Source organism: Bacteroides sp. (genome assembly GCF_052357945.1).
In the GTDB taxonomy this organism is placed as follows: domain Bacteria; phylum Bacteroidota; class Bacteroidia; order Bacteroidales; family Bacteroidaceae; genus Bacteroides.
In genome coordinates this window covers 7,915-53,036 of record NZ_DAWCXD010000017.1, presented here as the reverse complement: position 1 = coordinate 53,036, position 45,122 = coordinate 7,915, and the positions used below count along the sequence as shown (strand labels likewise).

The following is a 45,122-nucleotide window of genomic DNA, read 5'->3' as shown; positions in this document are numbered from 1 at the left end:
AAAGGAAAAGAGTAATACAGTGAAAAACAAATTATAAACCAATATTAAACTTATGGATTCAAAATTATTTCTTTTACCAACAGCCTTGATGATTGCCGGCAATTCTGCGGCAGAGGCAAAAGGGAAAAAATCGGATAAAAAACCTAACATCCTGGTCATTCTTGCAGACGATCTTGGTTATTCGGATTTGGGATGTTATGGTAGTGAAATTCATACTCCTAATCTGGACAGATTAGCTAAGGAGGGAGTACGTTTTAATCATTTTTACAATACCAGCCGTAGTTGCCCGACGCGTGCTTCTTTGTTAACAGGGCTTTATCAGCATCAGGCCGGAATCGGACGTATGACTTTCGATGCTCATTTACCGGGTTATCGTGGAACACTTTCGCGTAATGCTGTTACCATTGCCGAAGTGTTGAAGGAATCAGGATATGCTACCAGTATGGTTGGTAAATGGCACATTGCTGAAACGCCGTTGCGTAATGACCAACGTGAATGGTTAGCCCATCATGTAGTGCACGAGACATTTTCTGATTTGTGTCACTATCCTGTGAATCGTGGTTTCGACTCTCATTATGGAACGATTTATGGAGTAGTAGATTACTTTGATCCGTTCAGTTTGGTAGAAGGTGAAGTACCAGTAAAAGAAGTGCCGGAGGGATATTACATCACACAGGCACTCTCGGATCGTGCTACAAAAGAGGTAGAAGAATATGCTAAGGGTGATAAGCCATTCTTTATGTATCTTGCTTATACTTCTCCTCACTGGCCATTGCACGCACTGCCCGAGGATATTGAGAAGTATAAAGATACTTATAAAGTCGGTTGGGAGGCTATTCGTAATGCCCGTTACGAACGTCAGAAACAGTTGGGCATTTTCCCAGGAATGGATAATTTCCTGTCAGAACGTCAGTTCCATGAAAAATGGGAAGACAATCCGAATGCAGAATGGGATGCCCGCGCAATGGCTGTTCATGCTGCCATGATTGATCGTATGGATCAAGGTATCGGACAGGTAATTGATGCTCTTGAAAAGACTGGTCAGCTAGACAATACACTGATTTTGTTCCTTTCGGACAATGGTTGCAGTAGCGAAGATTGCCAGAATATGACTGGAGGAGAAAATGACCGTCCGGATATGACTCGTAAGGGAGAAAAGATTATATACCCGCGTAATAAGAAAGTATTACCTGGTCCGGAAACAACCTACGCTTCCTTGGGAGCTCGTTGGGCAAATGTGGCAAACACGCCATTTCGCTTTTGGAAAGCCAAATCTTATGAAGGAGGTATCTGTACTCCGATGATTGCTCATTGGCCGAAAGGAATTAAAAAGAACGTGGGTGGCATGACATCTGAAATAGGACATGTGATGGATATCATGGCAACTTGCATCGATATGGCTGGGGCCACTTATCCTACCAAATACAAAGGAAATGATATTCTTCCGCTAGAAGGAAAAAGCTTACTTCCTATCTTCAAGACCGGACATCGCAAGGGACACGACTATCTGGGTTTTGAACACTTCAACGAACGTGCTTTCCTTTCCAATGATGGCTGGAAATTGGTTCGCCCGAAAAATAGCTCTCAATGGGAATTGTACAATCTGAATGAAGACCGGAGCGAGCAACATGATCTGGCTGCTAAATATCCGGAGAAAGTGGCAGAAATGTCAAAAGCATACGAAGCATGGGCTAAGCGTTGCATGGTAGAACCTTACCCGGGACAGAAAAAGAAATAACTGTCATTCCATTTGAAACGGAATGAATAGAACATTGAATGAATAATGGGGATGAAGGATTCCGGATCAGGAATAACTTCATCCCCATTAATAATATAATATCTGCTATGAGGTTATCTACAACAAGAGCTATTGCTCCGCTTGCCCGATTGTAGAATATTTCATACTTCCTATTTGTCCATCCTTACTCATCATTTCCGCCTGAATAATCACCGGAGTGGAATATTGGTTATTATAACATTCAATCACAGCTTTTCCATTTTCATCTGTCCGTACAGACGGATTCCAGTAGAGCGTCCGTCTTTTGTCTACTTTATCCATATACAATTCCTTGGTCGGGTAGGCAGGTGAATAATATTCCAGTGCATGAGTATATCCCTGAATGACTGTTTGCCGGGTACCAAGTACGGCAGTCTGACTTTTGTTCAATACATCGCGTCTGGGTAGGGGAATCAGGTAGAAAACACTGTATTTATCCAGTTTGCTGACGTCAACTCCCGTAGTATCCGTAACTTCGGACATTTTGGTGTTTTGGATAATCTCGTCATCGATGCCTCCTGTTCCTTTGCTGATGATGATAGAAGCCAATCCATCCACTTCGGTCAACATCATTTGAGTTTCTGTCTCGGATAAAATGTGGTTATCCATGATATAGCAGATTGGTTTCTGCCGATAAGTAAGCTTGTCATTGCTACGATCCCAATCGAATTGCGGACTCAACTTTTCCATTAATTCCGGAATAGTTGTGACAATCTTCCCATTGTCACGTAATAAATCTACAGAACGGCGTACGTCGTAATAAGCGTCAATACTTTTCTCATTGATTTTAGTAGCCATATTACTTCCTTGCCGGCGTTTGCTTTTTATTTCCACTTCATCTAATACATAAAGCCCTTCTACTTTCCGGATAGAATCCATGTATAGAGAATCAAAATTCTCGGCTTTTTGTTGCCAGTGGGTCAAGTCCTTCCATTCAGGATGAAGCTCCTTGTAACCGTAGGCCCGGGGAGCAGGTGAGAAATTACGGTCGATCAGGATAGATGCATCCTTATTGCGTTCTTTACCGACTTTCCGGGTTTGGATCACCGCTTCCGTGGTTCCTTCAAAGTCTTCTACAGGAATGGTGAAACGGCCGTTTTCATCGGTCACGGTTCCTCCAGTGATAAATTGGTCATCTTTCTTCACTATCACACTAAGCGCTATATCTTTCAGCTTATTCTTGAGGATTGTTGATTTAACCTGCCCGTTCAGCACTAATTGAGCTTCCGGTAACTGCAACGGAGTGAAAGGAGCAGTAGAAATGGCTTGGCTCATGTCATATTTACGCCATCCATGCACCATTAATAATATATCCAGTTCCGTTTGCTTCCGGGGAGACGGCGATGCAAAATAATAACCGGGCTGATGGATATATCCTTTTAAATCAGATGTTAACAGCAAATCAGTGAAGATGTTGTTATCATACTCCAGATAATCTGACCGGACGGCATCCCGGATACTGACCGATACATCTCCCGATATCGGTTTTCCTTTGGCATTCTTTACTTGTAACTCACAACGAATAGGAGCGTAGGGAGTATACACCTCTTTCAGGCCCTCTGCGGATAGTTGTAGAGGAGCACGTGGATTGGAAAAGACAAAACGCTCGCATAACGTATTACCAGCTCGGTTGATGAGGCTGACTTGCAGTACGCCTGCCGGTAGTTTGCGGGTAGGCAGAATGAACTCTTGTGGAGCGTCCGCCCGGCAACTAATCAACTGATGAACATACGGCCGTCCCTGATGACTGATAAATACAGCCAATGTATCTTGAGGAGTAGCGGTATTGCAGGATACTTTCACCAAAAGGGCACCGGCATTGTTGACAGTACTCAATACATACCCGTTAGGCAACGCCTGTGGAAGGGTAAATTCATATTTCTTTCCTTGAAAATCGACTTTGGCAACAGCCGGTTGTGCAGAAGGCGTATATTCAAAATGCCCCATTCCATCGTGCAAAGTCTCGAAAGAAGTGATTTCTGCTCCTTCTTTGGTATAGATCATTCCTGATAATTCTATATTCCCTTCATCTTTACTCTCCGCCTTGAAAGCCACTTGCGAAGTCACTCCTTCCACTAATTGCCCTCCTTCGGGAAAAAAGCGCACACTCAACTTCTCCTTTGTTTCCGACGGACGGTTCTCCATCGACGGACTAAGTTCGTAAGTTGTGATACTACGTTCCAGCTTATCACTATTCGCCAGTTGATAAATAGGGAAAGTGCGTGAAAAATACTGCGGTTCGTTGAAAGCAAGCATCCAGCGGGTATAGGCACGTACCTCATAATAGCCGGATAACATGGAACGGGGAAGAACGAATTGTCCGTTTCCTTCTCCCTGCGTCAGTTTGATGATTTGTTTATCTGTTATATGTCCTGTCTGATCCACTAGTTCCACATACAGGGGGCGGCTGATCTGACTGAAAATCTGTTGTTCGGCGAGGGTGACATAAGCTTTAAACCAGATCGTATCTCCGACGTAATAACTCGTATTGTCGAAATGCAAATAAGCTTTCTCCCGTGGAAAGTTGTTGGCAAATGTCTGTGCTTGGTTCATGTATTGTTGGAATATAACTTTGGCAGGAGGAATCTCTCCCCATGCTATTGCTAGCGGTAAGCAAAAAGAAAGAAGAAAAAGAATTCGTTTGTTTTTCATTTCAATAGGTTTTTAACTAAAATACAAAGTTAGAATATATTGACCTAAAAATAGAAAACTAATTGTTCAATAAAGGAAAAAAACTATTCAGAGTAGAAATAAAAGTTCATGGACGCATTGTATATCTGTTGGATAGCGGATATACCTGATTTTGTTCTTTATTGATTAGCATTTTTCCTTCCTTTTCCATAAACTTCTCTATTTTTGTTTTCCAGATAATTGATAATACTATGGTAAAGAAGAATTTCTTAATGACTGCCCCCTTACTGATGGCATCGTTTTGTTCGGCACAAGAAAAGCCGAATGTCGTACTGATTATGGTAGATGATATGGGTTATTCCGATATCGGCTGCTATGGTGGAGAAATACTGACCCCTAATATTGATGCATTGGCATCTAAAGGAGTACGTTTCACACAATTCTACAACACCTCACGTTCATGCCCTGCCCGGGCCAGTTTAATGACAGGACTATATCAACATCAGGCAGGTATCGGTCAGATGTCCGAAGACCCGTTTAAAAATCCCGGCCAGAAGAGTCCGAATGATTGGGGTGTGCCCGGATACAAAGGATTCCTCAACCGCAATTGTGTCACAATAGCCGAAGTGCTGAAAGAAGGCGGCTACCATACCTATATGGCAGGTAAATGGCATTTGGGAATGCATGGAGAAGAAAAGTGGCCCTTACAACGGGGATTTGAACGCTTCTACGGAATTTTGGCAGGAGCTTGCAGTTATCTCCGTCCATCGGGAGGACGCGGCTTGACCCTTGACAATACAAAACTTCCGGAGCCGGAAGCACCTTATTATACAACAGATGCATTTACCGATTACGCGATTCGCTTTGTTGATGAGCAGAAAGATGATAAACCTTTCTTCCTATATCTGGCATTTAACGCTCCTCACTGGCCGTTGCAGGCAAAAGAAGAAGACATTCAAAAATTCACGAAGATCTATCGTGAGAAAGGATGGGATGAAATTCGTGAAGCAAGACGGAAGCGGATGGCTAAGTTGGGAATTATCGACTCGAATACAGAGTTCGCCGAATGGGAAAACCGGAAGTGGGACGAACTGACAGAGAAGGAAAAAGATGAAGTAGCCTACCGGATGGCCGTTTATGCAGCGCAGGTGCATTGTGTAGATTATAATGTAGGAAAACTGCTGGACTACCTGAAGAAGAATCATAAACTGGATAACACGCTTGTCATGTTCTTGTCCGACAACGGTGCTTGTGCCGAGCCATACGCTGAATTGGGAGGCGGGAAAGTGTCTGAAATCAACAATCCGGCTTGTAGCGTGTTCCCTTCTTACGGAAGAGCATGGGCACAGGTTTCCAATACTCCGTTCCGTAAATACAAATGCCGTTCTTATGAAGGAGGTATTTCTACCCCTCTCATCGTGTCGTGGAAAAGCAATCTGAAGAATAAGAAAGGTGAATGGTGCCGTGTTCCCGGTTATCTGCCGGACATTATGCCGACTATTCTGGAAGCAACAGGAGCCGCCTATCCGGAAACTTATCACGGCGGAAATAAAATATATCCATTGGTAGGCAGTAGCCTTTTTCCTGCTATTCAAAAGAAAGCAGACTCTATCCATGAATATATGTATTGGGAACATCAGAACAATAGAGCGATCCGCTGGGGAAACTGGAAAGCAATCCGCGACGAAAAAGGAAAAGAGTGGGAATTGTACGATGTGGTTAAAGACCGTACCGAACGTAACAATCTGGCAGAACAGCACCCTGAAGTGCTTACCAAGTTAGTTGCCGAATGGGAGAAATGGGCGAATGCAAACTTTGTGTTACCCAAACATCCGAAGAAATAAATAAAGGAGGAACACGAAATGAATAAATTACTATTAAGTGCATCCGTAGCCTTGGGAGCTACCAGCCTGTCTTTCGCCCAGCAAACGGAAAAACCGAACTTCCTATTGTTCATAGCCGACGATTGTTCTCATTATGACTTGGGCTGTTATGGCAGTGTTGATTCAAAGACTCCGAATATCGACCACTTTGCCACACAGGGAGTACGCTTCACACAAGCCTATCAGGCTGTTCCGATGTCGTCGCCTACCCGCCATAATCTATATACAGGCGTATGGCCTGTACGCAGCGGAGCTTACCCTAACCATACTTGTGCCAATGAAGGCACATTGAGCGTTGTACATCATCTGCAACCGTTGGGTTATAAAGTCGCGTTGATCGGGAAATCGCATATTGCCCCGAAATCAGTATTTCCTTTCGACCTTTATGTACCTCCTTTGAAAGGTGGGGACTTGAATTTTGAAGCAATTCAGAAATTTATTTCCGATTGCAAGGCGAAAGGCGAACCTTTCTGTCTGTTTGTAGCCTCCAATCAACCGCATACTCCCTGGAATAAAGGCGATGCCTCTCAATTTAATGCGGACAAACTGACACTGCCTCCTATGTATGTAGATATTCCCCAGACTCGCGAGTTGTTTACCCATTATCTGGCAGAGATCAATTATATGGATCAGGAATTTGGTAATGTCCTTTCTATCCTGGATAAGGAAAAAATGACGGATAAATCTGTTGTCGTATATTTGAGCGAACAAGGCAACAGCCTGCCTTTTGCCAAATGGACTTGTTATGATGCGGGGGTACACTCTGCCTGTATCGTTCGTTGGCCGGGAGTGGTTAAGCCGGGAAGCGTAAGTGACGCATTGGTGGAATATGTAGATATTGTCCCTACTTTTGTCGACATAATAGGAGGAAAGCCGCAGGCAAAAGTAGATGGCGAAAGCTTTAAACCGGTATTGACAGGCAAAAAGAAAGCACACAAGAAATATTCTTTCTCCCTTCAGACCACGAGAGGCATCAATGCCGGATCGCCTTATTATGGCATCCGTTCGGTATATGACGGCCGATACAGATATATTGTCAATCTCACCCCGGAAGCTACTTTCCAGAATGTTGAAACAAAATCTCCTTTGTTTAAAGAGTGGAAAAGTCTGGCGGAAACGGATAGTCATGCAAAAGCGATGACGACTAAATACCAGCATCGTCCGGCTATTGAATTATATGATGTGAAGAACGACCCGTATTGTATGAAGAATCTGGCGGAGGACGCAAGACAAGCTTCTACCATCAGCCGCTTGGATAAAGAGTTGAAACGCTGGATGAAGGATTGTGGAGACGAAGGACAACCTACCGAGATGCGTGCCTTCGAACACATGCCGGGAAAGAGAAAATAAGCCGTCACACATCAAAACGAATGAAACACAGAATGTAATTTATAAATCGTATATCATGAAAAAAGAATTTTTTGGTTTGCTTTGTGGATGTACTCTGCTTCCGGCATTTCTTCATGCGCAGACAGAGCGTCCTAATATTGTGATTGTATTGGCTGATGATTTAGGTTGGGGTGATGTAGGATTTCATGGTAGTGAAATCAAGACCCCCTGTTTGGATGCTCTGGTGGGCGAAGGAGTGGAACTCGAACGCTTTTACACTTCTCCCATCAGTACGCCCACCCGTGCGGGACTGATGACGGGACGTTACCCGAACCGATTTGGTGTCCGTTCGGCTGTTATTCCGCCCTGGCGTGAGGACGGACTGGATGAGAATGAAGAAACGATGGCCGATATGCTGGCACGTAACGGATATAAGAACAGAGCCATTATTGGCAAATGGCATCTGGGACATACCAAGAAAGTGCATTATCCGATGAATAGGGGATTTTCGCATTTCTATGGTCATCTGAACGGTGCGATAGATTATTTCGACCTGACGCGTGAAGGTGAACTGGACTGGCACAACGACTGGGAAACCTGCCACGACAAAGGATATTCTACCGAATTGATAACCAAAGAAGCCATCCGCTGTATTGATGCATACGAGAAAGAAGGTCCGTTTATGTTGTATGTGGCCTATAACGCACCTCATACACCTTTGCAGGCACAGGAAAAAGATATAAAACTCTATACTGACAATTTCGACAGCCTGACACCGAAAGAACAGAAGAAAGTGACTTATAGTGCAATGGTTTCTTGTATGGACAGGGGAATCGGTGCTATTGTAGATGCCTTGAAGAAGAAAGGAATTATGGACAACACTTTCTTTATCTTCTTTAGTGATAACGGCACTGCCGGTGTTCCGGGATCTTCATCAGGACCTTTGCGTGGACATAAATTCGACGAGTGGGACGGAGGGGTACATGCACCGGCTGTTCTTTATTGGAAGAAGGCAGAGAAACAATATAAGAACTTGAGCTCACAAGTGACAGGTTTTGTTGACCTTGTTCCCACATTGAAAGATTTGGTAGGAGATCACAGCCGTCCGAAACGTGAATATGACGGCATCAGCATCCTCCCTGTATTAAACGGTAAAAAGACCTGTATCGACCGCGATTTTTATCTGGGACACGGAGCAGTAGTCAATAAAGACTATAAGCTGATAAGAAAAGGTATGAAACCGGGACTGGATTTGAAACAGGACTTCCTGGTTGATTATAAAACAGATCCTTACGAAAAGAAAAATGCCAGCGCTGGAAACGAGAAAATTGTGAAAGCTTTGTATGAGGTTGCCCTGAAATATGACACGATCACTCCTTGTATACCGGAAGTACCTTACGGTAAAGGTCGTGACGGATTCAAAGCTCCTAAAGAATGGAAAGTAGTACGTTGAATCTGTTAACCCTATGAATAGAAAATAATACAAGATGGAAAAATCAACGATTAGTTTATGCCTCCTAGGCGGATTGGCGATAGGAAATGGGTTTGCCCAAACTCCTTCGAAGCCTAATATATTATTAATCATAGCCGATGACTGTTCCTATTACGATATAGGCTGTTTCGGAGCGGTCAACAACAAGACTCCCCATATAGATGCATTGGCTCGACAGGGGATAAAGTTCAACAGTGCGTATAACTCTGTTTCGATGAGTACGCCTACCCGGCATTGTGTTTATACAGGTATGTATCCGATGCATCATGGCGGTTACGCCAACCATAGCTCGGTCAATGCCGATGTAAAATCTCTTCCCACTTATCTGGGAAATCTGGGTTATCGGGTTGGATTGGCCGGGAAGTGGCATATCAAACCTTTGGCTAACTTCCCGTTCGAAGATGTACCGGGATTCCCCAAAGGATGTACAAGCCCAAACACTGACTATCATACCAAAGGTATCGAGAAGTTTATGGAGCGTGATGCTTCCCAACCTTTCTGTCTTGTCTTGGCTTCTATTAATTCGCATGCTCCCTGGACAGGTGGTGACGCTTCCGTTTTCGACCGGAAGAAACTTCAGTTGCCGCCACAGTTTATCGACACGGAAGTAACACGTGAATACTATGCCAGATATTTGGCAGAAGTCGGCTTGCTTGATCAACAGGTGGGTGACGCTATGCAGATTCTGAAAGAAAAGAATCTGCTGCAGAACACTCTTGTCATTTTCATATCCGAGCAGGGTACGCAATTTGCCGGAGCCAAATGGACCAATTGGAGTGCCGGTGTCAAGTCGGCGATGGTGGCTTCCTGGCCGGGTGTCATTAAACCCGGTACGGAGACTTCCGCTATTGTGCAATATGAAGACCTTCTTCCTACATTTATCGATGTTGCAGGCGGAAAGGTGCCTGACGTAATAGATGGAAAGAGTCTGGTAGATGTATTTCAAGGGAAAACAAAGACACACCATAAGTATGCTTATCATGTTCACAACAATGTTCCGGAAGGTCCGGCATATCCAATCCGTTCTATTTCAGACGGACGCTATCGTCTCATCTGGAATTTGACTCCGGAAGAAACATACGTAGAAAAGCATATTGAAAAGGCAGAATGGTATCTCTCGTGGAAAGCACAGGACACGGATCAGGCACATAAAATCATGAATCGCTATAAGAATCGTCCCGAGTTCGAACTATATGATATCAAAAAAGACCCGTTTGAGATGAATAATTTGGCGGATGTGAAGAAATATAGTAAGAAGAAAGCCGAATTGACGATGGAACTGCAAAAATGGATGAAGCAGCAAAATGATACCGGAGCGGATAAAGACCGTCCACGTGCTCCTAAGAATAAGCAGAAGAAAATGGCAAATTTGTAGCAATCTGCAATAGAATGTTGTATCGCTACTTGCTCACTAGAAGAGATTTTGTTTTTTATTTCTCATTTCTCATAAAATCTCGGTAATGAGCTTGTAATCAATTGTATATAGTATGAGAAATGTTTTTTTTACAGACATTTCTCATACTTTTTATGGATATTTTAATGAGAAAAGGCTCTTTCTCATGCGTTTTTCAATGATTTCTCATGCATTTCTCATCTCTCTATCGTGCATTTCTCATACACTTCTCACGAGATGATTGTGTAGATGATGGTTGCTGTTATTATCTATGTTGAAAACAGATGAAAGGTACTTCTCATTCAAATAACCTTATGTCTTTATGTTTTTCATTCGTTATCGTCGTGTTATTGATAAGACATTTCTATCATTCCACTACAGTGGAACGATCTGTTCACTAGAGTGCACTGGCTTGTTCACAGGAGTGAAAGGAACTGTTCACTGTAGTGGAACGAAAGAAATGTCGGTAAGATAATCCGCTCATGTCAGCTGGAAAACATAAAGGTATAAGCTATGTAACTTATTAACTACGGCTTTAATACATTAAATATATGAATAAACTAATCACACTATCCTCTGTACTTCTAACAGCTGCTGCTGTAAAAGCACAAATACCCAATATCGTATTTATATTGGCGGATGATTTGGGTTATGGAGACATCTCTGCCTTCAATCCCGAATCTAAAATCCATACTCCTAACATTGACAAACTGGCCGAGCACGGGATTGCCTTTACGGACGCTCATGCTTCTTCCGCTTTATCCACTCCTTCCAGATATTCTCTTCTGACCGGAAGGTATCCGTGGCGAACTAAGCTGAAACGAGGTGGTCTTGATGGCGATTCGCCTGCAATGATTGATCCTGAACGTCGCACAATCGCGCAAATGTTTTCAGCGAATGGCTATAATACCGCTTGTATCGGTAAATGGCACTTAGGTTGGGACTGGGGATATACGAACAATGGCAGAAGCATGAAAGATATAGATTTCTCGCTTCCGATCAAGAACGGACCTACCGACAGGGGATTTGATTACTATTTCGGCATACCGGCGTCATTGGATATTTCTCCCTATGTTTATGTGGAAAATAACAAAGCCACCTCTATCCCCGATCATGTGATAGAACCCCAGAAAAAGAATCTGGCATTATTGATGCACGGAGGAATGGCAGGAGCCGACTTCAAGCCGGAAGAATGTTTTCCCAACATCATTCGTCATAGCCTGAACTATATCAATGAACAAAAAGGCAGCAAGAAGCCGTTTTTCTTATATTTGCCTATTACTGCTCCCCACACCCCTATATTGCCTTCGAAAGAGTTTCAGGGTAAAACCAGTATCGGTCCTTATGGCGATTTCGTAGTCATGATAGACGACATGGTGCGCCAAATCGTAAAAACATTGAAGAAGAACAAGCAATTGGATAATACCATCATTGTCTTTGCTTCGGATAATGGGTGTGCCGGTTATATCGGCGTGAAAGATATGGAAAAGAAAGGACATTTTCCTAGTTACATCTACAGAGGCTACAAAAGCGATATTTACGAAGGTGGACACAGAATTCCCCTTATTGTCTCCTGGAAAGGAAAATATGGGAAAGAGACAAACAACTCTTTAGTCTCATTGATAGACTTTTATGCCACTTTTGCTCAAATGCTTAACCACAATCTGGAGACAGAAGAAGCTGTTGACAGTTACAGTATGTGGCCGATATTGAGTAAGAAAGGTGCTTCTGCGCGTAAGGACTTGGTGCACGAAGCGGGAGAGGGGTATTTGTCTTTGCGTACTTCCCAACTGAAATTGGTGTTCTACGGAGGTTCGGGTGGCTTTTCCTATCCTGTCAAACCTTCTGATGTGGCGAAGTTCCCTCCGATGCAATTGTTTGATATCGTGAAAGATCCTTCGGAAAAAGAAAACATTATCGGTGATAAGCGTTACGAAAATGAGGTGAAAGAAATGAAACGGGCTATGAAGCAATATGTAGAGAATGGCCGTTCTACTCCTGGTGAAAAAGTATCGAATGATACGAAGAATAGTTGGAATCAGGTAAAGATCTTCATGCAGGAAGAATAAGCATTTCTGAAAAAGAATATGAATATAAAAAAACAGCACCCTGAATAGACTTTCATAGGTGCTGTTTTTAGTTCAACAAGGAAAAGAGTATTATTCTATTTATTATTTATTCAGAGAGTTGCAGATCTGTTGGTTGATTTCTCTGACTTTAGCTTCATTCATCTTGATAACTTTACGGTCATAAGTCATCAGACCGTTGATTTCACCTTCTACGTCTGTTGTCTGGGTATATACGGCAGCAGAGAATCCTTTTCGGATCAATTCCAACAGATGTTTGCCATATTTAATGTATTCGTTCGTTACTTCGTCCGATGTATTGAACTTCACATAACCCCAGTTTTTCTTGTCATTCACCCAAGTGTTTCCTTCTACTACCAAGCCGATACCTCCATATTCACCCAATACGGTAGCGCGTCTCGGATCGTAAAGGAACATGTTCGGGCCCGGATAGTGGTGAAGGTCGAGAATATCGCCACAAGTATAGTGATTACCACCGCTGGCAGGATTCACCAGGCGGCTAGGATCGTATTCTTTAGTCCATGCTACGATTTCCGGAGTCTTGAATTGTCCCCATGCTTCATTGAAAGGAACCCATACGGCAATACTCGGGTAGGAATACAAACAGTCGATGATTTCTTTCCACTCTTTGCGGTAGTTAGCTTCCGAAGCGGCAGAACGAATCACTTCCGTACCGTTGAAATAATTGCGTGCCTGCCACTGTGGGCTAGGACCACCGTTCGGCATATCTTGCCATACGATCAATCCTAATTGGTCGCAATGAGTGTACCAGCGTGCAGGTTCTACTTTGACGTGCTTACGTACCATGTTGTAGCCGAAGTCTTTCGTCTTCTTCAAGTCATAAACCAATGCTTCATCTGTCGGTGCAGTATACAAACCGTCAGGCCACCATCCCTGGTCGAGCGGACCGAATTGGAAATAGTCTTTGTTGTTCAATTGCAGGCGAGTGATGCCATTCTGACCCTTGCGGATAGAATATTTACGCATAGCCGTATAACTCTTTACCTGGTCTATTGCTTTTCCGTCTTTATACAGAGTCACTTCCATATTGTAGAGGAAAGGAGAGTCCGGAGACCACAGTTTAGCATTAGCCGGCATTGCCAGTTCAACAGGTACTCCGTTCAACGCTGCGCCTTTGGCTACAAGGTTCTTGCCATCGAATACTTTTACTTCTACTTTATCTGCAGAAGTTGTATTGGCAGCAACTTCTACCTTAACAGAATTATTGTCAATATCAGGAGTAGTTTTCAGATTAGTGATGTATTGTGTTGCTACTGGTTCCAACCACACTGTTTGCCAGATACCTGTAACCGGAGTGTACCAAATGCCATGAGGATTTGCTATTTGTTTTCCTCTGGGTTGTTCGCCACGATCTGAAGGGTCCCATACTTTTACTACCAAGTCATTATTTCCTTTATTAAGTACAGAAGTAATATCGAAATAGAAAGGAGTAAATCCGCCTGTGTGTTCACCTACTTTTACATCATTCACCCAAACTTCTGCTTTCCAGTCTACTGCTCCGAAATGCAACAGGATTTGTTTACCACGCCAGGCAGAAGGAACGTCGAAAGTACGTTGGTACCACAGTTCTTCTTTCTCGTTTATCATTTTGCCTACGCCTGATAAAGACGATTCTACGGCAAAAGGAACAAGAATATCGCCTTGGTAAGCAGCAGGCGTAGGATCACCTTTCTTTGTGATTGCATATTTCCAAAGCCCGTTCAGGTTTTTCCAGTCGTTGCGCTCCATGATAGGACGCGGATATTCCGGCAATACGTTTTTAGGGTCAAGCTGTTCTCCCCACGATGTCTTGATTTTGTCACCGGCAGGTTTCCATTGAGCAAAAGTCGAACTGCATAAAGCCAATGCAAGCAGCATTGTTAGAAAATTCTTTTTCATGTTCATGGTATAAAAATATAGTTAGTTATTAGATATAAATTCTATTAAAAGGATATTGCAAAGAAAGGGGAATTAAAAGAGAATAAAGGAAATTTGCCGTTCAAAAAACAATAAATTCTCTTCTTTTTGATCAAATAGAGAGTTTTTTGCTAATAAAACGGACTGTTGACTAATTTTTGTCCTTTATTGAATGGTTATTTTCGTAACTTATCGGAAAGATTGTCGAACTTTGGGTGTGAGTAATTCATACACTTCTTGTTACTAACTTATTACGATATTATGTTATGAATAGAAAAGTTTTATTCTCAATCTCTGCTGTTTCCGGTATGATAAATATCATCCCAATGTCGGCACAAACACCCAAACCCAATGTTGTTATCATCATGACCGACCAGCAGCGAGCTGATTTGTGTGGTCGCGAAGGTTTTCCGATGGCTGTGACTCCTTTTGCCGATTCTTTGGCATTGAGCAATGTGTGGTTTGATAAAGCGTATACGGTAGCTCCTGCTAGTATGCCTGCGCGTTGTTCCATGTTTACAGGACGTTATCCGACTGCTACGCATGTCCGTACGAACCACAACACTCCCGACATGTATTATAAGAAAGATATGCTCGAAGTGTTTAAGGAACAAGGATATAAAACTGCGTTAGTAGGTAAGAACCATGCGCATGTGAAAGGGAAAGATTTTGATTATTGTGAGGAATATTTTCATTGGGGAAAGAATCAGCGTGATACACAAGAAGATAAGGACTTTGCATATTTTCTGAATAATAAAGCGAGAGGACAATATTTAGAACCTACTCCTTTCCCGGCAGAAGCGCAGAACCCGGTGAAGATTGTCACTAAAGCCTTAGCTTGGGCGAAACAGCAAAAAGATTCAGCATTCTTTATGTGGGTTTCAATGCCTGAACCGCATAATCCATATCAGATATCAGAGCCTTATTTCTCGATGTTTTCTCCGGAAAAGATACCGGCAACCTTGACTAGCCGGAAAGATTTATCTAAAAAAGGAAATAAGTATGAGATTTTGGCGGAATTGGAAGATACAGCCTGCCCGAACCTGGCAGAAGATCTTCCCCGTTTGCGTGGAAATTATTTAGGAATGCTTCGTTTGATAGATGATCAGACCAAACGTCTGATTGAAGGATTCAAAGCTGCCGGACTTTATGAAAATACCATTTTTGTAATCCTGTCAGATCACGGAGATTATTGTGGGGAATATGGCTTGATTCGTAAAGGTGCGGGAGTGCCTGAATGTCTCACCCGTATTCCAATGATCTGGGCAGGATGCGATATTCATCCGCAAAATGCTCCAATGGATGCACATGTTTCTATTGCTGATATCTTTCCCACCATTTGTACGGCTATCGGTGCAGATATACCTATCGGAGTGCAGGGACGCAGTTTATGGCCGATGCTGACTGGTAAGTCATATCCCCAAAAAGAGTTTTCAAGCATTATGGTGCAGCAAGGTTTCGGTGGTGAAGATTTTACTCGGGATGAACCGTTGACATTTGTTAAAGAGGGGGCTTTGCAACCCAATAAAATAGCTCACTTTGACGAACTGAATACCTGGACACAAAGCGGAACTGAACGTATGGTTCGCAAAGATGACTGGAAACTGGTACTCGACAATTATGGTCGTGGTGAACTGTATAACTTGAAAGCCGATCCTTCCGAGATTAATAATCTTTATAATAAAAAGAAATATGCCTCCAAACAAATGGAATTGCTGGAAGAATTGATGACTTGGGAACTTCGTGTACAAGACCCATTGCCCGTGCCAAGAAATCGTTATCATTTTAAGCGGAATCCATATAACTATCATTTTGAAGATAAAAAATAGAACTGAATAACTAGAACTACTGTATCAGTGAGACTCTTTTGTTATTCAGAAAATAGTCATTGACATGAGAGGATTAAAACGCTCATATCTTGGCTCTGAAAGTACAAAATGTCATTAGTTCTGATTGCCTGGAGAACCCGAAGGCTTAGCTATCGGTTCTCCGGCTTTGTCCGGGATGCCCAGTACAGGCATCCCGTCTTTGTCACATTCTATTTTTTGCAAGCGGGGAGTACGTGAGTCCATTGCACCCGGAGCATCATTGGGTATCTGACGGGCATGATAAAGCATATAACATTCCTTTCCATCCGGTGAAGAGACGAAAGAACTGCCGCCGGGGCCAAAAACTTCATTCTCCGGTTCCTGCTGAAATACGGGTGTCGGATGTTTCTTCCAGGAAGCAGGGTCTAACAGGTTGGCATTGGCGTCTGCTGTTAGTAATCCTACACAATAATAGGGAGTCCAGCTACCGCTGGCGGAATAAAAAATGCATACTTTATCTTTATTCTTCGGCTGAAAGAAATGAGGCGCTTCGTTCACATGGATCGGATAGGCTGTTTTACTGCCATCGGGATTCACCCATTGACACTCCCATTCATATTCAGGTTTGGAAATCAGGACTCTATCAGAAGAAAGAGTCCACGGATTTTCCATCGAAGCGATGTAAATACATTGTGTTTCACTGTCAATCCTTCGTTTTTGCCATCCGCACCAAATCATGTAACGCTGTCCGTTGTGTTCGAAAGTACTTGCATGAATTGCCCAGTTGTTATCTTTGTCGGTCGGTATGCGCCCTTTCATGACAAACTTACCCTCTGTAGGAATATTAGCCTCGTTTTCAATCACATAAATCTGATGATTGTCCATATTACCATCATCTGCTGCGAAGTAAATATACCATTTGTTGTTGATGCGATGCATTTCGGGAGCCCATAAGTGATGGGAGTTACTGGGGTCGGTTGGTATCCATACCGGCTTTTTAAGACTGTCATTCAAGTTTGTAATATCACTGGTTTCCCAAAGCACGATTCTGCTTTCGGCACCTTGCGTATAATAATATTTCCCTTCATGAAAAACGGCCCATGGCTCTGCTCCTCTTTCACGAAGAGGATTTGTATAAGTAGCTCCTGTTACTGCTTCCTTTTTCGGCTCTGTTTTCTTTTGGGGTTGACAGGATGCACAAATAACGACTAAAAGTATGGCTGGTAATAACAATCTGCTTTTCATGGTGTTTTTTCATTTAATAATGACACTGCAAAGAAAGCACAAAATCTTGATAAATCATCTTTTTTTTGCAGATTGGTTAGTATTTATCCTTAATTGGCTCATAATTATTGAATTTTCTATTTGTTTTTTCTCATCTTTGTAGCACGAACTTTAAAATTGATATTATATGAAACTAAAACATCTTATTCTTTTCAGTATTATTTGTTGTTCCCAGTCTGTATTTGGGCAAAAAGCCGGTCAGCAACCAAAGACAAGTGGCAATCCTGTATTTCCGGGCTGGTATGCCGATCCGGAAGGAATCGTGTTCGGAGATGAATACTGGATTTACCCTACGTATTCGGCGCCTTATGACGAACAAACCTTCATGGATGCCTTTTCGTCTAAAGACCTGGTGAACTGGACAAAACACCCGAAAGTGTTATCAAAAGAGAATATAAGTTGGTTTAAACGTGCTTTATGGGCACCTGCTGTGATTCATGCGAATGACAAATATTATATATTCTTCGGTGCGAATGATATTCAAAGTAATAACGAGTTGGGAGGTATTGGTGTGGCTGTGGCCGACAATCCTGCCGGACCATTTAAGGATGCACTAGGTAAACCTCTGATTGATAAATTTGTAAATGGTGCACAGCCGATCGATCAGTTTGTTTACAAAGATGATGACGGACAGTATTATATGTATTATGGTGGCTGGGGACATTGCAATGTGGTGAAGCTGGCTCCGGACTTGTTGAGTATCGTACCGTTTGAGGATGGTACCATCTATAAGGAGGTAACTCCCGAAAAATATGTAGAGGGGCCTTTCATGTTGAAACGTAACGGTAAATACTATTTTATGTGGTCGGAAGGTGGTTGGACCGGACCGGATTATTGCGTAGCCTATGCGATTGCCGACTCACCATTCGGACCTTTTAAAAGAGAAGCAAAAATATTGGAACGCGATCCTAATATTGGAACGGGTGCCGGTCATCATTCTGTTGTGAAAGGTCCGGGAGCAGACGAATGGTACATCATTTATCATCGCCATCCATTGGGTGAAACGGATGGAAACGCTCGTGTGACCTGCATTGATCGCATGATTTTTGATAAGGACGGAAAAATAAAACCTATAAAGATGACTTTCGAGGGAGTAGAGGCTAGCCCATTGAAGTAAAATCTGAAAAGTTCAGCCCATCGGTAATTAATATTTTAATAAAGATGGGCTTTTTTTGATTTATTGTTTTATTTTTGTCCTTATAAATCCAATATACTTATTATGATGAAATCGGATATACACACTCTCTCTGATTCCCTTTTGTGGAAAAGGTTTCTCGAAGGAGACTCGAGTGCGTATACCCAAATATATAATCAAACAGTACAAGATCTGTTTCGATTCGGATTATTATATACTTCGGATAAAGAATTAATCAAAGACTGCATACATGATGTGTTTGTGAAAATTCACATGAATCGTGCAAAGTTAGCTCCAACAGATAATATTACAGCCTATTTGACGGTGGCATTGAAAAACACTCTTTTTAATGCGCTGAAAAAAACAACAGATTCCCTCCCGTTTGATGAAATAGGTGAGAGGGAAGATACGGTTGATAACTCTCCTTCCACTCCGGAAACTATATATATTAATAATGAACAGGAAAAACTAGTTCAGACAACCGTACATTCTATGATGTCTGTATTGACGGACAGACAGCGCGAAATTATTTATTATCGGTATATCAAAGAGATGAGTATCGATGAAATCAGTGAGGTGACAGACATGAATAATCAGTCTGTTTCTAATTCTATTCAACGGGCTTTGGGACGTATCCGGGACTTATTTAAGAGAAAATAAGAGAGAATAACCAGCCCGTTTTTCCTGCCTATCAAAAAAAAGTGGAAAAAACTTCGAAAAAGGTGAGTATAAAATGAAAGTACAACTGTTATTCATACGTAAAGACAATGAAAATGATGAACTCTGAACAAAAACATACAGATTTTTCCCTATATACTTTTGAAGAATTTCTTCAGAATGATTTCTTTATTTCTTCCATGAACTACCCTACGGAAGAAACACAGAAGTTCTGGGATGAATTTGAACAGATGAATCCTTCTAATATAGATGAATATATAGCTGCAAAAAGATATTTGGAAGTTTTTTCGAAAGAGAAGGACGAGGTGCTTTCCAATCAGGAAACGAATGATTTATGGACTCGTATCCAAGCGACTAATATAAATAAGGAGAAAGCGCGCCGCAAAAACTATTTCTTAATAGGATTGAGCGCGGCTGCCAGTGTGGCTATTCTTGTGGGAAGCTTCTTCTTCTTGAAGAACTATTCTTCGGCTCTGGACCCGGACATTGCCACGTTTGCTGTGAATACGAAAGCCGATTTGCCTTTGACGGAAGAAACTCTGTTGATTTTGGCAGAAGATAATGTTGTGAGTTTGAAGGAAAAAGAAACAGAGATTACGTATGATTCCGTAGAAATCAAAACGAATCAGGAAAGTATACAAAAGGAGAAATCGGCAACTTATAACCAATTGGTTATTCCACGCGGAAAACGTTCGGTATTGACGTTTGCCGATGGATCTAAAGTCTGGGTGAATGCCGGTACGAGAGTGATTTATCCGGTGGAGTTTGAACAAGACAAACGTGAAATCTATGTGGATGGAGAAATTTACATAGAAGTAGCCAGAGATGAAAACCGTCCTTTCTACGTGCGGACTAAAGATATGAATGTCAGAGTGCTTGGTACTAAATTTAATGTAACGGCGTATGAGTCGGAAGCGATAAGAAGTGTAGTGCTGGCACAAGGATGCGTTCAGGTGGAGACAGAGCGGACCCCAAAAGCCATTCTGGCTCCTAATCAGATGTTCAGTTCTGCCGACGGAAAGGAAAATATAACACAAGTAGATGTAGAAGAGGCTATATCATGGGTGAACGGGCTCTATTATTTCCAAAGTGCTGATTTGGGAATTGTTTTGAAACGTCTGTCTACCTATTATGGCGTTAACGTAGAATTTGACCCAGCGCTAAGTAAAATAAAATGTTCCGGAAAAATCGATTTGAAAGACAACTTTGAAACAGTAATTAATGGATTAACCTTTGTTGCACCAATCTCTTATGCCTATGATGAACAATATAAAACGTATCGAGTCGTAAAGAAATAGATATGAAAAAATAAGATAAAGAATAAATCTAATTCCTGAATTTTATGGTAATTTTTGTAGAGAGTGGATGATACACGCTATCATCTAGCTGGGACGTGTGTGCCCAAGAATGTTTAGACACAGAAATAATATTATGAGAAATTTTTAACATGTTTAATATGAAAAATGCAATTAGAGAACGGAAGAGTAAGGTTCTCGGGCTATTCCTTTGCTTCTTACTTTTCGGAATAGACTACTCTTTCGCAAGTTACAACAATTATTCTCAATTTAAGACCCTCTCGGTCAGCGTTAATAACTCGACGTTGAGAGAAGTGCTTAAAACGATAGAGAAAAGTAGTCAATTTGTTTTCTTCTACTTAGATGATGCTGTGAACTTAGATCGTAAGGTATCTATCGACAGTAAGAATAAGAAGATAGAAGAAATTCTTTCTGAACTTTTCGAGGGTACTTCATGTACTTATCGGATCTCTGACAGACAAATCTTCATTTCCGGAAAAGCACCGGCTCCTAATGAACAGCAACAGAATAAACGGAAAATAACGGGACGTGTTACTGATGTAAAAGGAGAACCGCTTATTGGAGTGAACGTTACCGTGGATGGAGATGCAAACGGTTCGATTACCAATATGGATGGTTTGTATGAGATATTCGTAACCAAGAAAAGCGTAGTGCTTAAATTTACTTATATCGGCTTCAAAACTTCAGAAATACGGACGAATGCTTCTACCAATATTTACGATGTGGCTTTGGAAGAACAGGTGAACGAGTTGGAAGAAACTGTGATTGTTGGTTATGGTACTCAGCGTAAAATAAGTAATATCGGCGCACAGTCTTCCATGAAGATGGAGGATATTAAAACACCTTCTGCCAGTTTAACTACAACGTTGGCAGGTCGTTTGGCCGGTGTTGTAGCCGTACAACGTACGGGAGAGCCGGGTAAAGATGCCGCTGATATCTGGATTCGTGGTATTTCCACTCCCAACACTTCTTCTCCGCTGGTATTGGTGGATGGAGTGGAACGTTCGTTCAACGACATCGATCCGGAAGACATTGAATCGTTGACAACACTGAAAGATGCATCGGCAACGGCTGTGTATGGTGTGCGAGGCGCTAACGGTGTGATTCTGATTAAAACCAAACCGGGAAAGGTGGGAAAACCGACAGTGAGCGCGGATTATTATGAATCGTTTACCCGTTTCACGAAGATGGTTGATTTGGCAGACGGTATCACTTATATGAATGCAGCTAACGAGGCAATGCGTAATGACGGTATTGCTACAAAATATACGGAAGACCAGATTCGTAATACGATTGCGGGCAAAGATCCTTATTTGTATCCGAACGTGGATTGGTTGAAGGAAATCTTTAATGATTGGGGACATAATCGCCGTGTGAATGTAAATGTGCGGGGTGGTAGTGAAAAGGTCGCTTATTATGCGTCAGTCAGCTACTTTAATGAAACAGGTATGACGGTGACTGATAAGAATATCGATACCTATGATTCTAAAATGAAATATAGCCGTTATAACTTTACTACCAATTTGAATATCGACGTAACTCCTACTACTAAAGTGGAGATCGGTGCACAAGGTTATTTGGGAGAAGGAAACTATCCGGCTATCTCTTCTGCTGATTTGTATAATGCGGCAATGTCAATTTCACCGGTTGAATATCCAAAGATGTTCTTTGTCAACGGAGAAGCCTATGTGCCGGGAACTTCAACTAACAATAACTTTAATAACCCTTATTCACAAGCTACCCGTCGTGGATATGATAACCTGACGAAAAATCAGATCTATTCTAACTTACGTATCACACAGGATTTGGATATGCTTACTAAAGGGCTGAAATTGACTGCTATGTACGCGTTCGACGTGTACAATGAGATACATGTACATCAGGACCGTGCAGAGTCTACTTATAACTTCCTGGATACCAGTGTTCCTTACGATATGAACGGACAACCCATTTTGCAACGTATTTATGAAGGAAGTAACGTGTTGAGTTATACACAGGAAACAAGTGGTAATAAGAAAACTTACCTGGAAGCTTCCCTGAACTATGACCGGACGTTCAACGACGATCATCGTGTCAGTGCACTGTTCCTGTTCAACCAGCAATCCAAGTTATTGTATCCGAAAGGTACACTGGAAGATGCGATTCCTTATCGTATGATGGGTATTGCCGGTCGTGCCACTTATTCATGGAAAGACCGTTATTTTGCAGAATTCAACATCGGTTATAACGGTGCCGAGAACTTCTCGCCCAAACATCGTTTCGGTACTTTTCCTGCATTTGGTGTGGGTTGGGTTATCTCAAACGAGAAATTCTGGCAACCGCTGTCAAAAGCTGTTTCTTTCCTGAAGATACGCTATACGGATGGTAAAGTAGGTAATAGTGAAGTTTCCGACCGTCGTTTTATGTATCTGGACCAGATGAAAGAGAATGGCGATTATGGTTATAAATTCGGACCGAATGGTACCAAATGGTCTGGTTATGAAACAGTGAATATGGCTGTTGACTTGATTTGGGAAGAATCTCGTAAACAAGATTTGGGTATTGATATTAAACTGTTTAATGACGACCTGTCTATTGTATTCGACTTGTTTAAGGAACGTCGTGAAAACATCCTGTTGAAGCGTGAGCATTCTATACCTTCATTCCTGGGATACAATACATCTGCTCCTTATGGAAATATTGGTATCATAGAAAATAAAGGATTCGATGGAACGATAGAGTATAACAAGCGCATTAATAAAGACTGGGTACTTGCGCTTCGTGGTAATATCACCTTTAATAAGGATAAATGGATTCAGGGAGAACTGCCGGAACAGAAATACGAATGGATGAACCAGTATGGACGTAACATCAATGGAGTTAAAGGATATGTGGCCGAAGGACTGTTCACTCAAGCTGAAATAGATGATATGGCACGTTGGGAATCGTTGTCGGATGCCAATAAAGCAATCACTCCCAAACCATTTGCTTCACAGTTTGGTACTGTAAAGGCAGGAGATATCAAATACAAGGATTTGAACAATGACGGTCAGATTGATGCGTACGACCAGACTTACATTTCCCGTGGGGATGTGCCGACAACTGTTTATGGTTTCGGATTTACCGTAGGTTGGAAAGACCTGTCAGTAGGTATGATGTTCCAGGGCGTAGCAGGAGCCGAACGTGTTTTGAACGGTAGCAGTATTAATCCGTTTAACGGCGGTGGTGGTAGTGGTAACCTTTACTCTAATATTGGTGACCGTTGGACAGAGGAAAATCCGGACCAGAATGCCTTTTATCCCCGCTTGTCTTATGGAAGTGAAACAACCAGTAATATTAATAACTTCCAGAAGAGTACCTGGTGGGTACGTAATATGAACTTCCTGCGTTTGAAGACATTGCAGATATCTTATAATCTGCCTAAACCCTGGGTGAATAAAGTTCATCTGAAGAATGCGGCTGTATATGTAATGGGAACTAACCTATTCACTTTGAGTCGTTTCAAATTGTGGGATCCGGAGTTGAATACCGATAATGGTGCTTCTTATCCAAATACGACCTCTTACTCAGTTGGTATTAATTTCACATTCTAAACAAAAAGATAATGAAAAAATATAATTATATAATCGTTAGTTTGCTGGCGTGTCTCTTGACGACATCTTGTAATGACTATTTTGACCAAGTGCCTGATGACCGTTTGTCACTCAAAGAGATTTTCACAACCAGAGATGGAGCTTTGCGGTATCTTTCGAACGTATATACATTCTTACCGGATGAATTTAACCAACGTCAGGTACATGAAACCAGTCTGTACCGTACTCCCGGTCCCTGGACAGGCTCCAGTGACGAGGCAGAGTGGACAAATGACAATAAGGGAAAACTGATAAATAACAACTCTATTGATGCTACCGAAGGAACGATGGTATTATACCGCTGGAAGAGCTGGTTTTCAGGTATCCATGAAGCTGCAGTATTTACAGAAAATGTAGATCAGGCACCGTTGACTGTTACGGAAAGAAATCAATGGAAAGCAGAAGCTAGAGCTTTACGGGCTATCTACTATTTTTATTTAGTGCGTACTTATGGCCCGGTTCCTTTGCTTGAAAAGGACTTCCCGATGGATACTCCGAGCGATGAGTTGCAACTCCCGCGTAATACGGTAGACGAGTGTTTCGATTTTATCGTATCAGAACTGAAAGGTGCGCAAAACGATGGTCTACTGGATGATGCTTCTACCGATAAGGTGTCCGGATATGGTCGTATTGACAAAGCGATTGCACAGGCATTTATCATCGAGGCATTGACTTATCGTGCCAGTTGGTTGTTTAATGGAGAAAGTACCTATTATTCTGATTTGGCTAATAATGATGGAACAAAACTATTTCCCAGCAGACCGGATGAAGCTACCAAACGTGCCAACTGGCAGAGAGTGATTGATGAATGCAATACATTCTTCTCTAATTATGGCAGCCGTTATCATTTGATGTATACCAACAAGGACGGTGTTTCTGTTTCCGGTCCGGACTCGGAAGGCTTCAGCCCGACGGAATCTTATCGCCGTGCAGTAAGAACCCTGTTTTCTGAAATGGGTAACAATAAAGAAATGATTTTCTATCGTTTGGATAATGCTGCCGGAACCATGCAGTACGACCGTATGCCGAATAGATCCGGTAATACGACCGATTATAGAGGGGGTAGCTTGTTGGGGGCAACACAGGAAATGGTAGATGCTTATTTCATGTCAAACGGAGAATCCCCTATCTCCGGCTATAATGCTGATGGTGTCACTCCGATTATCAATGAGGAATCCGATTATGTAGAAGAGGGAGTCTCCACAACAGAATACAAAGGAACAGACGGTACATTATATGCACCGGTAGGAACCAGAATGATGTATGTCAATCGTGAACCTCGTTTCTATGCCGACATCACCTTTAGCAATTCAAAATGGTTTGATGGAACAGAAGGCGGTTATGTAGTAGATTTCACTTATAGCGGAAGTTGTGGTAAGGAACAAGGTAGCAATGACTATAGCAGTACTGGTTATCTGGTACGTAAATGTATGGATTCCGGCGACCGTAACCAAAATCTGGTTTGTGTACTCTTGCGTCTGACTAATATTTATTTTGACTATATCGAAGCGCTGGCACATGTCAGCCCGACTCATGAAGATATATGGACTTATATGAACATGATCCGTAAGCGTGCAGGTATTCCGGGATACGGTGAGACAGTCAATCTGCCTAAACCGACTACAACGGATGAGGTCATGGAGTTGATCCGCAAGGAGAAACGCATCGAATTGAGTTTCGAAAACTGCCGTTATTTTGACGTACGCCGCTGGGGATTGGTAAATGAATATTTCAACAAGGCAATTCATGGAATGAATGTCAATTATGACGGAAATGAATTCTTCAAACGTACGGAGATTGTAAAACGTATTTTTGACCGTCAGTATTTCTTCCCGATACCACAGGGTGAGATTGATATTGATAAAAACTTGGTTCAGAATACAGGATTCTAAATACTGATTATAAAATAGAAATTATGATGAAACAATATATTTTCTCTGCAGTTTGTCTCATGTCCGGTGTCCTTTGTATGTCCTCTTGCAATGAGGATAAGCAGGCAAAGCCGTATACGCCGGATTATGAGATTGTCCCGGAGTATACCAATGCAGATACCTGGACTGCCTATGAGGCATTTAATGATTACTTGCTGGACCCCGATAAGAATATTTATAAAACAAGTACCGCTTATACAGCTGCTGTAGACCGTAATAACGGAGCTGCCGCTATCTGGTGTCAACCTATCTACTGGGACATGGCGATGAATGCTTATAAACTTGCAAAAGCGGAAGGGGATACGGAAAGAGAAAACAAATACAAGCAGTTGTGCGATGATTTGTTTGCCGGAAATAAAGCGCATTATGCAAACTTTGATTTTGACGATAATAATGAGAACACCGGCTGGTTTATCTATGATGATATCCAATGGTGGACCATTACTTTAGCGCGTGCTTATGAATTGTTTAAAGTAGACGAGTATCGCAGTCTGGCAGAAGCAAGTTTTGCACGTGTGTGGTATGGCTCGGAAAAGGTCGGTGATACGGGTTCGTATGCAGATCCTGAAAAGAATTTGGGTGGAGGTATGTTCTGGCAATGGCAGCCTATCAGCAATCCGAATGAGAATGTAGCCAGCGACGGCAAGATGGCTTGTATCAACTTCCCCACTGTAGTGGCTGCATTGACTCTCTACAACAATGTTCCTGCTGACCGTGTGGCAGATCCGAATCCGGAAAGCTGGAGTAATGAGTACGGCAACTTTACCCGTCCGCATTATGAAACAAAAGATGCTTATCTGGCAAAAGGAAAAGAAATCTATGAATGGGCTGTGAAGAATCTGGTGGACAGCAATACTGGAGAAGTAGCCGACAGTAAGCATGGCGAAGGAAATCCGGCATGGTCAGACCATGTGTACAATCAGGCCACTTTTATCGGAGCTTCGCTATTGCTCTATAAAGCTACCGGAGAGAAAACATATTTGGATAATGCGGTTCTGGGAGCCGACTATACGATGAATACCATGTCTGCAACCTACGATTTATTGCCGTTTGAGAGTGGAGTGGAGCAGGGTATTTATACCGCTATCTTTGCGGAATACATGGCTATGTTGGTAAACGATTGTGGTCAGACACAGTACTTACCATTTTTGAAGCGTAATATTAATTATGGCTGGGCTAATCGCGATCAGACACGTAATCTGTGTGGTGGCGAATACCATAAGGCGCAGATAGAAGGTGCTACTATCGACAGCTATAGTGCGTCCGGAATACCGGCATTGATGTTATTGTTTCCGGCAGATAAATAATTGTAACCCATAAAAAAGAAGAATAATGAATACGAAATATTCAAATTGGAAAATATGGTATTATGTGTTATGCATGGTACTGACACTTCAATTGGCGGCTTGTTCTGAAGAAACACATGACGAGTATACTGCAGCTCCTGAAATAGAGGATGCCTATATCGATCAACTGGATGCATTGATTGCTGAAATGACCGATTTGCAGCAAAATTCAGAATACGGAGATAAGAAGGGACAGTACCCCACCGAAAGCCGGGCTATTCTGACAGATGCGATAGATGATGCTAATCGTGCAGTACTTCTAATCAAATATCAGAAACCTTCTCCGTCGGAAAGTGAGAAACAACGCTATGTGGCAGAAGCCGAGGCAGCTATAGAACAGTTTGAAAGCACGATCCGTACAGAAGATGCTGAAACTACACCGGCTGAACTGTTTGTGGATGGACGTGGCGACGGTGGTTCTTATATTGATTTCGGACGTAGCGAAGAATATGTGAATTTCGGAACCGAAGGAAATCAAGCCTTTACTGTTGAGTTTTGGGTGAAAGTAACCAAAGGTGGTGGAAAAGACCAGAATGTGTTCCTCTCTACCTACATGGGCGGTGACGGATGGCGTAATGGCTGGATGATGTATTGGCGTAATGCAGACGGTGGTATTTATCGTGCAACTTGGGGCGAAACAGGAGGAAATATCTGTGAACCGTCATTGAAGGCTCCGGAAGATGGAGAATGGCAACATTTCTTGTTTGTGTACAGTGACAAAGGTTTGCCGGATAGTCCGGAATATCGTGCGAAGTTGTATGTGAATGGAGAAATGAAAACAACCGAGGGAAGTGTTGGCAGCAGATTCTATAATTCCAGCAACTATGCCAGCTATAACACACCAATGACTGCTTTCGGACGGTATATGCGTACCAGTGATAATCTGTTTGAAGAAGGTTTTGCCGGCTATATGAAGAAAATCCGTATCTGGAAAAGTGCAAAGGATAACGAATATATCCAGAGCTCTTATAATGGGACGGCTGAAGTGACTGGTAAAGAAGAAGACTTGGCGGCAGCATGGGATTTCACCACCAAACCTTCCGGTTCGGGTAATGAAGTAATAGACCTGACAGGCCGTCATACTGCTAAGATTATCGGTACTTACGAGTGGCAACGTATTGTTGAATAATAATGTAAAAACGATGAAAAACATGAAATGTTTAACTAATAAATGGAGAGAGGGAGCAATGCTCCTCTCTTTCCTCCTGATTTCTTGTCTGGCAGGGATATTTACCGCTTGTGATGATATTGAAGACGAGTATATAACAGATACACAATTGAGTATCCTGCAAGAGAACCGTACATCATTGAACTATTTATTGAAAAATTCAACCTACGGAACTGCTCCCGGCACCTATCCCGAAACCGGAAAGGATGTATTGAATGCTGCCATTGCCGAGTTGGATGCCCTGATAAAGCGGGTGGAAGGTGGCGAAGAACTGGATGAAACAACTCTGGAAGCCGCTGTAGCAAAGGTAAATAAGGCTATTGATGAGTTTAAGAATTCAAAATATTATAATCTGTCTCCGGAAGCACAACAATATATTAATAATTTGCTAGCTAAGGCGGATGAAATACTTGCAATCGTTAATGATGAAACGAAGTGGGGAAATCATCAGGGCCAATATCCGGTTGATAATAAATCAGTTTTGGAGAGCGCTGCTCAAGACCTGGAAAGTCTGGCTGAAAGAATCAAATCCGGTTCCATTACAGATATGACGCAGGAAATCTATGATGAGGCTATTGTCGCCGCCGATAAGAAAGTGGAAGAAGTAGAAGACTCTGCATGGCCGGATAACAGCCAGATTACCTGGAATCTGTTTGTAGACGGAAATGCCGGTTCATATATAGACTTTGGTTATAGTGAGGATTATGTGAAGTTTGGAGAGGATGATAATCAGGCATTCACGATAGAACTTTGGGTGAATATCAAAGAATATTGTAATAAACAGGGAGAAGATAACTGTACTTTCCTTTCTACGATGACGAACGATCCTTATTGGAGCGGATGGCGTGCACAGGATCGTATGAAAGGGTTATTGAGGACAATGGTTGCCCATTGGGAAGATGATAATCATACGAATCCTCAAGAGTGGGAACCGGGATGGAAGAAATCAGATAACTGGACCAAAGATCGTTGGACGCATTATGCATTCCTGTTCAGAGATAAAGGCCTGCCGGGATTTGATACTCCGACAGATGTGAAGTGTTATTCCATGATTGACGGTACGAGACAAGGTGATCCCATTCGTGTGGGTGAGTCCTGGAGAACGTATATCAATGAACAATCCATAGCCAATCAGGTTAAAATGACCGGATTCTGTATGATGGACAATAATGGAAACCGTAACGAATGGTTTTCAGGTTACATAAAGAAGATACGTATCTGGAAAACAAACCGGACAGAAAATCAGGTATATGCTTCTTATATGGGTAATGAAGAAGGTGTAAGTGCCGATAATCCGAATTTGGTAGAAGCCTGGGATTTTGAGGTGAAGGGTGATCAGCCTACTCAAAGTGCTACTAGAACAATTACAGGTCTGAAGGGTCATACGGCAACATTAAGGGGTGATGATTGGCAATGGATTGAGTCCACAGACATTACAGATAACAAATAATTGTTTACCAGGATGAGTTTTCAATAGGTAGATTAAATATTCCCCTTATCTCTGTCGTAAGGCAGAATGAGGGGAAATTATTCTCCAATAACCCTTTATTAATCCTATATTTTTATTGCAGAAAAGCGTTTTGGTCTGTATTTGTTCTTTATTGAATAAATATTATTGTTTTTTTTCAGCTATTTCTGCAATCTTTGTAACAGGAAAAATACTATAAACTTATAAACTATCATGAAAAGCAAAATTCTTTTGGCTCTGACACTACTATTGGGAGCATCAACTACTATATGGGCAGTCGGCAATTTAGGAAAAGCAAACCAGAAGAAGCACGCATATACTAACGAAGATGTATGGGCAGCTTACGAAGGGTTTAACAATACCCTACTAGACTCTAGTAAATATATTTATAAAACAAGTTCCTCCTATCCAAGCGCTGTTGACCGTGGTAATGGAGCGGCGGCTATCTGGTGTCAGCCTATTTATTGGGACATGGCGATGAATGCTTATAAACTGGCAAAGGCACAGAAAGACAAAAAGAAGACTCGTGAGTATAAAGCACTTTGCGAGAAAATCTTCGCAGGAAACAAAGCGCAATATTGCCAGTTTGATTTTGATGATAACAACGAAAATACCGGCTGGTTCATCTATGATGATATCATGTGGTGGACTATCAGTCTGGCGCGTGCATACGAGCTTTTTGGGGTGGATGAATATCTGAAACTCTCGGAAGCCAGTTTCAAACGCGTGTGGTATGGTTCGGAAAAGGTGGGAGATACTGGTTCGTATGACAAAGAAAACGGAGGTATGTTCTGGCAATGGCAACCTATTCGGAATCCGAAACCGAATAAATTCGGGGATGGAAAGATGGCATGTATTAACTTTCCGACAGTGGTGGCAGCATTGACCCTCTATAATAATGTGCCTGAAAATAGAAAAGAATCGACCGACAAACGGCCGGATTATCAGACGAAGGCTCAATATCTTGCCAAAGGCAAAGAAATCTACGAATGGGGAGTGGAAAATCTGCTGGATAAAGAAACTGGAAAGATCGCTGATAGCCGTCATGGAAATGGCAATCCCGCATGGAAGGCACATGTCTACAACCAGGCAACCTTTATCGGTGCATCCATATTGCTTTATAAGGCGACCGGAGAGAAACGTTATCTGGACAATGCTATTCTGGCAGCAGACTATACTGTGAAAGATATGTCAGCAGAACATAAAGTGCTACCTTTCGAAAGTGGTATTGAACAGGGAATCTATACTGCCATCTTTGCTGAATACATGGCATGGTTAGTATATGATTGCGGACAAACGCAATATCTTCCGTTCCTGAAACATACCATCAAAACAGGTTGGGCAAACAGAGATGAGACGCGAAATGTGTGTGGAGGTGAATATCATAAGAAATTGCCGGCAGGTGCGGAAATCAACAGTTATTCTGCTTCCGGTATACCGGCATTGATGCTTTTATTCCCAGCTAAGAAGTAAATAGAAAACAACACAGAACCACGTAAAAATGAATAATAAACAACTACTGATTATATTCAGCCTTTTATTAACCGGTAATAATGTTTCCTTTGCTCAAACTCAAACTACTAACGGCAAGGAAGCGAAAACAACTTTTCAAACAGCCGAACCCTGGAAACCGGAAACAGATGTGCGTGCCGATGCTACGATGGTATATGGCACACTTGATAAAAAGGGCGTTTCTTTTGAACAGCGTGTTCAGTCGTGGAGAGACAAGGGATATCAGACGCAATTTATGACCGGAGTGGCATGGGGAGACTATAAAGACTATTTCCTCGGCAAATGGGATGGAATAGACGGTCACCTGAAAGAAGGTCAACGGGATCGTAACGGAAACGAGATAGCTCACGGACACTTGATACCCTACATTGTACCTACCGAAAGTTTTATTCGTTATATGCAGGAAACGCAGATAAAGCGGGTGATTGATGCCGGAATTACTTCTATCTATTTGGAGGAACCGGAATTCTGGATGCGTGGCGGATATAGCGAAGCCTTCAAGTCTGAATGGCAGAAATATTATAATTTCCCCTGGAGACCTCAACATGAATCTCCCGAGAATACCTACCTTTCCAATAAGTTGAAATATCATCTCTACTATCATGCACTGGATAAGATATTTACTTATGCCAAAGAATACGGTAAATCGAAAGGGCTGGATGTGAAATGCTATGTGCCTACTCACTCTTTGATTAACTACACTTCCTGGCAAATTGTAAGCCCGGAAGCCAGTCTGGCTTCATTGGACTGTGTAGACGGCTATATAGCGCAGGTATGGACGGGTACTGCCCGTGAACCGAATTTCTATAACGGTGTAAAGAAAGAACGTGTATTTGAGAATGCTTTTCTCGAATATGGCTGCATGAAATCCATGACCGCTCCTTTGAACCGCAAAATGTATTTCCTGACCGATCCGATTGAAGACCGTGCCAAAGACTGGCTGGACTATAAGATAAATTATCAGGCCACTTTTGCTGCACAACTAATGTATCCGATGGTAGATACTTATGAAGTGATGCCCTGGCCGGACCGTATTTATCAAGGATTATACCGGATAGCCGGAACCGATCAGAAAGAACGCATCCCACGCTCATACTCCATGCAAATGCAGGTGATGATTAATACACTGAATGATATTCGCACCTCTGACAAACAAATCAATGGTACGCACGGCATTGGGGTATTAATGGCAAATTCGCTGATGTTCCAGCGCTTCCCGGATCATAACGGATATGACGATCCGCAATTCTCCAGCTTCTATGGCCAAACTTTGCCATTATTAAAAAGAGGAATTCCGGTGGAACTGGTACACATGGAGAATACTCCGTTTCAAGAAACTTTCAAAGGACTTCAGGTACTCGTAATGTCCTACTCAAACATGAAACCAATGAAGCCGGAATACCATAACTATCTGGCAGATTGGGTTAAAAAGGGAGGAACATTGGTGTATTGCGGAGAAGATGTCGATCCTTATCAAACGGTTTTGGAATGGTGGAATACAGAAGGAAACGCCTACAAAGCCCCTTCGGAACATCTGTTTGAGGCAATGGGCTTGTCCCGCACTCCCGGTGATGGAACATACCGTTCCGGCAAAGGCACTGTGATTGTCATGCGCGAAGACCCGAAGCATTTTGTGTTGAAGAACGGGAACGACCGCAAATACTTTGAAACGATTGCATCCGCTTATCTGAATCAAACAGGTAAAAAGATAGAAATCAAAAACAATTTTGTAGTGGAACGGGGACCTTATACAATCGCGGCAGTAATGGATGAAAGTTCTTCTAAAGAACCTTTGAAACTGTCGGGACTGTATATCGATTTGTTCGACAAAGACTTGCCGGTATTGACAGTCAAGCAGATTAATCCCGGTGAACAGGGGTATTTGTACGATTTGAATAAAGTATCGGGTAAAGTGAAAGCAAAGGTACTTTGTGGAGCCTCCCGCATTTATGATGAAAAAGTAGGGAAGCAGAGCTACTCGTTTGTAGCTAAAAGCCCGTTACATACGACGAATGTATCAAGAGTCCTTTTGCCGCGTAAACCTGGAAAGGTCTTGGTAAACGGAAAGGCGGAACAGCCGGAATGGGATGAATCTTCCAAAACTCTTTTATTGAGTTTCGAGAATGATCCCGCCGGAGTGAATGTATCGATAGAATGGTAAAATAGATTAAATAAACAGGTGAATTAAATTATGAAACAACAACTGATGATGCTGTTGCTGGGAACAGCTTCTGTACTTTGTAGCTGTGAGACCCAGATAGAACAGCACGAGAAGAATGAATTACGTGCTCCGGCATACCCGCTGGTGACGATCGATCCTTATACCAGTGCATGGTCTACTACGGACAATCTGTATGACAGTCCTGTGAAACATTGGACAGGCAAGGACTTTCCTTTGCTGGGCGTTGCGAAAGTAGACGGACAAACCTACCGTTTCATGGGAACGGAAGAACTGGAACTACGTCCTTTGGTAAAGACATCCGAACAAGGTAGCTGGACAGGAAAGTATACCACTCAACAGCCTGCTGACGGATGGCAGAATGTCGGATTCAATGATAAAGCATGGAAAGAAGGCGAAGCTGCCTTCGGAACGATGGAAAATGAACATACAGCCAAAACCCAATGGGGAGAAGAATTTATCTGGGTACGCCGGGTAGCTGATATTCAGGAAGACTTGACAGGAAAGAATGTATATCTTGAATTCTCTCACGACGATGATGCTATTATTTATATCAACGGCATCAAGGTAGTGGATACAGGCAATGCTTGTAAAAAGAACGAGCGGGTGAAACTGTCGGAAGAAGTAGTAGCTTCTTTGAAACCGGGTGAGAATCTGATTGCAGGCTATTGTCATAACCGGGTAGGAAACGGACTGTTGGATTTCGGATTGCTGGTAGAATTGGACGGTTACCGTTCTTTCCATCAAACAGCGCAACAAACTTCTGCAGATGTACAACCCATGCAGACTTATTATACATTTACTTGCGGTCCGGTAGATTTGAAACTGACATTTACTGCTCCTATGTTTATGGATAATCTGGATTTGTTGTCACGTCCTGTCAACTATATCTCTTATGAAGTAGCCTCCAATGACGGAAAGAAACATCAGGTTGAACTGTATTTCGAAGCATCTCCGCAATGGGCAATCGACCAACCTCACCAGGAATCTGTTGCCGACAGCTTTACTGACGGCGATTTGTTATTCCTTCGTACCGGAAGTCGCAATCAGGATATTCTGAAGAAAAAGGGTGATGATGTTCGTATTGACTGGGGACATTTCTATCTGGCAGCTGAAAAGGAAAACAGCACATCTGCAATCGGTGACGGCAGAGAGCTGCGCAAGAACTTCGTTGCCAATAAACTGGAAGCTCCTACCACAAACGGTTATGATAAACTGGCTTTGGTACGTTCATTGGGCGAAACACAAAAAGCTGATGGCCATCTGCTGATCGGATATGATGATATTTATTCTATCCAATACTTTGGTGATAACCTGCGTCCTTACTGGAACCGTGAGGGCAATGAAACGATTGTTTCCCAATTCCAGAAAGCGGAGAAAGAATACAAGACACAAATGAAGAATAGTGCTGCTTTCGACAAGAAACTGATGGAAGAAGCTACTGCTGCCGGTGGACGTAAATATGCCGAACTTTGTGCATTGGCTTATCGTCAGGCATTGGCTGCACACAAATTGGTACAGGCTCCGAACGGCGACTTGGTATTCCTTTCTAAGGAGAACTTCAGTAATGGTTCCATCGGAACAGTCGACCTGACTTATCCGGGGGCTCCGTTGCTTTTATACTACAATCCGGAATTGGTGAAAGCTACCATGAACCATATCTTCTATTATAGCGAAAGCGGAAAATGGGCGAAACCATTTGCTGCGCATGATGTCGGTACTTATCCATTGGCTAACGGCCAGACTTATGGCGGTGATATGCCGGTAGAAGAATCGGGTAATATGGTAGTATTGGCTGCTGCCATTGCAAAGGTAGAAGGTAATGCAGATTACGCACAGAAACACTGGGAAACCCTGACTACATGGACAGACTATCTGGTAGAGAACGGACTTGATCCGGCCAACCAACTTTGTACCGATGACTTTGCAGGTCACTTTGCACACAATGCCAACCTTTCTATCAAAGCAATCATGGGTGTTGCTTCATACGGTTATCTGGCAGATATGCTGGGCAAAAAAGATGTGGCTGAAAAGTACACACAGAAAGCGAAAGAAATGGCTGCCGAATGGGTGAAAATGGCTGATGATGGTGACCACTATCGTCTCACATTTGACAAACCGGGAACATGGAGCCAGAAGTATAACTTGGTGTGGGATAAACTGTTGAATCTGCAAATCTTCCCTAAAAATGTTGCAGAAACGGAAATAGCTTACTATCTTTCGAAGCAAAATAAATATGGTCTTCCGTTGGATAACCGTGAAACATACACAAAGACCGACTGGATCATGTGGACAGCTACATTGGCAAATGACAAAGCTACCTTTGAGAAATTTATCGAACCCGTATATCTGTTTATGAACGTGACACCTAACCGTGTGCCGATGTCCGACTGGGTATTTACAGACGAACCGAATCAAAGAGGCTTCCAGGCACGTTCCGTTGTAGGTGGATATTATATCAAAATGCTTGAAGGAAAACTGATTAAATAAAACAAAAATACCATGAAGAAACTAGCTCTATTCGCTTTTACGTTACTTAGTGCATGGGCTATGACTGCAAAAACAATTACCGGACCGGTGGACTATGTTAGTCCGCTGGTTGGTACGCAGTCAAAGCACGCATTATCTACCGGAAATACTTACCCTGCCATTGCGCTGCCCTGGGGAATGAACTTTTGGGTTCCGCAGACTGGTAAAATGGGCGATGGATGGGCGTATACGTATGACGCTGACAAGATCAGAGGATTCAAACAAACCCATCAGCCAAGTCCCTGGATCAATGATTACGGTCAATTTGCCATCATGCCGGTAACCGGTAAGGCAGTATTTAATCAGGATGAGCGTGCCAGTTGGTTCTCTCATAAAGCTGAAACGGCTACTCCTTATTATTATAAAGTATATCTTGCCGATCATGATGTAGTGACCGAAATTGCTCCGACAGAGAGAGCGGCTGCTTTCCGTTTCACTTTCCCCGAAAACGACCACTCTTATGTAGTGGTAGACGCTTTTGATAAAGGCTCGTTTGTGAAAGTAATCCCTTCGGAGAACAAGATTATCGGTTATACCACTAAAAACAGCGGTGGTGTTCCTGCCAACTTTAAAAACTACTTTGTACTGGTATTCGACAAACCGTTTACTTATACGGCTGCCGTAGCCAGTGGTGTGATTGACACCAACAAACTGGAAGCGACAGACAATCATGCCGGTGCACTGATCGGTTTCAAAACCCGCAAGGGCGAACAGGTAAATGTGCGTGTAGCTTCCTCTTTTATCAGCCCTGAACAGGCGGAACTGAACTTGAAAGAGCTGGGTACGGACAACATTGAACAGATTGCAGCGAAAGGCCGCAAGATATGGAACGATGTTTTAGGACGTATTGAAGTGAAAGATGATGATATCGATCATTTGCGTACCTTCTACTCTTGTCTGTATCGTTCAGTATTATTTCCCAGAAGTTTCTACGAGATAGATGCTAAAGGAGATGTGATGCACTACAGCCCTTATAATGGTGAAGTACTTCCGGGATATATGTTTACCGATACCGGTTTCTGGGATACGTTCCGTTGTCTGTTCCCATTCCTTAACCTGATGTATCCATCCATGAATACAAAGATGCAGGAAGGATTGGTGAACACTTATAAAGAAAGCGGATTCCTGCCGGAATGGGCAAGTCCGGGACACAGAGGTTGCATGGTTGGAAACAACTCCGCTTCCGTCGTTGCCGATGCCTACCTGAAAGGATTGAAAGGATACGATATCGAAACCCTGTGGGAAGCCGTGAAACACGGAGCAAACGCAGTGCATCCGAAAGTGGGTTCTACCGGACGATTAGGACATGAGTATTATAATAAGTTGGGATACGTTCCTTATAATGTAGGTATTAACGAGAATGCAGCCCGTACACTGGAATATGCTTATGATGACTGGTGTATCTACCAACTCGGCAAAGCCTTGAAGAAACCGAAAAAAGAGATTGAAATCTTCGCCAAGCGTGCAATGAATTATAAGAACCTATACGATCCCGAACACAAACTGATGCGTGGCAAGAATGAAGACGGTACGTTCCAGTCTCCGTTCAATCCGTTGAAATGGGGAGATGCTTTCACGGAAGGTAACAGCTGGCATTACACCTGGTCTGTATTCCACGATCCTCAAGGTCTGATCGACCTGATGGGTGGTAAAGACGGATTCAACCAGATGATGGACTCTGTATTTATTCTGCCTCCGATATTCGATGAGAGCTATTACAGAGCCGTTATCCATGAAATCCGTGAAATGCAGATCATGAATATGGGTAACTATGCACATGGCAACCAACCGATTCAGCACATGCTTTATATGTACAACTATTCCGGTCAACCCTGGAAAGCGCAGCACTGGATTCGTGAAGTAATGGATAAACTCTATACTCCTGCTCCCGACGGTTATTGCGGTGATGAGGACAACGGCCAGACTTCTGCCTGGTATGTGTTCTCGGCAATGGGATTCTATCCGGTATGCCCCGGTACGGATGAGTATGTCCTGGGTACTCCTTACTTCAAAGAGATGAAACTGCATCTGGAAAACGGAAAGACAGTAACCATCTCCGCCCCGAATAACGGAGACGACAAGCGTTACATTTCATCAATGACGCTGAACGGCAAGGAACATACCAAAAACTACCTGACCCATCAGGACCTGATGAATGGCGCCACCATTTCTTTCAAGATGGATGCCAAACCCAATCAGCAACGTGGTACGAAAGAAAGCGATTTCCCTTACTCTTTCTCTAATGAATTCAAAAAGAAGAAGTAATCATGAAAAAACAAATCAAATATATCAGTGCAGGTATGCTGGCAGGTATACTTCTCTGTGGCGGGGAGCTGCAAGCCTCCAACCGTATGACGGAAATGCATGTATGTCTGGCGGATGCTATTCAGAAAGATAACCGCCCGGAAATATCCACTCGTTTGTTCCGTTCCAATGCGGTAGAGAAGGAGATTCTCCGTGTACAGAAACTTTTGAAGAATGCGAAGTTGGCATGGATGTTTACCAACTGTTTCCCGAATACACTGGATACAACCGTACATTTCCGTAAAGGAAGCGATGGCAAACCGGATACATTCGTATATACGGGTGATATTCACGCTATGTGGCTACGCGACTCCGGTGCACAGGTATGGCCTTATGTGCAATTAGCTAATTCGGACCCTGAACTGAAAGAAATGCTGGCAGGTGTTATTCTCCGCCAGTTCAAATGTATCAATATCGATCCGTACGCGAATGCTTTTAATGACGGCGCTATTCCTGACGGTCACTGGATGAGTGACCTTACGGACATGAAACCGGAGTTGCACGAACGTAAATGGGAAATTGACTCCTTGTGTTATCCTTTGCGCTTGGCCTATCATTACTGGAAGACTACCGGAGATGCGAGCATATTCAACGAAGAATGGATTCAGGCAATCACTAATGTACTGAAAACATTCAAAGAGCAACAACGCAAAGACGGAGTAGGTCCTTATAAATTCCAACGTAAGACGGAACGTGCACTGGATACTGTGAGCAATGACGGTCTGGGAGCACCGGTGAAACCAGTCGGTTTGATTGTTTCCAGTTTCCGTCCTTCGGACGATGCTACTACGCTTCAATTCCTGGTTCCTTCCAATTTCTTTGCCGTATCTTCCTTGCGTAAGGCAGCCGAGATTTTGGAGAAGGTAAACAAGAAGACAGCTTTGTCTAAAGAATGTAAGGACTTGGCGCAGGAGGTGGAAACAGCTTTAAAGAAATATGCGGTGTATAATCATCCTAAATATGGTAAAATCTATGCATTCGAGGTGGATGGTTTTGGAAATCATCATCTGATGGATGATGCCAATGTGCCGAGTTTGCTTGCGATGCCTTATTTGGGTGATGTGAATGTAAACGATCCGATTTATCAGAATACCCGCCGTTTTGTGTGGAGTGAGGACAATCCTTATTTCTTTAAAGGCAAGGCAGGCGAAGGAATCGGCGGACCGCATATCGGTTACGATATGGTGTGGCCGATGAGTATTATGATGAAAGCCTTCACAAGTCAGAATGATGCCGAAATCAAGACCTGCATCAAGATGCTGATGGATACGGATGCCGACACAGGCTTTATGCACGAATCTTTCCATAAGGATAATCCGAAGAAATTTACCCGTGCATGGTTTGCCTGGCAGAATACTCTTTTCGGTGAGTTGATTTTGAAGCTGGTTAATGAAGGAAAGGTAGATTTATTGAATAGTATACAGTAATATGCTGACATAGTAAATTGAACGCGGATAACGCGGATGATGCGGCTCTTTTTCTGATGCAAAATTAGAAAAAACGCGTTATCCGCGTCGTCTGCATCTAAATATGAATAGCTGAAAACTAATATTAAAAAAAACAATTGTATCATGAAAAAGTTATGTGTATGGGCAGTTGCCGCCCTTTTAATGGCAGCTTGTACTCCGAAAGCTGAAAAGGCTACAGATTCCGGTTTATTGCAGAGTAAATTCCAGACAGAAGTAGATGGAAAGAAGACTGATTTGTTCACTCTGCGTAACAAGAACAACATGGAAGTTTGTATCACGAACTTCGGTGGACGCATTGTTTCAGTGATGGTTCCCGACAAGGACGGAGTAATGCAGGACGTAGTGCTTGGCTTCGATTCTATTCAGGACTATATCAGCAAGCCTTCGGATTTTGGTGCGACTATCGGACGTTATGCCAATCGTATCAATCAGGGACAGTTCACCTTGGATGGGGTAGAATATCAGCTTCCCCGCAATAACTACGGTCATTGTCTGCACGGCGGACCGCAAGGATTCCAATACCGGGTGTTTGATGCAGAATTGTTGAATCCGCAGGAATTGCAGTTGACTTACCGTGCAGAAGACGGTGAAGAAGGTTTTCCGGGAAACATCACTTGTAAAGTGGTGATGAAACTGACGGACGATAATGCCATCGATATTCAATACGAAGCGGAAACGGACAAACCGACGATTGTAAATATGACCAACCACTCTTATTTTAATCTTGAAGGCGATGCCGGCAACAACTCCGGTCATTTGTTGATGGTGGATGCGGACTATTATACTCCGGTGGACAGTACTTTCATGACGACTGGCGAGATCGTTCCGGTAGAAGGAACCCCGATGGATTTCCGCACCCTGACTCCGGTAGGCGAACGTATCAACGACTATGATTTCGTACAGTTGAAAAACGGCAATGGTTACGATCACAACTGGGTGTTGAACACGAAAGGCGACGTAACCCGTAAATGTGCTTCTTTGAAATCACCGAAGACTGGTATCGTACTCGACGTTTATACTAACGAACCGGGTATTCAGGTATATGCAGGTAACTTCCTCGATGGTTCGCTGACAGGAAAGAAAGGCATTACTTACAACCAACGTGCTTCCGTATGTCTCGAAACACAGAAATATCCGGATACTCCGAACAAACCGGAATGGCCGTCGGCTGTACTTCGCCCGGGCGAAAAGTATACAAGCCAATGTATCTTCAAATTCTCTGTTGATAAATAGGTTATAAAGGCAGTTCATGCCATTGAAGAACGGGTTGTCTGATTAGAGATTATCCGTTCTTTGCTTCGAATGTAATTTATTGGTGCTCAATAGGGCTCATAGGGAAATTAGGATGATTTCCGGAATCAGTAGAATAGACGAAATGAAAAAAAATAAAACTAAAGGACTTTTTGCATCGATAGTGCTTGGAGTGGCGGTTACAGCTTGTGCGCCTGCTTCTTCTAGTGGTACGGTGACGGTAGTGGACCGACCGGACATACAGTCCGTCAATACCAATTATATCGGGTATCGCGCTCCGCTTCGACCATTGAATTTTATAAAGTTGCCGGTAGGTAGTATTCAGCCCGAAGGATGGGTGAAGAAGTATCTGGAATTGCAACGCGACGGTCTGACCGGACATTTGGGAGAAATCAGCGCTTGGCTGGAAAAGGATAATAATGCCTGGTTGACAACCGGTGGAGACCACGGCTGGGAGGAAGTTCCTTACTGGCTCAAAGGATATGGCAATCTAGCATATATCCTGAATGACCCGAAGATGATTGAAGAAACCAAATATTGGATTGAAGGTGTATTTGCCAGTCGCCAGCCGGACGGCTATTTCGGTCCGGTCAATGAACGTAACGGCAAACGCGAACTTTGGGCACAGATGATTATGCTCTGGTGTCTGCAATCTTATTATGAGTATTCTCAAGATCAGCGTGTCATTGACCTGATGACGAATTACTTCAAGTGGCAGATGACTGTTCCCGATGACCAACTTCTGGAAGATTATTGGGAGAAAAGCCGTGGTGGTGACAATATCATCAGTATCTACTGGCTTTACAACCATACTGGGGATGCTTTCCTACTTGAATTAGCCGAGAAGATTCACCGTAACACAGCCGACTGGACAAAATCCACCTCCTTACCTAACTGGCACAATGTAAATATCGCCCAATGTTTCCGTGAACCTGCCACTTATTATATGCAGACCGGAGATTCAGCGATGCTGAAAGCCTCTTATAATGTCCATCATCTGATACGGCGTACTTTTGGACAGGTTCCCGGAGGTATGTTCGGTGCAGATGAAAATGCTCGTCTGGGATATATCGATCCCCGACAGGGAGTGGAAACCTGCGGCTTGGTAGAACAAATGGCTTCCGATGAAATCATGCTTTGCATGACAGGAGATCCCATGTGGGCGGAACACTGCGAAGAAGTAGCGTTCAACTCTTATCCGGCTGCCGTGATGCCGGACTTCAAGGCATTGCGTTATATCACTTGTCCGAACCATGCTGTCAGTGATTCGAAGAATCATCATCCGGGCATTGACAATCGTGGCCCGTTCCTTTCGATGAATCCTTTCAGCAGTCGTTGCTGCCAACACAATCATGCACAGGGCTGGCCTTACTTCACCGAACATCTGGTATTGGCAACTCCCGACAACGGAGTAGCAACAGCTATTTATGCAGCTTGCAAAGCTACAGTGAAAGTGGGTGACGGCAAGGAAATCACTCTTCACGAAGAGACAAATTATCCTTTTGAAGAAGGCATTGCCTTCACTGTTTCTACCGATGAAAAGGTTGCTTTTCCATTTTATCTTCGTATTCCTTCATGGACTCAAAAGGCGGAAGTGCGGGTGAATGGCAAGAAGGTAAGTGCAGCTCCTGTAGCGGGAAAATATCTTTGCATCAATCGCGAGTGGGCGAATGGTGACCGTGTGGAATTGACTCTTCCGATGTCTTTGTCTATGCGTACCTGGCAGGTCAATAAAAACAGCGTAAGCGTAGATTACGGACCTTTGACTTTGTCTCTTAAGATTGCAGAGAAATATGTAGAGAAAGACAGTCGCGAGACTGCTATCGGTGATTCAAAATGGCAGAAAGGTGCTGATCCCCAGAAATGGCCTACTACTGAAATCTATCCGGATAGCCCTTGGAATTATTCATTGGTATTGGATAAGAAAGAACCTTTGAAGAATTTCAAGGTCATCCGTAAATCCTGGCCGGCTGACAACTATCCTTTCACAGTAGCCAGTGTACCTTTAGAAGTAAAAGCTATCGGTCGTCCGGTTCCTGAATGGGAGATAGATGAAACAGGACTGTGTGGCGTATTGCCGGAAGAAGATGCGGTGAAAGGTGATAAAGAAGAAATAACATTGATCCCTATGGGGGCGGCACGGTTGAGAATCTCTGCGTTCCCGAACACAAAAGAATAAATTAATAACTAGAAAACTTAGAATAAATGAAACGTATTGTTTTTTTAGATTACATCCGTGTGTTTGCATGCTTTCTCGTCATCCTTGTTCATGCCAGTGAGAATTTCTATGGTGCTCCCGGATCTACTGATATGGCAGGTCCGCAGTCTTTTCTAGCGAATGAAGCAGACCGGCTATGGGTATCAGTATACGATGGCTTTTCACGTATGGCAGTACCCCTGTTCATGATAGTCTCCGCCTTCCTGCTTGCACCGATGAAGGAAGAGCAGTCTATGTGGCAATTCTATCGCCAGCGCTGCCTTCGCATCCTTCCACCGTTCTTCATATTCATGATACTGTACAGCACTCTACCTATGCTGTGGGGACAGATAGACGGAGAAACATCTATGAAGGACTTGTCGCGGATATTCCTGAATTTCCCGACGCTAGCCGGACACTTGTGGTTTATGTATCCTCTGATAAGCCTTTATTTGTTTATCCCAATTATATCCCCATGGTTGAGAAAAGCCACGGCTAAAGAAGAGCGTTTCTTTATAGGGCTGTTCGTGTTGTCAACCTGTATGCCTTATCTCAATCGTTGGTGCGGTGAAGTGTGGGGACAATGTTTCTGGAATGAATACCACATGTTGTGGTACTTCTCCGGTTATCTGGGCTATCTTGTTCTGGCGCATTACATTCGTGTACACCTTACCTGGAACCGTTCCAAACGTTTCATTATAGGAACCATTTTAATGGTGATCGGTGCTGTATGGACTATTTATTCATTCTATGTGCAGGCTATACCCGGCGAACTCCATTCCACACCTGTAATAGAAATAGGATGGGCTTTCTGTACCATTAACTGTGTGCTTCTCACAACGGGTACATTCCTTATGTTTACATGTATCAAACGTCCGCAAGCTCCCAAGTTGGTGACGGAAACATCGAAACTTAGCTATGGTATGTATCTTATGCACATATTCTGGCTCGGACTGTGGGTGACTGTGTTCAAAGATACATTGGCGCTTCCCACTGTTGCCGCTATACCATGTATCGCAGTGGTTACGTTTATCTGTTGTTTTGTAACAACTAAGATCATTTCGTTTATACCGGGCAGTAAATGGATAGTAGGATAAATATCCGGAAACAAAGTAGCATATACTACTGACTTCAGGCAGATGATCCTAGGCTATAAACAGTAAGATGTTGAATAGATAATCAAGTTTTTCCTGATTTTCTATTCAACATCTTACTGTTTATAGCTTATTTTCCTCTTAATGTCCTCTTTTTCTTTTTACTTCTTTTACCTCTTTCACTCCTATTATAAACCATTACTCCCCAGATCCTTACGGGTGAACCCTTCCTCTATTTGAAGCTTTATGCCGCTTTCATCGGTTTCACCAAATATACATTCCCATATTTGGTATGTTTGCGGGTGACCCCTGCCGCAAGCAAAACTTGCGCGA

25 protein-coding genes and 1 pseudogene are annotated in these 45,122 nt (G+C 42.8%); 23 read left to right on the top strand and 3 right to left on the bottom strand.

Translation table 11 applies throughout. The features are described 5' to 3' along the window. The first annotated feature begins 52 nt into the window (after positions 1-52). Positions 53-1,738, top strand: a complete 1,686-nt coding sequence (locus ACT8YW_RS06050; protein ID WP_444104346.1) for an arylsulfatase — start codon at positions 53-55, stop codon at positions 1,736-1,738. Between the two features lie 129 nt (positions 1,739-1,867). Here the strand turns inward: ACT8YW_RS06050 and ACT8YW_RS06045 are convergent, their stop codons facing one another. Continuing rightward, the gene (locus ACT8YW_RS06045) at positions 1,868-4,429 is read right to left on the bottom strand and encodes a hypothetical protein (protein ID WP_444104345.1); all 2,562 of its coding nucleotides are present in this window, start codon (positions 4,427-4,429) and stop codon (positions 1,868-1,870) included. Positions 4,430-4,659: 230 nt separating this feature from the next. Here ACT8YW_RS06045 and ACT8YW_RS06040 point away from each other — a divergent pair, with 230 nt between their 5' ends. From ACT8YW_RS06040 to ACT8YW_RS06020, 5 genes are all read left to right on the top strand, one after another. Next, a complete protein-coding gene (locus tag ACT8YW_RS06040) occupies positions 4,660-6,252 on the top strand; it encodes an arylsulfatase (RefSeq protein WP_004310843.1) in 1,593 nt (530 codons plus the stop codon). An 18-nt stretch (positions 6,253-6,270) separates the two neighbouring features. Next, the gene (locus tag ACT8YW_RS06035; protein ID WP_444104344.1) at positions 6,271-7,641 is read left to right on the top strand and encodes a sulfatase family protein; all 1,371 of its coding nucleotides are present in this window, start codon (positions 6,271-6,273) and stop codon (positions 7,639-7,641) included. Positions 7,642-7,696: 55 nt separating this feature from the next. Then, positions 7,697-9,073 (top strand): arylsulfatase B, encoded by a 1,377-nt coding sequence (locus ACT8YW_RS06030; protein ID WP_004310841.1) that lies wholly within the window; start codon positions 7,697-7,699, stop codon positions 9,071-9,073. Between the two features lie 34 nt (positions 9,074-9,107). Continuing rightward, positions 9,108-10,487 carry a sulfatase family protein gene (locus tag ACT8YW_RS06025; protein ID WP_444104343.1) on the top strand — a complete coding sequence of 460 codons (1,380 nt, stop codon included), beginning with the start codon at positions 9,108-9,110 and terminating at the stop codon, positions 10,485-10,487. A gap of 569 nt (positions 10,488-11,056) precedes the next feature. Then, positions 11,057-12,574: a sulfatase-like hydrolase/transferase gene (locus ACT8YW_RS06020; RefSeq protein ID WP_444104342.1), complete on the top strand. Its 1,518-nt coding sequence runs from the start codon at positions 11,057-11,059 to the stop codon at positions 12,572-12,574. Between the two features lie 102 nt (positions 12,575-12,676). Here the strand turns inward: ACT8YW_RS06020 and ACT8YW_RS06015 are convergent, their stop codons facing one another. Further along, a complete protein-coding gene (locus ACT8YW_RS06015) occupies positions 12,677-14,491 on the bottom strand; it encodes a glycoside hydrolase family 2 protein (RefSeq protein WP_242398884.1) in 1,815 nt (604 codons plus the stop codon). A gap of 284 nt (positions 14,492-14,775) precedes the next feature. Here ACT8YW_RS06015 and ACT8YW_RS06010 point away from each other — a divergent pair, with 284 nt between their 5' ends. Then, positions 14,776-16,338 (top strand): sulfatase family protein, encoded by a 1,563-nt coding sequence (locus tag ACT8YW_RS06010; protein WP_444104341.1) that lies wholly within the window; start codon positions 14,776-14,778, stop codon positions 16,336-16,338. 114 nt (positions 16,339-16,452) lie between these two features. On the opposite strand, the gene ACT8YW_RS06005 is transcribed toward ACT8YW_RS06010, so the two are convergent. Then, on the bottom strand, positions 16,453-17,562 hold the full coding sequence (locus tag ACT8YW_RS06005) for a glycoside hydrolase family 43 protein (protein WP_444104340.1): 1,110 nt from the start codon (positions 17,560-17,562) through the stop codon (positions 16,453-16,455). 166 nt (positions 17,563-17,728) lie between these two features. Between ACT8YW_RS06005 and ACT8YW_RS06000 the strand changes: the two genes are divergently transcribed. The 16 genes and pseudogenes from ACT8YW_RS06000 (at position 17,729) to ACT8YW_RS05925 (ending at position 44,792) form a co-directional block, all read left to right on the top strand. Continuing rightward, a complete protein-coding gene (locus ACT8YW_RS06000; RefSeq protein ID WP_444104339.1) occupies positions 17,729-18,718 on the top strand; it encodes a glycoside hydrolase family 43 protein in 990 nt (329 codons plus the stop codon). A gap of 105 nt (positions 18,719-18,823) precedes the next feature. Further along, entirely contained in the window at positions 18,824-19,396 is a 573-nt protein-coding gene (locus ACT8YW_RS05995) for an RNA polymerase sigma factor (RefSeq protein ID WP_008998085.1), read from the top strand. Between the two features lie 113 nt (positions 19,397-19,509). Next, the gene (locus tag ACT8YW_RS05990) at positions 19,510-20,712 is read left to right on the top strand and encodes a FecR family protein (RefSeq protein WP_444104338.1); all 1,203 of its coding nucleotides are present in this window, start codon (positions 19,510-19,512) and stop codon (positions 20,710-20,712) included. Between the two features lie 158 nt (positions 20,713-20,870). Then, positions 20,871-24,302 (top strand): TonB-dependent receptor, encoded by a 3,432-nt coding sequence (locus ACT8YW_RS05985; protein WP_444104337.1) that lies wholly within the window; start codon positions 20,871-20,873, stop codon positions 24,300-24,302. An 11-nt stretch (positions 24,303-24,313) separates the two neighbouring features. After that, positions 24,314-26,233: a RagB/SusD family nutrient uptake outer membrane protein gene (locus ACT8YW_RS05980; protein WP_444104336.1), complete on the top strand. Its 1,920-nt coding sequence runs from the start codon at positions 24,314-24,316 to the stop codon at positions 26,231-26,233. A gap of 23 nt (positions 26,234-26,256) precedes the next feature. Further along, positions 26,257-27,579: a glycoside hydrolase family 76 protein gene (locus tag ACT8YW_RS05975; RefSeq protein WP_444104335.1), complete on the top strand. Its 1,323-nt coding sequence runs from the start codon at positions 26,257-26,259 to the stop codon at positions 27,577-27,579. Positions 27,580-27,604: 25 nt separating this feature from the next. After that, positions 27,605-28,747: a DUF4972 domain-containing protein gene (locus ACT8YW_RS05970; protein WP_444104334.1), complete on the top strand. Its 1,143-nt coding sequence runs from the start codon at positions 27,605-27,607 to the stop codon at positions 28,745-28,747. 22 nt (positions 28,748-28,769) lie between these two features. After that, positions 28,770-30,236: a DUF4972 domain-containing protein gene (locus tag ACT8YW_RS05965; RefSeq protein WP_444104333.1), complete on the top strand. Its 1,467-nt coding sequence runs from the start codon at positions 28,770-28,772 to the stop codon at positions 30,234-30,236. 231 nt (positions 30,237-30,467) lie between these two features. Beyond that, positions 30,468-31,727 (top strand): glycoside hydrolase family 76 protein, encoded by a 1,260-nt coding sequence (locus ACT8YW_RS05960; RefSeq protein WP_444104332.1) that lies wholly within the window; start codon positions 30,468-30,470, stop codon positions 31,725-31,727. Positions 31,728-31,755: 28 nt separating this feature from the next. Next, a complete protein-coding gene (locus tag ACT8YW_RS05955) occupies positions 31,756-33,927 on the top strand; it encodes a hypothetical protein (protein ID WP_444104331.1) in 2,172 nt (723 codons plus the stop codon). A gap of 30 nt (positions 33,928-33,957) precedes the next feature. Beyond that, positions 33,958-36,435, top strand: coding sequence for a glutaminase domain-containing protein (locus tag ACT8YW_RS05950; RefSeq protein ID WP_444104330.1), 2,478 nt, complete (start codon positions 33,958-33,960; stop codon positions 36,433-36,435). Between the two features lie 12 nt (positions 36,436-36,447). Further along, on the top strand, positions 36,448-38,739 hold the full coding sequence (locus tag ACT8YW_RS05945; protein WP_444104329.1) for a GH92 family glycosyl hydrolase: 2,292 nt from the start codon (positions 36,448-36,450) through the stop codon (positions 38,737-38,739). 104 nt (positions 38,740-38,843) lie between these two features. Then, positions 38,844-40,205 (top strand): annotated as a pseudogene (locus ACT8YW_RS05940) (glycoside hydrolase family 125 protein); the annotation flags it as partial. Between the two features lie 144 nt (positions 40,206-40,349). Next, on the top strand, positions 40,350-41,480 hold the full coding sequence (locus ACT8YW_RS05935) for an aldose epimerase family protein (protein ID WP_444104328.1): 1,131 nt from the start codon (positions 40,350-40,352) through the stop codon (positions 41,478-41,480). A 142-nt stretch (positions 41,481-41,622) separates the two neighbouring features. Next, on the top strand, positions 41,623-43,677 hold the full coding sequence (locus ACT8YW_RS05930) for a beta-L-arabinofuranosidase domain-containing protein (RefSeq protein ID WP_444104327.1): 2,055 nt from the start codon (positions 41,623-41,625) through the stop codon (positions 43,675-43,677). 26 nt (positions 43,678-43,703) lie between these two features. After that, entirely contained in the window at positions 43,704-44,792 is a 1,089-nt protein-coding gene (locus tag ACT8YW_RS05925) for an acyltransferase (protein WP_118196193.1), read from the top strand. Positions 44,793-45,122: the final 330 nt, after the last annotated feature.

Coding starts and splice junctions, on each gene's coding strand:
- ACT8YW_RS06050 (WP_444104346.1), top strand. CDS start 53: ATGGATTCAAAATTATTTCTTTTACCAACAGCCTTGATGATTGCCGGC.
- ACT8YW_RS06045 (WP_444104345.1), bottom strand. CDS start 4,429: ATGAAAAACAAACGAATTCTTTTTCTTCTTTCTTTTTGCTTACCGCTA.
- ACT8YW_RS06040 (WP_004310843.1), top strand. CDS start 4,660: ATGGTAAAGAAGAATTTCTTAATGACTGCCCCCTTACTGATGGCATCG.
- ACT8YW_RS06035 (WP_444104344.1), top strand. CDS start 6,271: ATGAATAAATTACTATTAAGTGCATCCGTAGCCTTGGGAGCTACCAGC.
- ACT8YW_RS06030 (WP_004310841.1), top strand. CDS start 7,697: ATGAAAAAAGAATTTTTTGGTTTGCTTTGTGGATGTACTCTGCTTCCG.
- ACT8YW_RS06025 (WP_444104343.1), top strand. CDS start 9,108: ATGGAAAAATCAACGATTAGTTTATGCCTCCTAGGCGGATTGGCGATA.
- ACT8YW_RS06020 (WP_444104342.1), top strand. CDS start 11,057: ATGAATAAACTAATCACACTATCCTCTGTACTTCTAACAGCTGCTGCT.
- ACT8YW_RS06015 (WP_242398884.1), bottom strand. CDS start 14,491: ATGAAAAAGAATTTTCTAACAATGCTGCTTGCATTGGCTTTATGCAGT.
- ACT8YW_RS06010 (WP_444104341.1), top strand. CDS start 14,776: ATGAATAGAAAAGTTTTATTCTCAATCTCTGCTGTTTCCGGTATGATA.
- ACT8YW_RS06005 (WP_444104340.1), bottom strand. CDS start 17,562: ATGAAAAGCAGATTGTTATTACCAGCCATACTTTTAGTCGTTATTTGT.
- ACT8YW_RS06000 (WP_444104339.1), top strand. CDS start 17,729: ATGAAACTAAAACATCTTATTCTTTTCAGTATTATTTGTTGTTCCCAG.
- ACT8YW_RS05995 (WP_008998085.1), top strand. CDS start 18,824: ATGAAATCGGATATACACACTCTCTCTGATTCCCTTTTGTGGAAAAGG.
- ACT8YW_RS05990 (WP_444104338.1), top strand. CDS start 19,510: ATGATGAACTCTGAACAAAAACATACAGATTTTTCCCTATATACTTTT.
- ACT8YW_RS05985 (WP_444104337.1), top strand. CDS start 20,871: ATGAAAAATGCAATTAGAGAACGGAAGAGTAAGGTTCTCGGGCTATTC.
- ACT8YW_RS05980 (WP_444104336.1), top strand. CDS start 24,314: ATGAAAAAATATAATTATATAATCGTTAGTTTGCTGGCGTGTCTCTTG.
- ACT8YW_RS05975 (WP_444104335.1), top strand. CDS start 26,257: ATGATGAAACAATATATTTTCTCTGCAGTTTGTCTCATGTCCGGTGTC.
- ACT8YW_RS05970 (WP_444104334.1), top strand. CDS start 27,605: ATGAATACGAAATATTCAAATTGGAAAATATGGTATTATGTGTTATGC.
- ACT8YW_RS05965 (WP_444104333.1), top strand. CDS start 28,770: ATGAAATGTTTAACTAATAAATGGAGAGAGGGAGCAATGCTCCTCTCT.
- ACT8YW_RS05960 (WP_444104332.1), top strand. CDS start 30,468: ATGAAAAGCAAAATTCTTTTGGCTCTGACACTACTATTGGGAGCATCA.
- ACT8YW_RS05955 (WP_444104331.1), top strand. CDS start 31,756: ATGAATAATAAACAACTACTGATTATATTCAGCCTTTTATTAACCGGT.
- ACT8YW_RS05950 (WP_444104330.1), top strand. CDS start 33,958: ATGAAACAACAACTGATGATGCTGTTGCTGGGAACAGCTTCTGTACTT.
- ACT8YW_RS05945 (WP_444104329.1), top strand. CDS start 36,448: ATGAAGAAACTAGCTCTATTCGCTTTTACGTTACTTAGTGCATGGGCT.
- ACT8YW_RS05935 (WP_444104328.1), top strand. CDS start 40,350: ATGAAAAAGTTATGTGTATGGGCAGTTGCCGCCCTTTTAATGGCAGCT.
- ACT8YW_RS05930 (WP_444104327.1), top strand. CDS start 41,623: ATGAAAAAAAATAAAACTAAAGGACTTTTTGCATCGATAGTGCTTGGA.
- ACT8YW_RS05925 (WP_118196193.1), top strand. CDS start 43,704: ATGAAACGTATTGTTTTTTTAGATTACATCCGTGTGTTTGCATGCTTT.